A 57,671-nucleotide genomic window follows, 5' to 3' on the forward strand; every position below is an offset into this window, starting at 1 on the left:
TAGTATTATTTGAATTGTATCCTGACATTCAAAAAGCCTATGATATAGCTCAGGATTTGAGAAACATCTTTGAAAAAACAACCGATAAAATTATAGGACTTGGTAGATTGGCTAGATGGCATGAAAAAGTAAATCAATCAGGATTTAAGTCTTTCAATACAATCTCAAGATCCATAATGAATCATTATCAAACCATATTAAACTATTTTGACAATAGGAGCACAAACGCTTCAGCTGAATCTTTCAATGCTAAAATAAAAGCATTTAGATCTCAGTTTAGAGGTGTTCGAAACGTGGAATTCTTTCTTTTTAGGCTAACTAATATTTATGCCTAATTTTTATCGCTCCACAGGTTTTCGACTTGATCCTTTTAAATGACGATGGAGTACTGCTACTGTCACATTCAGTTACACCCGAAACTGATTCCGTGTCTGTTCTAAAAAAATATGCAATTGAACACGGGGTAGTTTCATCAAAATGGCATTTAGTTACTGGGAAACGAAAAGAAATATATGCTTTAGGACGTAAATCGTATTATGTTGAAGAAGATTTAGGAAAGAAAAAATCTGAGGATGATTTTTTACATACCGAAAATTTTGTTTTAATTGATAAAAACAAACACATCAGAGGGATTTATAATAGTTTAGATGTCAACAGTGTAAAATTATTAATCGAAGATATTAAAACTTTACAAAAAGAATAAATACAATACAGTCAATTATGTTCTAAAATCAGCAAGTTATAATCATACAATAGGAACGTTTACTCAATATAAAGAGCAAATGTTATTCGATTAGAAAAGAATTAAAAACTAAAAGAAGCCGCCTCAAAATAAATTTTGAGGCGGCTTCTTTTAGTTTTCATAGTTAACTGACTTTCTTGAACAATTTCACAATAGTTACAAAAACATTTTATCTATGATTTGCTTTAACGATTCATTTCAAAATAAATGTATAAACCAAAATTGAATTAAAAATAAAAAAGGTGTCAATTTGCATTGACACCTTTTTATATAGTTGTAGAAAAAAATATTAATATCCTCCTCTGTTTCCACCACCACGGTTTTCTCCACCACGGCTGTTTCCACCACCATAACCACCGCGTGAATCTCCACCACGACTGTTATTGTTAAAACTTCTTCTTTCTCCTTCTGGTTTTGGCTCAGATTTGTTAACTACAATTGCACGTCCTTGAACAGTTGCACCGTTCAATTCATCAATCGCTTTTTGAGCTTCATCATCATTTGTCATTTCAACAAAACCGAATCCTTTACTTCTTCCAGTAAATTTATCAGTAATAATTTTTACAGAATCAACTGCACCATAAGCCTCGAAAGACTCTCTTAAATCTGCTTCCTCAATACTGAATGGAAGGCTTCCAACAAAAATATTCATATGTACTTATTTATAATATGAAACAAATATACTCGTTTTATTTTATAACCCACTATAAATTAGCTTATTTCTACTTTTATTTTATTTCAAAAACGCATAGAAAAACAGAAAACCACATCATAAAGCAATGTAATAACCTCCCTCTTCCTTAATTTACTGATGCTTGTGCAATTATAGGCACCTTATAAAAAACTCCTTGTTGGAAATTTACAACAGCTCCGGCCAAAGGATTATTGTAACTATTTTCCGCATTAAATTTAAAAGTACCTGATATTGTATTATTTTCAATATCATAATCCGTTATTACGATTTGACCATCAGCTTCGCCTAAACCAGTGGCAAAAGTTAGCGTACCACTTGCATCCGTTAACTCATAGACTGCAGTATTAGAATCGCCGGTTCCTAAAGAATAGGTTCCTTTTACAGTTGAAGTAGTTTTCAAGGTGATTACTTCATTCCCAGAATAGCCCTTAATTATAAGGTCCCCATTAACACCTAAAGAAGCTGTAGATGCGATAGCTCTCCAAAAGACATTATCTTTTACTCCCTGAAATGAGGGGTTATTAAAACTGATATCCTCCTCACAAGAGATAAAGGTAAAAAGCACAATAATAAAAAGAAACGCTTTTTTCATAAATTAGATCTTTAAACAAACAAAAGTATACAATTGACGGATAAATACAGCCAATTATTATAATAAAATGTGGCTAGAAATAGCTTAATCCGTTCTAATTCATAATAATAACAAGCTATTGGCATATTAAAATAAATAGTATATCTTTGCAGCCTTAATTAATAGAGGTCGAGTACCTCAAAATTTAATCATTTAGATTATGTCAGTAAAAATTAGATTACAAAGACACGGTAAAAAAGGAAAACCTTTTTACTGGGTTGTAGCAGCAGATGCTCGCTCAAAAAGAGATGGTAAATACTTAGAGAAAATCGGTACTTACAATCCAAATACAAACCCAGCAACTATCGACTTAAACCTTGATAGTGCAGTTAGATGGTTGCACAATGGTGCTCAACCAACAGAAACTGCTAAAGCAATTCTTTCTTACAAAGGAGCTTTATTGAAACATCACCTTGACGGTGGTATTCGTAAAGGTGCCTTAACTCAAGAACAAGCTGATGCAAAATTAGCTACTTGGTTAGAAGCTAAAACTGGAACAGTTGACGCTAAGAAAGACGGTTTAACTAAAGCGCAAGCTGATGTTAAAGCTAAAGCTTTCAAAGCAGAACAAGATGTAAACGCAAAACGTTTAGCTGCTGCAGCTAAAGCGGAGGCGGATGCTATTGCAGCTGCTGCTCCTGCTGAAGAAGTTGCTGAAGTTGAAGCTTCAACTGAAGAAACTCCTGCTGCAGAAGAAAACAACGAAGAAACTCAAGCATAAATTTATAAGCGAAGATGCGCAAAGAAGATTGTTTCTACTTAGGTAAAATCGCCAAAAAATTTAGTTTTAAAGGGGAAGTCCTTGCCTATTTAGACACGGATGAACCAGAGTTATACGAAAACTTGGAATCAGTGTTTGTTGAATGCAACAAACACTTGGTTCCTTTTTTTATTGAAAATAGCTCTTTGCATAAAAACGATTTTCTCAGAATTCGTTTTGAAGACATGAATACCGAAGAAGATGCCGATGCCATTATGGGTAACGATATTTATCTTCCTTTAAAAATGTTGCCAAAACTTAGTGGTAACAAATTCTACTATCACGAAGTTATTGGTTTTGAAGTTGAAGACAAACGCCTTGGCATTGTTGGAAAAATCGAATCCATAAATGACTCAACTGCCCAACCTCTTTTTGAAGTGCTTAACGGTGAAGTAGAAATACTTATTCCAATGATTGATCATTTCCTTGTCAAAATCGACCGTGAAAACAAAAAAGTAATCATGGATTTGCCAGAAGGCTTAATCGAGATGTACCATTAAAAAAGCAATCAGTGATCCGTATTTAGTAGACATTTTCACAACATAATATTCCTATATTACCTCCCAATGTTTATCGGGATGTTAATCCTCAATCTAAAATCATTTTGTTTCAATTCAAACAATTTATTATTCAACAAGACCGTTGCGCCATGAAAATTGGAACTGACGGTGTGTTATTAGGTGCTTGGACTCCAATTGAAAATGACCCCTTTAGCATAATTGACATTGGCGCAGGAACAGGTGTAATTGCTTTAATGCTAGCCCAACGAAGTAATGCCAAACAAATTGACGCACTGGAAATTGACGAAGCAGCCTACGAACAAGCGGTAGATAATTTTGAAAACTCCCCTTGGAGTGATCGTTTATTCTGCTTTCATGCTGGTCTAGATGAATTTGTAGAAGAACCGGAAGATGAATATGACTTAATAGTATCAAACCCCCCTTTCTACTCTGAAAATTACAAAACAGAAAACGAACAACGTGATTTAGCACGTTTTCAAGACGCATTGCCATTTGAAGATTTAATAGAAGCAGCCGACTTATTACTTTCTGAAAACGGAATATTCACTGTCATTATTCCTTTTAAAGAAGAAGAAAACTTCGTCGCTTTAGCCAAAGAAATGGAGCTATATCCTATAAAAATCACTCGCGTAAAAGGCACCCCAACTTCTGAAATCAAACGTAGCTTATTGGCTTTTAGTCGAAATGAAATTCCAGACTTCCCTATTGACGAATTAATCATCGAGATTACCAGACACGTATATACTCCAGAATACATCGAATTGACTAAAGAGTTTTATTTGAAGATGTAAGCGTGAAAACCTTTAAACAACAACATTCTACTTCACGAATTACCCTCCTTTTTCCTTAATTTTTTTTACTCTTTATAATTAGTTGAAATTAAAACGGAAGCTTTAACAAAAAACAATCTACCACATTACGTATTTTTGTCGTAAATTTAAAAATATAACATTTCACTTTGGTTTTGTTATATTTCTTTATGTAAATTTGTCAGGTAAAAACAAACAATCAAGCAATTAGCCTTAATTTTATTCTCCAGACTGAATACGATTCCTTTGCTACTGCAATACTATTATAAAAAAAGCTCAATATGAAACCAGATTTATTTCAATCTCCTGATTATTACAACCTCGACGATTTATTGACAGAAGAACAAAAATTAGTACGTGACTCTGCTCGTGCATGGGTAAAAAAAGAAGTTTCTCCCATCATTGAAGATTATGCACAACGTGCTGAATTCCCAAAACAAATCATCAAGGGTTTAGGCGAAATTGGTGGTTTTGGCCCATACATTCCTGAAGAATATGGTGGTGCTGGTCTAGACCAAATCTCTTACGGATTAATCATGCAAGAAATTGAACGTGGAGATTCCGGAGTACGTTCTACTTCATCGGTTCAGTCTTCTTTGGTTATGTACCCTATTTGGAAATATGGTAACGAAGAGCAGCGTATGAAGTATTTACCCAAATTAGCTACTGGAGAATTTATGGGTTGCTTTGGCTTGACCGAACCTAATTATGGTTCAGATCCAGGTAGCATGATTACCAACTTTAAAGATATGGGAGACCATTATTTATTGAACGGTGCCAAAATGTGGATTTCAAATGCCCCTTTTGCAGATATCGCTGTTGTTTGGGCAAAAAATGAAGAAGGAAGAATACACGGACTAATCGTAGAACGTGGCATGGAAGGTTTTACTACTCCAGAAACACATCATAAATGGTCGCTTCGCGCATCATCAACAGGAGAATTAATCTTTGATAATGTCAAAGTGCCAAAAGAAAATTTACTACCTAACAAATCTGGCTTAGGAGCACCACTTGGATGTTTAGATTCAGCACGTTACGGTATTGCTTGGGGCGCTATTGGTGCCGCTATGGACTGTTATGATACTGCACTCCGCTACGCTAAGGAACGAATTCAATTTGACAAACCAATCGCCGGTACTCAATTACAGCAAAAGAAATTAGCAGAAATGATTACAGAAATCACAAAAGCACAATTACTAACATGGAGATTGGGTGTTTTGAAGAATGAAGGAAGAGCGACAACCGCTCAAATTTCTATGGCCAAAAGAAACAATGTCGACATGGCAATTAACATTGCACGTGAGGCAAGACAAATATTAGGAGCAATGGGAATAATAGGTGACTATTCAATTATGCGTCATATGATGAACTTAGAGTCAGTAATCACGTATGAAGGAACACATGATATTCACCTATTAATTACGGGTATGGATATTACCGGAATTCCTGCTTTTAAATAGTATTAAACAACTATTAAAGTATCAATAAAATTGATAAAAAAGCTTCTTGGAGACAAGAAGCTTTTTTATCTTTACAGCAAAATCGTACCTATGACTATTCAAGATATCAACAGCACAATTGAACCACAAAAAAAGGTGCTGCTACAGCATTCCTTGTATGCAAAAGTAAAAACAATAGACGATTTGAAGTCTTTCTTAGAAAACCATGTCTTTGCCGTATGGGACTTCATGTCTTTACTAAAAGCACTGCAATCTAAATTAACCTGCACAACGACTCCTTGGTTTGCAACTAAAAATCCAGAAACAAGGTATTTAATCAACGAAATCGTACTAGCAGAAGAATCTGATTTGACTCTTGATGGCCGCAGACAAAGCCATTATGAAATGTACATCGAAGCCATGCATGATTGTGGCGCAAGCACGCTTGAAATCGAAAGCTTCCTTGAAGAGATTAACTCGTTGCAAAATATCTTTGTAGCGATAAAAACCAGCAATTTACATCCCAACATAAAAGCGTTTCTAGATTTCACTTTTAGTGTTATAGAACAAGGAAAACCACATGAAATTGCAGCCGCTTTTACCTTTGGCAGAGAAGATCTAATCCCGAGCATGTTTACGGAAATTCTTAAAAATTTTCAAACTAATTTTCCCGATACTGATTTAAGTAAATTAATTTATTATTTCGAAAGACATATTGAATTAGATGCAGATGAACATGGCCCTATGGCGATGCAGATGATTACAGAATTATGTGGCGAAGATGCTCAAAAATGGACAGAGGTCGAAGAAATCTCGGTATTGGCCTTAGAAAAAAGAATTGGTCTTTGGGATGCTATCGAAGAAACCATTACGATGAAAGTAGAGATGGTATAATCCTTCTAAATCCAATGACACAAGATTTTCGTACATACTATTACAATTGACTACTAATAATGTACGTTATGAAAAACCATATCAAAATCACAATAATTGCTTTTTTAGTACTGTTTGCTGTAAGCTGCAGCACCGAAAGCCCGGTTACCGAAAGCAGAATAACACCCATAGTCCAACCAAACTCCACTGAGACAACCGTAGAGCAAATCCCAGTTGTAAAAACCCGAGACAACCCAATACACTATTTGGCTCTTGGTGATAGTTATACCATCGGACAAAGTGTTTGCGAAAGCTGTAGGTTTCCAGCACAGTTAAAACAAAGTTTACAGAACACGAACTCAAATAACAGTTTCGTTCTAAAAATAATTGCACAAACTGGATGGACAACCACTAATTTAGTTTTAGCGATTAATAGTCAGAATTTAGTTCCCGATTATGATTTAGTCACCTTATTAATTGGGGTAAATAATCAATATCAGCACAAGTCCTTTTCTCTGTATGAAAAAGAATTTCCTGAGCTAGTAAATAAAAGCATTGCTCTCGCAAAAGGAACAAAAGCAAACCTCATCGTGGTGTCTATTCCCGATTATACATATACGCCGTTTGGTCAAGGTTCAGGGAATTCATCTTCCATTTCATCTGAAATCGATACCTATAATGCTTTCGCAAAAAAATATTGCGACGAAAATAGCATACGATTTATAAATATCACCGACATAACTCGAAAAGGACTTACGAATAAGGGCTTAGTAGCGCAGGACGGCTTGCACGCTTCTGAAGAAGCCTATCGTTTGTTTGTGGAACGAATCGCACCTAAGGCCGCGAGTTCTCTCAATAACTAAAAAAAGCGTCACATTTAAATGTGACGCTTTTTTTTTTTAATTTTCTGGAGCTAACTCTAATTCTAAACCTTCTAAACTTTCAGTAATAGGAATTTGACAACCTAAACGACTATTAGGCTTAACATAAAATGCCTCTGAGAGCATCGCTTCTTCATCCTCTCCCATTTCAGGTAACACGACATCATTAAGCACATAACATTGACAAGAAGCGCACATTGCCATTCCTCCACATGTACCTTCCACAGGGAGCTCATACGCCTTACAAAGTTCCATGATGTTCATTGCCATATCTGTGGGAGCCTGCAATTCATGCACTACTCCTTCTCTATCCTTAATTTTTATTAATACATCCATAATTAAATTATAGTTATAAGTTTTTTACGTTTAGTTAATACCGTTTTGTGTTTGATAAAAGAATAAATCTCCCTAATTTATTTGAAAGATTACAACAAACAGCACGTCCCCGCTTTTACAAGCAGGGATACGGCCAGCATATTTTATAGGATGTTCACAACAGTTTCTATTTGGGGAGCAAACTTTTTAATAGTCGTTTCCACTCCGGCTCTCAATGTCATTTGGTTCACACTGCAGCTTGTACAGGCGCCTTCAAGTCTCACTTTCACATGTTTGCCTTCTTCGATGGACACTAAAGTAATATCTCCACCATCTGAATTCAAAAAGGGTCTAATTTCCTCTAGTGCTTTTTGAACTTCTATTGTTAATTCTTCTGTTGTCATTTTATTTTATTTAAAGATTATAATAGCGAGCTATCTAATCTTATATTATTTTTTAACTGCTGAACAGCCTGCCATTGTAGTAATTTTAACGGCCTCTGAAGCAGGTAAATTTTCATTTCGTTTTACTGTTTCCTGAACAACATTACGTGTCACTTCATCAAAAACATGCTCTACTGCAGATGCAGTTTGCATTGCTGCTGGACGACCGTAATCACCAGCTTCACGTATCGATTGTACAATTGGTATTCCGCCTAAGAACGGAACTCCCAAATCATCAGCTAAGTTTTTAGCTCCTTCTTTTCCAAAAAGATAATACTTGTTATCAGGTAGTTCCTCAGGTGTAAAATAAGCCATGTTTTCGATTATTCCTAAAACAGGAACATTAATAGCCTCTGACATGAACATAGAAACTCCTTTCTTAGCATCAGCCAAAGCTACCGCTTGCGGTGTACTTACTACAACCACTCCCGTTATTGGCAAAGCCTGAACAATAGAAAGATGAATATCTCCAGTTCCTGGAGGTAAATCGATCAACATGAAATCTAGTTCACCCCAATCTGCATCAAAAATCATTTGATTCAACGCTTTGGAAGCCATTGGTCCTCTCCAGATTACAGCTTGACTTGGTGCAGTGAAAAAACCAATCGATAGTATTTTTACTTCGTAGCTCTCTACTGGTTTCATTTTAGATTTACCATCAACAACTACAGAAACCGGTTTTTCATTTTCTACATCAAACATGATTGGCATAGAAGGCCCGTAAATATCAGCATCTAAAATACCAACACTGAATCCCATCTTTGCTAATGTTACCGCTAGATTTGCAGTAACTGTAGATTTACCTACTCCCCCTTTACCAGAGGCAACAGCGATTATATTTTTTATTCCTGGAATAGCTTTTCCTTTAATCTGATTTGGACTTTCAGCAACAGCAGCTTCCACTTTAGTATTTACTTTCACTTTTGCTTCTGGCGAAACTAAGTCGTGAATGGTTTTTTTGATATCTTCTTCCGCACGTTTCTTGATGTGCATCGCTGGTGTGTGTAATACTAAATCAACCACAACCTCATCTCCAAAAGTGACTACGTTTGCAACCGCTCCGCTTTCCACCATATTCTTTCCTTCTCCCGCTATAGTAATTGTTTCTAAAGCTTTAAGAATTTCTTTTCTATCTAATTTCATTATAATTGTACTATTTTCAATTGATATTTACAGTTAGAACGTTATCTTTATTTAAACTGATTTCAGATTGTAAAGATACTATGAAAAGTTCTTAAAATAAAGGAATTGGATTGGATTTATTGATGGGGCGATAAGGCAGAATTTGACAAAATAAAAACCCGACTGGCTTTGAATCGCTGTCGGGTCTAATTAGAACTTTTCTTAAAACATTATTCGTATTTTAAATATTTCAAAATATCCATTTTGGTAACTTGATACGCTTTGGCTAAAACAATTACTAAAGTCAAAAACAGTAAGCTCACCAACGCTACAACAAATGGAAAAAAAGGAATATTGATGCGAAACGCAAAATCTTCAAGCCACTTTTGCAATAGAAAATAGGCAGGAAATATACCAATTAGAAAGCCTACTAAACAAAAGAACACATATTGTTTTGACAACTCTTTCAGTAACGTATTGGTTTCAGCTCCAAGCGTTTTACGAATGGCGATTTCCTTTAGTCTTCTTTCCATTGAAAAAGACGCCAATGCAAATAATCCAAAAATAGCGATCACGATCACGATCAAATTAAGAATAAAAAACAAGTTTTTTTGTTTTAGTTGTTCTAGATAGGTTTTGGCAAACGTTTTATTTACAAATTCGTATTCAAAAGGATAATCTTGATTAATATTCTTGTTCCAATAGGTCTCTAATTCTGAAAGTGTTGCCTCTAAATTATCAGGACTCACCTTGACATACACAAATTGAAAATTACTCCATCCTAAGGTTTTTAGATTTACAAAAATCATGGGAGGAATCTTATTTTTTAAACCAGTAATGTTAAAATCTTTAACTACACCTACTATTTTAAATTTCAAGTTTCCTTTATCATTCGCCCAACCCGAGGTGATAATTGTATTTATTGGCTTCTTTAGATTCAACGTTCGTACGCAAGTTTCATTCATCAACATATTGCTTACCGTGTCTGAAGCAAATTCAGGCGATAAATCCCTTCCTTCTACAATCTTAATTTTCATCATATCCAGAAAACCAAAATCCATATTCACATTATGACCCTGAACAAAAACACCATTGTGGGTAAACCCAGAAGTAGAATTGGTATCACCACCAAAAGACCCCTCGAATGTCGAAACTTCTTGGATACCTGACATCTTGAGTAGTTCTTGCTTACTGGTTTCATACTTTTTTAATTTGGTTTCCCAATCATCATATCTAAACCTGATTTGAATAATCTGATCTCCACTAAAACCTAAGTCTTTATCACTCATATAACTCACCTGTTTGTACACTACCAAAGCTCCAACGATAAAAAACGCAGCTATCGAAAATTGAAAAACCAACATGGAGTTTCGCATCCAAATTCCGCTTTTACTTCTAGAGAAATTTCCTTTCAGCACCTTTAAAGTTTCAAATTTCGATATATAAATTGCTGGAAATATCCCTGCTAAGACAATTACTAGAACAAAAATTAAAACAATTTGTAAGTAAAACTCGCTCCCATTTAAAGTTAAATCTTTATTCAAAAAATCATTATAAAAAGGCAATACAAGTTCTACAATAGCTAATGCAAGAATAACCGAAAAACAAACTACAATAGCCGTTTCAAAGATAAATTGCATACTAATCAATGATTTACTAGCCCCTACAACTTTTCTAATACCTACTTCTTTTGCTCTTTTAATAGCCGAAGCTGTTGCCAAATTAATATAATTAACAATGGACAAAACCAATATCAAGATAGACAAACCCATCATAATATAAACCAACTGTAAATTACCCTGTCCTTCTGGAAAATTACTTCCTATAGATGCTTTTGTACCATACAATCGCGCCGTTTTTAGTTGATCTAAAATAATCTTAGACTCCCCATTCTCCTTAATAAACTGAGCAACAGTTTGCCCATTTTCTTTAGCGTTTTTTTGAGTTTTATTCTCTAAAACAATCTTCTCCATTTTTTTAACAACATCTGCAATGGCAACCTCTTTCTTAACTTTGATCATCAATCCATAGTTGTAATTCCCCCAATGCTCGAGGTCTCTTTCCTTGATTAGTCCATTAAATACATAATCAGGTTCTACCGCCGATGATTTTATGATTTTATAAACTGCTTTTACAGTATAAAATTCATTCTCAAAATTGACAGATTTGCCAATTGGATCCTCCTCTTTAAACAGCAATTTTGCACTTGCTTCAGAAATAGCCACACTATTTTTTTCTTTTAGAATAGCAGTTTTCGCCCCTTTAACAATAGGAAAAGGGAAAATATTAAAAAACTCTTCGTCAGAAATGACTGCTTTTTTTATAATCAATTTTTTAGACTGATATTTTAAAAGCCCCCCGTCATAACTATTCTGGAAAAAACAAATGGATTCTATTTCCGGAATAGTCGCCTTGCATGTAATACCAAAAGGAGTTGAGTTAGACGCCCAAATTTCTTTCTGCGGCCCCATTTGATTCAAGACCTGATAAACATTCTCATTGTTAGGATTCCAATCGTCGTAAGAGTGCTCATTATTCCAGTACAAGGTTGCAAAAATCAACCCCGCAATACCAACACTCAATCCCAAAACATTGAGAAACGAAAACAGTTTATTTTGCTTGAGGTGGTATATAAATATTTTTATCCAGTTGTGTAACATCGTTTATCTTGTTTTAAATTAATCGGCTTTAAAAACCTTTCTAACCTGTTTAATACTGTTTTTACAAAACCTATTACTCGTATTTTAAATATTTCAAAATATCCGTTTTTGTAGCAAAATAGGCTCTGTAAAGCACAACGGATAGAGTTAAAAATAATAAAGTTCCAAATCCAATTAAAAAAGGATAAATAGAAACATCAACTCGATAAGCAAAATTATCAAGCCATTTATTAAGTAAATAGTACGCCGGAAATAAAGCTATCAAAAACCCAATGACACAGAAAAGGATGTATTGCTTAGATAGTTCTTTGAGTAGCATATTCGTTTCTGCACCTAATACTTTCCTAATCGCAATTTCTTTCATTCTTCTTTGTATCGAATAAGAAGCTAAAGCATATAATCCAAAAAGTGCTATTAGAATTACTACTATATTTAACAATGAAAATAGATTCTTTTGCTTTACATACGATTCATAGGTTCTCGCGTATTGTTTATCTACAAAATCATATTTAAAAGGATATCCAGTATCAACCTTAGTCCATAATGTTTCGATATCAGCAATTGTATTTTCAATATTATCCGATTTTAGTTTTACGAAAACCTTATTGATATTTTGAGCAATATCTACCGTTTTAAGATGATAGAAATACATCCCTGACACCTCTACTTCAGGACTTAATAAATTAAAATCTTTAACAACTCCTATGATTTTTAATTTTCTTTGTTTGATAATTAGTTCTTTTCCTATAGGCTCTTTCATGTTCATCAACTTTTGTGCTGTTTCATTAATCACCACAGAAGCAATAGTATCCGAAGCATGTTTCTGATCAAGAGACCTTCCTTTAACTACTTCTATTTTCATCATTTCGAACATACCAAAATCAACTGCAATTGTTCGTGCTTTAAAAAGTTCATCATTGTACAATACACCTCCTAATGAATCATCTGAACCATCAAATGAAATCAATCCTGTAGAAGCTTGTTCTACCCCTTTTATTTTAGCCAGTTCTTGTTTTATTGTACTGTATTTATTGTAGATATTTTGCCCTACGTTTTCAACTTCATAATCCGAATTAGGAAAATTCAAATTAATTTCAATCACTTGATCTCCTTTAAAACCTAAATCTTTATTGGTTAGATAATCGATTTGCTGATACACAATATAAGAACCAACAATAAAGAAAGTAGCCACTGTAAACTGGAAAATCAACATTCCGTTACGCAACCAGATTCCGTTTTTACTTCTTCCAAAATTACCTTTCAGAACTTTTAAAGTTTCGAAATTAGCAACATAAACGGCTGGAAGTATTCCTGCCACCAAAACTGTAATACTGAAAATCAGAATTAATTGCAGATAGAATTGACTGCCAACTATTTGTAAACTCTTATTTAAAAAATCATTGTAATACGGCAAAGTCAACTCAACAATAACCAATGCTAGTAAAATCGAAAACAAACTTATTAGAGCAGTTTCAAAAATAAATTGAATAACAATAGTACTTTTTGAAGCACCCACAACTTTACGAACACCAACTTCTTTAGCACGTTTAACTGCATTAGCTGTAGCCAAATTGATATAATTTACAATCGAAAGAATGAGAATTAAAACTGACAACCCGACCATAATCAACAAAAACTGATAATTCCCTCTGCCCTCTGGATATCCATCTGTAATAGAATGTAATCTTGCTTTTGAAAGGGGCTCTATAACTACATCAAAATGTCCAATTTTTTTAGCCATTTCTTCGAAAGTAAAACCTGCTTCCTTGGCATTTCTTTTAATAAAATCAGTATTGTATAAATTTTCCAAGCTGTTTCGAGTATTCTCAATTTTTGATGGATCTTTAACTTTTAAAAATAATTTAAGGACAAAAGGAGCTGTCGTATTCCCACTTGTAAACTCTTTCATTTTATTCATTACAACATCTGGAGCAATTGAAGAATTCCCCGGAATATGATACACAGCGCGTACCACAAACATTTGATCCAAACATGTTATTTGTTTCCCAATTGGGTTTTCATCACCAAAAACTCGTTTAGCAATAACATCTGAAATAGCTATGCTCGAATCATCTTTTATTGCTGAAACAGCATCGCCACTAATAATTTTGAATGAAAAAAAAGAAAAGAAATTACTTTCTACGTTGATGATTTTATTGACAAATTCTTTCTTTCCATTATAAATAATTTTATCCTTTTGGTACCAACTGTCAGCATATAAGATAGTTTCAACATTTGCGTCTTCATCTAAAATAGGCTTTAGGAATAAAGCACAATCTGAAAAAACTGGCATTCCTGTTAACTCTACTAAAACCTGATGCACATTGTCTTTTTCGGGATTCCAGGCGTCATAACTTTGTTCATCATTCCAATACAACAAAGCAAAAATCAACCCCGCAATACCAATACTCAATCCCAAAACATTAAGAAATGAAAACAGTTTGTTTTGCTTGAGATGGTAAATAAATATTTTTATCCAGTTGTGTATCATAATTTTTAATTTGTTGATTTTGATTGCTTCGCCAGTTCGCCACTTTGGCTCGTGTGATGATTGAAATCGTAGTTTATTGAAAAAGTGAGCTGCAAAGAAATTCAAAAATGAATTCGATGATTGATAGTATTATAAGTATCATGATTGTTAAATTTTAAAAATATCTACAGTTCTTTGATTCATTTTTTCAGAGAAAACAACGCCATCCTTCATGAGAATCGTTCTTTGAGAAAATGAAGCATCATAATCAGAATGGGTAACCATCAAGATAGTCGCACCTTTAGCATGCAAATCAGTTAGTAATTCCATAACTTCATTTCCATTTTTACTGTCCAAATTTCCAGTAGGCTCATCGGCCAAAATAATTTTAGGATCGTTTATCAAAGCTCTTGCCACAGCCACACGTTGTTGTTGCCCACCAGAAAGTTGTTGGGGATAATGTTTCAATCTATGCGCAATGTTTAATTTTTCAGAAATTGCTTGTACTTTTAATTTTCTTTCCGAAGCCTTTACGCTATTGTAAATTAACGGTAATTCGATATTATCATAAACCGAAAGCTCGTCGATAAGGTTAAAATTCTGAAAAATAAATCCAATATTTTCCTTACGAACACTAGAACGTCCTTTTTCTTTTAGTCCAATCATCTCCTGGTTCAACAAGGTATAACTCCCGCCTGAAGCACTATCCAATAGCCCAACAATATTGAGCAATGTTGATTTTCCGCAACCCGACGGACCCATAATCGAAAGAAAATCCCCTTCATTGATTTGCAAATTGATGCCGCTTAAAGCCGAAGTTTCTAACTCTTCTGTTCTGAAGATCTTGGTTAGGTTCTTAATTGTTATCATCCTTTTATAGTTTTTTATGTTTTTGATTTAAGAACGCAGTACATCTGCATTCGGTTTTTATTGTATATTCAGTTCGGCTACTTCTTTATAGTCGGCATAAGATGACGTTATTACTTTCTCCCCTTGTTTCAATCCTTCTAAAACTTCATAATAAGATGGATTTTCTCTGCCTAATTTTATATTTCTTCTCACTGCTTTGTTTCCGTTGACAACAAACAGCCACTTTCCAGCGGTTTCTTGATTGAAACTTCCTTTTGCAATCACTAAAATTTTGTTCTTTTCAGATAAAATAAGTTTTACACCAAAGCTTAATCCGTCTTGCAGTGCCAAATCTTCTTTAGAATCAAAAAACAATTCCACTTGAAAACGACCGCTTTTAACCTCCGGAATCACTTTTACAACAGATACGTTTACTGTCCTCCCCTTATATTCAATTTGGCCTTTCAAACCCGCACGGATTTTCTCCAAGTAAAATTCATCCACTTGCGCGCTCAACTTGTAGCCTTCGCGAGAGTCAATTCTACCAATACTTTCTCCAGCTTGAAATGTTTTTCCTAAAATAGGTTCAAATGAAGTTAATCTTCCTGAAACTGGTGCCGTAATCAGGAAGTTTTTTTTATTACTCCTTAGAATATCCAAACTCATTTCCATCGTTTGGATCGAACGATTAATCTGCGAAATCTGTACCTGATTGGTCTGTTTCTCCTTTTGAATACTCGTACGAATATTGCTTTTACGTTCTTCTTGAAAACGCAAACTTTCCTTTATTAAATTCCAGTCATTTCTTGAGATAATATCTTTTTCAAATAATTTCGCATTCATATCATACACTCTTTTGGCATCATTGTAATCATGTTCAATTAAAGCTAGATCTTTAGTCAAACTCAATTCTTGGTTTCTAATATTTAGTTTACCGGTATTCAAATTATTGATTTGCTCAATGATTGCGGTTTCCTGAGTCAGGTAGTTCAATTCTGTGTTAGGATTGTACATGCGTGCTAGCGGTTGTCCTTGTGTCACCATTGCGCCATTTTCTACAAAAATTTCTTTGACTGAACCGCCTTCGACGATATTGACCAACACCAAATTCAATGGCTCCACTTTGGCCTGAAAAACAATAAAATCTTCAAAAAACTCTTGGCTTACTTCTTTTACCAATAGTTCCTCTGCTTTTACATTTAGACTTCGTTTTTTAGATACCGAAGCATAAACAACTGCTCCTGCAACTAAAAAACTCACAAATCCTATTGTTAAGTGCCTGAATTTTCTATTTTTACGGGGAATAACCTTGTCCATTTTTTATAATAATTTACTGGTTATCAACATACAAAAGCATGCCAAGGAATTTATAATTTCTAAAACGATGGTTTTCAATACGGTTACAAAAAATCAAAAAAATGAAGTGTTCGGAAACGGACAGTCCCTTGTTCAAAAGTGAACAAAAACAAACAATGATGCGAAAAAAACAAGCCAAAATACTTATTGTTGACGACCAAGAAGAAATTCTTTTTTCGGCAAAAATGATCTTGAAGAAGCATTTTGAGGAAATTTTTACAACAAATGACCCAAAAAAAATAATTACTATCCTTGGTGAAAACCAAATTGATGTTGTTATGCTAGACATGAATTACCGCATTGGTTTTGAAGATGGACGCGAAGGCATTCATTGGCTCAAAGAAATAAAAACCCTATCTCCAAAAGTAATTGTACTATTAATGACCGCTTTTGGCAAAATCGAAACCGCAGTAGAAGGCATGAAAATAGGTGCTTTTGATTATATTTTAAAACCTTGGGATAATGAGAAATTACTCTCCACTATAGATAAAGCCGTTGTGGAAAGTCGAAAACTGAGTCGAACATCGAACTCGGAAACCCCTCCTAAAAAACACTTTATTGGTAGTTCCCTAAAAATAAAACAAGCGTATTCCATTGCTGAAAAAGTAGCAAAAACAGATGCGAACGTCCTTATTTTAGGAGAAAACGGAACAGGTAAATTTGTGTTTGCTGAACATATTCATCAGCATTCTGATCGAAAAGACAAACCATTCGTTCATATTGATTTGGGTTCGTTAAGCGAAAACTTATTTGAAAGTGAACTTTTTGGCTATGCCAAAGGTGCTTTTACCGATGCCAAAACCGATACACCAGGACGATTTGAAACAGCCGACAATGGGACTGTTTTTTTAGACGAAATAGGCAATATCCCCTTACATTTGCAATCAAAACTATTGCATGTTTTACAAACAAGAAAAGTCACGCGCTTAGGCGAAAGCAAACCCAGAAATTTAAACGTAAGAATCATCTCGGCAACCAACAGCGATATTAAGGAAGAAGTAGAAAACAAAACTTTCCGAGAAGACTTATTGTATCGTATTAATACCATGGAAATCAATCTGCCTCCTTTGCGAGAACGAAAAGACGACATTGTGCCCATGGCGCACTTCCTTCTAAAGCAGTTAGGTGAAAAATACAATCAAAGCGAAGTCATTTTTGACAAAAACGTGGCCGAATATATGGAACGTTACCCTTGGAAAGGAAATATTAGAGAATTAGAAAATAAGATTGAGAGGGCATTGATCATGTCCGATGACAATACGATTTCGGTAACTGATTTAGACCTACTCAGCTTTGAATATACTGAAACCGCTGAGGAATATCCGTTATTAGAAATGGAAAAAAACGCTATCGAAAAATCCCTTTATAAAAATAACGGAAACATCACTAAAACCGCCGAAGATTTGGGTTTATCCAGAGCCTCATTGTACCGGAGACTTGAAAAATACGACATTAAAAACAACGACTAATGAATAGCTGGAAATTTTACAATGCTCTTTTTGCAAGAGTTTTTATTGTCATTATAACGCTCGCTTTTTCACTTTACCTATTTGGAAACGGCTATTCTTATAGCGCTATTCTAATTTTGGTTTTTTCTTTTTTAATCTGTGCCGAAATGTATTCGTACATCAAAAACAAATTGACTTTTTACGACAAAACCATACTTTCGATACTTAACAACGATTTTTCTGCTAGTTTTCCTGCTGCATACAAAGAAGGAGATTATAAAAATTTGTGTCTGCTGTATGATACTTTAAAAGAGAAACAACACGACCTGAGTTCAAAAGAATTAATCTATCGCTCGATAATAAACAATATCGACACGGCTGCTTTAATTTTAGAAAAAGAAAATGACGACTGGACCATTTTCTTGATGAACGATTGTTTTTCAACTCTTTTTAGCGTCCCGAAAGTGACTAATTGGGAATATCTCAAAAATTACCTGCCGACACTTTGCCAAGAAATTGAAAATACCGGTTTTAACGAATTAAAGACGAGCATTAACATCAAAATCGAGCAACAAGAAGCGCAGACATTTATGTTACAAACTTCGTTAACAAAATCGTTTAACAAAGACTACTTCATCATTCTATTGGACAGCATCCAGCGTGTTATTGAGAAAAAAGAAAAAGAAGCTTGGATTAATTTGATGAAAATCATCTCTCACGAATTAATGAATTCCTTGACACCTATTCGATCGCTTTCGCAAAATTTACTGCAAATCGTAGATCAAGACCATTTAGAAACCGAAGATTTTGAAGATATCAAAAGCAGCATTTCGACCATTATAAACAGAAGCGATCATTTGCAGTTTTTTGTAGAGAATTATCGAAAGCTGGCTGCGCTTCCTACACCAAGCAAAAAACCAACACCAATTCATTTGCTTTTTGAAGATTGTCTTAAAATGATGTCGCCCATTTTCGAATCCGAAAACATAGTAATTATCAACGAAATAGAGAAGCATAAGATAATAGACATTGACAAAAATCAAATAGAACAGGTAATTATCAATTTAATTACCAATAGCATTTTTGCCTTAAAAAACAAACAGGAAAAGAGCATACTTTTAACTACTTCAACAAAAAATAATCGTTTTTACATCACCATATCTGATAATGGTGGAGGAATTGAAAGCGCAATTAAAGACAAAATATTCTTACCATTTTTTACTACTAGAAAAGATGGTGCCGGCATTGGACTTACGCTTTCGAAAAATATTATAGAAGCACATGGCGGTTATCTGAGTCATCAAACTGATTCTGATCTATCAGGAGGTAAAACGCATTTCACCATCTGTTTTATTCCTGGAAATAGTTAAAACGGGAGGAATTCTTGATGCGGGAATTTAAAGGAATTACGCTCAACATTTCAGTACAGAACAGCCGTTTTTTACTGACTAATTAGTGAATGCCCCTATTACATAAGCGTGTTAATTAATTGAAAACAGATCACTATTCACTCATTGGCGGTTGCCAAAAATATTTTTCAAAATCAACAATTTGATTTTCGACTACTTCAATTCCTTCACTTTCTAATAATTGCTGCATCAGATTAGTTCCATCAAAATGAAACTTTCCGGTAAGCAATCCGTTTCTGTTCACCACGCGGTGCGCGGGAACATCATCCATATTATGAGAGGCATTCATTGCCCAGCCTACCATTCTGGCTGAACGGGCTGTTCCTAACGCTTTTGCAATAGCGCCATAAGAAGTAACTTTCCCGTAAGGAATTTGCCTTGCGACAGCATAAACCCTTTCGAAGAAATTCTCGTTTGACATCGTTTTAAATTATAAAAATGGCTTTCGCCGATTGGTAAGTATGCGCTAATCTACCTTAAATAATACCTTATGATATTGAATAAAGTAACTATAGAAATCACGCCCGTTATAGTACCTATGATAGTATTCATATTCCTCAATAGGTAATCAGCTTTGTTTTCTATTTTTTGAAAAAAGGTAATATAAAAATAAAAAACAAGTGAAGAACCTAACACCACTCCGATGACAAAAATAAGAATTGAGCTTGCAGTAAAAGAAAAAATTTCATAGGAAGACAGCGTTATACTGACAAAAACGTAATATGGAATTGGAAAGAAATTAAGTGCCGAAAGCAACATTCCAAGAAAAAATCGCTTCTTTTTACTGCTTTTCTTAATTTTAGCTTTCTTGATTTTTGGCTTTTTGGCTATCCACAAAAAAAACACTGTCAAAGCGCCAAATATCCCGAAGCCAATCTCACGCAAAAGAATGACTATATCTGGCCGAACATCTATAACCCGAGCAAACAATATAGCCAAATAAGCCTGAAAAAAAATAATTATTACTGCTCCAAATACGAACCAAATTGCATTTCTTTTCCCTTCCTTCAAGTTCACTTTAGCTGCCGTCATATTGAGCAAGCCTGGCGGAGTTATACCTATTAAAGCAGTTACAAAACCGGAAAGTAAAGATATAATTAAATTCATAGGCAGGGTGTGAGCATACACAAAAGGCAACCAATTTAAACTTTAAAAAATAATTACTCTTTGATTCTGAATCGAATATACGTAATTGCTTTGTTAACTTCCAAATATTGTTTTTCATAAAAAGTCTGAAAAGCAGTTACTTCCTCTGGACTTCCTTCGTTGACATATACATTGTGATTTGCATACAAAACTTCATGCCCTTCACCATGGAGTAAACCAAGTGTATAACCATGCATGAATTCACTGTCTGTTTTAAGATTTACAACACCGTCTTTTTTAAGCACTTTTTTATACAATTGTAAAAACTCAGAATTTGTCATTCTATGTTTAGTACGTTTGTATTTTATTTGGGGATCCGGAAAAGTAATCCAGATTTCATCTACTTCGTTTTCGGCAAAAATATGATTGATTAATTCGATTTGAGTTCGAATAAAAGCTACATTATGCAATCCAGTTTCAACAGCAGTTTTTGCACCACGCCAAAAACGAGCCCCTTTAATATCAATTCCAATGAAATTTTTATTAGGGTATCTTTCGGCTAGACCAACTGAATATTCTCCTTTACCACAACCTAGTTCTAAGACTACAGGGTTATCATTTTTAAAGAAATCTGAATTCCATTTCCCTTTTAAAGGAAATAAATCACCTACTACTTCTTCCCTTGTTGGTTGAAAAACATTGGTAAATGTTTCGTTTTCCTTGAACCTTTTTAATTTATTTTTGCTTCCCACGATTTTTCAAATATTTTTGCAAAATTAAGGAAATATATAAGACCGAAGGCCGAACAAAAGAAAAATTAATAGCAACCACATTATACCTCCTAAAAAAGCAGGATTTGTATTAAATCATTTGGCCATCAGTTTGCTTTATTGTAACCCGATATCAGTTTATCTTCTATGGGCGCTTTGATTTTAGTAACTTCACTTACATTTTCATTAGGAATGGTCATTGACAAGACATAATGTTTGATTTTCCATTCCCCTTCTATCTTTGCTAATACGCCTGAACCCCTGCATATTTTCATTTGTGTATTGAGTAACTCATCAAACCAAGCCGTTTCTTTTGTTTTATCGAAATAAATATGACGCTCCAACACTGTAAAACTCCAAGCTTTGCCTTTATCAAAATAAGGTTTAGCAAATACCTCAAAGGCAGGCTTACTCCAGTTCTCTGTAGCATCGGTACCAATGAAAACAGCATCCTCTGTCATCTTTTCAAAATAAGAATCATACTTTGCTTCTGCTGCGGCTTTATGCCAGGAATCTAGTAAGGTATCGATTTTATTTTCATCAGAAGTAATAGTGTATTTAGTTGGTTTACAAGACACTGCAATTAGAATTAGAACAAAAATGATTTTTTTCATGAGATCAGAATTTAGATAAAAATATAAAATCTTTTGCTCTTTGAAAGAAAAACTGAATTGAAATGATCGAAAAACCTTCTCCAAACGATTCTTAAGCTCTATTTATTTCATAAAAGGACCTAATTCTTTACCTTTATGCAAATGATTGTACCGTGAAAAATTTATTATTATCCATTGTCGTTGTTTTATGTGGTTTTTCCTTAGCCGCTTTCCATCATTACTCAAATGAAGGCATTGCAGCAAGGATGATTTCTAATGCCGGAACGCTTCAACCAACTCTTGTTGAAAAATCTGTGATTCCTATTGACAATGCTATTATTAGTGCTTTTTTTGTAAAATATCCTAATTTAAAAATTTACCAATACGACGTAATTACTTTATATAAAAATAGAAGTTACAATTCCGTTTGGTACGATAAAAAAGGGCTTATTGAATTTGCTGATTTGCTTTATTCCAAAGTAAACTCTCTCGAAGAAGAAGGACTAAAATCCACTATGCCCTATGCGTCCATTATTAACGGAATATTCAACATCAATACGGCGAGTAAACTTACTCAAAGTGATACAGAACTATTCTTAACTACTATGTATGTGTTCTATGCAAAGAAAGTATTCCACGGAATTGACGTAGCTAAAACTACCGAAATCGGATGGTTCTTACCCCGAAAAAACGTTTCCTATGAAAATCTATTAGATTCTCTTTTAACAGCCCCTGATTTATTAAAAAAAAATGAGAGACAGCTGTTTGGCCAATATTACAAACTTCGTGAAGTCCTAAAAACATATCGAGCGATAGAAAAAAGCAGTGATTGGGCGCCTATTGAAATTGACCCATCAATAGAATATTACAAAGCGTATGATAGTTCAAAAACTATTGGCCAAATCAGACATCGTCTCGCGCTTATGGGAGATTTAAAACAAGATTCTAAAAGCAACCTTTATGACGAGGAGTTAATGGCAGGCATTATAAATTTCAAAAAAAGAAATGGCTACAAAGCCAACAAAATACTTTCGACCTGGCAACTACAGCGAATGAACACACCTATAAAGAAACTCATCAGTACTATTATGGTCAATATGGAGCGCTGTCGATGGATTGATCCTAATATGACAAAAGTACCTGAATATATATTTATAAACATTCCCGCTTTTAAACTGAATTATGTAAAAAACGGCAAAAAAGAACTAGAATCTAATCTTTTAGTAGGTAAAGATATGACCGAAACAGTCGTTTTCAGTGGTTCCATCAGTTCGATTGTTTTTAGTCCGTATTGGACTGTCCCTAGAAGTATCATCGAAAACGAAATAAAACAGGCTATATTTCAAGACAAAAATTATCTTGAATCTCACGATATGGAATGGAACAATGGAAACATTATACAAAGACCTGGAGTAGATAACCCAATGGGATTGGTTAAATTTATGTTTCCAAATTCTAATGACATTTATTTACACGACACTCCATATAAAAGCTTATTTGAATTTGATTACCGCGCATTTAGTCATGGTTGTATCAATATGGACAAAGCCAAAGAACTGGCAATTCTGATACTAAGAGATGATCCAAACTGGACTCCAGAAAACATAAATGAAGCCATGAAAGGAGAAAAACAAACCATCCACATCCTTAAAAATAAAATTCCGGTATATATTGGCTATTTTACGGCCTGGGTTTCTGATGATGGAGCGATTAACTTATATAACGATTTATATCGAAGAGACGATCGATTAGCTGATTTATTGTTTTCTGATGTCACAGAATAAGAGTATTCTATCATTTTAAATATCCTCAAAATCTATTTAATATGCGACTAAATAACTAGAATACGAATTAAGTGTTTGTTAACTAGACGAATACAAAAAAACCTTCGAATATTTAATTTTCAAAAGAATTGTACTAAAAGTAACTGCCTATTATCCCACAAAAAATTAATGTATTTTAGCATTAGTTTCAAAAGAAAGCATAAGCCCCATAGTATGAGAAAGTTATTTATATCGATTGAATTTGTTGTTTTTTTACTTTTAATTACAACAGTATCCTGCAAAAAGAAAGGTACTGTTGTTGCTGTTATTCCAGACCAAATCGAAACTTCATTTGACAGTACGCTGGTACAAACTTTTTTTAAGGAGCATCCAAAGTTAGAAAAATACCAATCTGATGTAGAGGCATTATACCGCAAGCATAAATTTCATTATGTCTGGTATGGGCACAACGGAATAAATGAATTTGGTAATTTGTTACATAACAAACTTAACAACCTGAGCGAAGAAGGAGTCCAAGAACCTGTTCCTTACAAAGATAAGCTAGACGCTGTTTATGAGAATTTTGACGGCAATCAGAAACCAAATACTGAAACCGAATTGCTGAATTCAGCACTCTATTTTTTTTATGCTGACAATGTATATCATGGTATCGATCCTAAAAAATCTACTAAAATGGAATGGTATCTCCCGAGAAAAAAGCAATCGTACGGCAGTTATCTCGATTCTCTTTTAATTGATCCCTCTTTAATAAACAAAGACGAAAAAACGGTTTTAAGCCAATATTTTTTACTAAAAAAAATACTAAAAGAATACCGCCAAATAGAACAAAAAGGAGGTTGGAAAACCATAACTATCGATAATAATACGAAGTCATTTGACCTTGGTGACAGCACTACTACAATTGCGCAGATAAGACAACGATTATTCATCACAGGAGATCTATCTAAAGATTCTAAAAGCGCGGTGTATGATAAAGAACTAGCGGATGGAGTTTTAAAATACAAAAATAGAAGCGGCAGCAAAACCAATACTAAAATTCTTGCGGCAAACATTAAAGACATGAACATCCCGGTCGATCAACGCATCAAAACACTAATCGTTAATATGGAACGCTGCCGATGGGTTTCAAGTGACATCACTAAAGCAAAAGAATTGATTGCCATTAACATCCCTGCTTATCAATTAACCTATTTTAGAAACGGCGTGCCAGAGTTAAGGTCTAATGTTGTAGTAGGAAAAGTGATGAATCAAACCGTGATTTTTAGTGCCCCTATGAAATCTATCGTCTTTAGTCCTTACTGGAATATCCCAAAGAGTATCCTTCAAAAAGAAATTCTTCCCGGTATTGAAAAAAACGAAAACTATCTGGAGGAACACAATATGGAGTGGCACGGTGATTACGTGCGCCAAAAGCCGGGGCCCAAAAACTCATTGGGGTTAATTAAGTTTTTATTTCCTAATTCGAATGCTATTTATTTACACGACACCCCTGCAAAAAGCCTCTTCAACAGAGAAGATCGAGCCTTCAGCCACGGTTGCATCCGAGTAGAAAAACCCATTGAATTAGCGACTCTTATTCTGAAAAATGATAAAAAATGGGATGAGCAAAAGATTATAGAAGCCATGAATAGCGGAGAAGAAAAATGGTACACACTTAAAAATAAAATCCCCGTTTACATTGGCTATTTTACCGCTTGGGTAGATGATAAAGGAGAAATTCATTTTTACGAAGACATTTATAAAAGAGATGATGAACTGGCTTCATTGTTATTTATAAAATAGATTTTTCAAATGTCCTTTTAGAAAAATAAAACTATAAAATACTTATTTTTAGTTATTTAAACATGCCATGATAATTTTTAATTATATTTGATACTGTAAAAAATAACAATTATGAAACGCAAACTCTCCTCTTTTAAAATTGCTTTACTATTACTTCCTATTCTGATTCTTGGCGCATGCAATAAAATTAAATCAGATGAAAAACTAGCGTCAGGTTTGATGCTAAAAAACATGGATACCCTAATAAGGCCCGGTGATAATTTTGATGCTTATGTCAACGGAACTTGGCAGCGCAATACATTAATCCCAGCAGACAAACCCAACTATGGTGCTGGTTATATAGTCTATGACAAATCGCAGGAAGATGTTAAAGCTATTATCGAAAACGCATCTAAAAGTGATTTTGCGGATGGATCAGATGAACAAAAAATTGGTGATTATTATGGAGCCTATATGGATTCCATAGGTAGAAATAAAATAGGAGTTGCGCCACTGCTTCCCGAATTTAAGAAAATTGATTCTATTTCAAATTATAGTGATTTAGCAGAATACTTTGGCCATGCGAACCAATCCGGAAACAACAGTCCTTTCGTAATTGGGGTTATGGAAGACCTAAAAGACCCTTCTCAATACATGCTGTACGCTTGGCAAGGTGGTCTAGGACTTCCAGACAGAGAGTATTATTTTCTAGAAGACAATAAATCAAAAGAGATTCGTAAAAAATATGTTACTCATATAGACAAGATGCTTCAGTTGGGTGGTGTTGAAAGCTCGGTTGCACTCGCTCCAAAAATTATGGCTTTAGAAACCTCTTTGGCTGCTAAGCACATGAAAAAAGAGCAAACTCGGGATATGATGAAGCTTTACAACAAATACCCTATTAAAGATTTAAAACAACTCATGCCTGATTTTGACTGGGCATCCCTGCTAACTACTGCCGGAATCAAAAACCAAAAAAATATTGTCATCCCTCAAGTCGAATATATTAAATCGCTTAATGACATAATAAAAACAACCCCATTAGCCACTTGGAAAGCCTATCTAAAATGGAGTGTAGTTCATGGAGCAGCAACGTCCTTAAATACTGCTTTAGAAAATGAAAATTTCAATTTTTATAGTACAACACTTAGAGGTACAGAAAAACAAAGACCTCTTTGGAGAAGAGGAGTTGAAACAGTGAATAAAAACCTTGGCGAAATAGTTGGTAAGGTGTATGTTGAAAAACACTTCTCCCCAGAAGCTAAAGAAAAAGTAAGCTTCTTGGTTAAAAACCTAATCAAAGCTTATGAAGAAAGTATTAAAAAACTGGATTGGATGAGTCCTGAGACAAAAAAACAAGCCTTAGATAAGGTGTCAAAATTCACCGTTAAAATTGGCTATCCTGACAAATGGAGAGACTACTCGTCATTAAAAATTATTAAAAATGATTATTTTGGAAACCAACAAAGAGCTACTGCCTTCGAATACAATCGACAACTTAACAAATTAGGCAAAGCTGTCGATCGTACAGAATGGGGTATGACACCACAAACCGTAAATGCCTATTACAATCCTCCTTTAAATGAAATTGTATTTCCCGCGGCTATCTTACAGCCACCTTTCTATGATGCTAGTGCAGAAGATGCTGTAAACTATGGTGGGATTGGAGCGGTAATTGGTCATGAGATTGGTCATGGCTTTGACGATCAAGGAAGTACTTTCGATGGTGATGGAGTTATGCGCAACTGGTGGACTCCTAAAGACTTAGTGGCCTTCAAACAAAAAACGGGAGAGTTAGTAGCCCAATATACTGCATTCAAAGTATTTCCGGACCTGAATGTTAATGGAGAATTTACGCAGGGTGAAAATATTGGTGATCTTGGTGGCTTATCTATTGCCTTAAAGGCTTACAAAATGAGTCTCAATGGAAAAGAATCTCCAGTTTTGGATGGCTTCACAGGAGAACAAAGGATATTTCTTGGTTGGGGACAAGTTTGGCTAGAAAAAGCACGTGAAGATGATTTACGGGGGCAAGTAGCTAACGACCCACATTCACCTGCTAAATTCAGGATCAATGGCGTTGTCCGCAATATTCCTGAGTTTTATACTGCTTTCAATATAAAACCTACTGATTCCCTATATTTGGCTCCAAATAAAAGAGTTAAAATCTGGTAAGTGGATAAAAAAAATGGCCCTTAAGACAAATATTCAACCATCATATAAACCTCTTGCTTCACGCAGGAGGTTTTTTTTTAACACTAAATCAACAGGCCAAATCAAAAAGATAGAGCTTGTACACTATTGCTCTAACAAATATAAATTCAATTTCAGCTGTTATTTTGGTTTCTAAAACCACTTAAATTAAGCTTCAATGTTTTATATTTTCAATAAAGATTATAACAATTCAACACTTCTAAATTTTCCTTGTTTTTTCGTATATTTATAGTCAACACTATAAATATATTGGCATGAAACGCATACTTGTCATCTCTGTTTTTTACTAAACTGCTTGCTAATATTGGGACTTCCTACTACAACAAAAGCGAGCAGCCTATCAAAGGCCTGTGCCGCTCTACATTACCAAAAGATTCCTTCATTTCCTCCGATTCCTTTTGACAGTACTTTAGTAGTTTCTTTTTTTGCAAAATATCCAAAGTTCAAATACCTAAAACCGGAAGTCATCCAACTCTATCGGAAACACAATTATCAATTCCTTTGGAATGATGGCAATGGCATGAACGAGTTTGCAGCGTTGCTATATAACAAAGTCAATAATTTAGATCAGGAAGGAATAAAAACCCACGTACCTTATGCTGAGAAATTACAAACCATTTTTCAGGATGAAGAAAACATGGAAAAGTCAGATATTGAAGTAGAACTTCTAATGTCTTCGCTCTATTTCTTTTATGCAGATCGCATGTTTAAAGGATTAGACGTTAAAAAAACGGTAGAACTGGGTTGGTATCTTCCTCGAAAAAAACAATCGTATGTAAATCGATTGGACTCGTTACTTCAGGATCCGAGCCTGATCAACAAACAACTAAAAGACCTTCCTGGTCAATATTATCTTTTAAAAGATGTACTTCATAATTACAGTACTATTGAAAAAAATGGGGGCTGGGCTCCAATTCTCTTTCCCAAAAACATAAAACCCCTGAAACCCGGAGATACTTCTGATGTTATCTTACAAATTAGAAAACGTTTGTTTATCACCGGAGATTTAAAAATTGATTCTCAAAAAAAAATATTTGACAATGAGCTACTAGAAGGCATCTTAAAATACAAAGAGCGCAACGCATTCGACACTGATTCCTTATTGTTGCCAAAACATATCAGCAACATGAATATCACCGTACACGAGCGTATCAAGACTCTTATGGTCAATATGGAGCGATCGAGATGGATTTCACCTGGTTTAACAAAAACCGAACAATCCATAGTGGTCAATATACCTTCTTTTACCCTTACTTATTTTAAGGAAACCAGACCCGTACTTGTCTCCAAAGTGGTGGTAGGGAAATCTATGAATAAAACAGCCGTTTTTAGTGGTATGATGAACCAAGTAGTGTTCAGCCCGTATTGGAATGTGCCACCAAGTATTTTAAGAAAAGAAATTTTACCAGCTATTGCCAGAAACAGGAGTTACTTGGCTAAACACGATATGGAATGGGTTGGCAACCGAGTACGACAAAGACCAGGACCACAAAATGCCTTGGGTAAGGTGAAATTTGTTTTTCCAAATTCTCATATTATTTACATGCATGACACCCCCTCAAAAAGCTTATTTGACAAGGAACAAAGGGCATTTAGCCATGGTTGTATTCGTGTAGCCCGCCCAAGAGATTTAGCAATCGCGGTTTTAGAAGGCGACACAAACTGGACTGTAGAAAAAATAGGTGCTGCCATGAATAGAAGAGTTGAGAAAACTTACAATCTAAAAACCCAAATACCAGTGTACATTGGTTATTTTACCGCCTGGGTTGATCGCGAGGGCCTAATCCATTTTTATGATGATATCTACGGACACGATGAGCCTTTGTCTAAAATATTACTTTCCGACTTATAAAATCCAGACCCTTTCTAGTATAACTTCTACAAATACAAAACGCCAATCTCCCGATTGGCGTTTTGTTATAAAAAATATTTATTGTGTGTCTATTCCCTAGCCCTGCTTGAAGCGGCATCCTCTTGTTTTCTCGTTTTTAAGAGATAATAAGAGATATAGCGAAAAGCAGGAAGTAGCTCCCAATTAAACCTCTATTATTTTAATTTTGGTAAGGTTTTGAAGCCCATATTATAAAGTGTAAATGCTTGAACATCTACATTCTCTTGAATACTAGCCGCCACTGATTTTCCTGCACCGTGCCCCGCTTTTACGTCAATACGTATTAATGTTGGATTAGTTCCCGCTTGTTTTTCTTGCAATTCAGCTGCAAATTTAAAACTATGTGCTGGCACTACTCTATCATCGTGATCTCCCGTAGTGACCATAGTTGCTGGATAATGTGTTCCTTTTTTTACATTATGCACTGGTGAATATCCTTTGATATATTCAAACATTTCTTTGCTGTCTTGTGCTGTACCATAATCATACGCCCAACCTGCACCTGCTGTAAAAGTATGGTAACGCAACATGTCCATCACGCCCACTGCTGGCAAAGCGACTTTCATCAATTCAGGACGCTGAGTCATGGTTGCACCTACTAGCAAACCTCCATTTGATCCACCGCGAATGGCAAGAAAATCTGAGGAAGTATATTTTTGAGCAATCAAGTATTCAGCAGCAGCGATAAAGTCATCAAAAACATTTTGCTTTTGCATTTTAGTTCCTTCATCATGCCATTTTTTCCCATATTCACCACCACCTCTTATATTTGGCACAGCATAAACACCACCGTTTTCCATCCATACTGCATTAGCGATACTAAAAGCTGGCGTTAAACTCACATTAAAACCACCGTAACCATAAAGCATAGTCGGGTTTTTACCATCTAATTTCAAACCTTTCTTGTAAGTTATAATCATTGGAATTTTAGTACCGTCTTTAGAAGTATAAAAAACCTGTTTAGATTCAAAATCTTCACTTTTAAAGTCCACTTTTGGCTGTGCGTAAACCCCAGATTTTCCTGATTTAGGTTCAAAAGAGTAAATCGTCCCTGGTGTAGTATAATTTGTAAAAGAGTAATACAATGTTTTCTCTTTTTTCTTTCCGCCAAAACCTCCTGCTGTTCCTACAGCTGGTAATTGAATATCACGAACTAATTTCCCATTATAATCATATTGTTTAACCACTGAAACAGCATCTTTCATATAATTAGCAAAGAAATATCCACCACCTGTAGAAGGAGACAGTACATTCTCAGTCTCCGGAATAAAATCAACCCATTTTGATGGAGATGGACTACTTGCATCTACCGTTACAATGCGTTTATTGGGCGCGTTTAAATCAGTTACAATAAACAACTTCGTTCCTTCGTTATCAATAATATTATTATCGCTATTGAAATTATCTACAATTGTAGCGATAGGACTATTTTTAACCGTTAAATCTTTAATATACAATTCATTTCCATAGGTAGAATTAGCTGCTGAAATCACTAAATAGCGATCATCCTCTGTGACATAACCTCCTACATACCTGCGTTTTTGGTCTCCGCCAAAGATGACTTTGTCTTCTTTTTGAGCAGTCCCTAGTTTATGAAAATACAATTTATGTTCGTCTGTTTTAGCAGACAATTCACTTCCTTTTGGTTTTTCGTAACTAGAATAATAGAAACCTTCATTTCCTCTCCAAGACAATCCACTGAATTTTACATCAATTAAGGTGTCTTCTATTATTTTTTTAGATAATGCATCCATAATAATTACTTTTCTCCAGTCGCTTCCGCCTTCAGAAATGGCATAAGCTACTTTAGAACCGTCTTTTGAAAAATCAATTCCTCCTAGTGAGGTTGTTCCGTCTTTTGAAAAAGTATTAGGATCTAAGAAAACTTCTTCTTTTCCAGAAGCATCTTTTCTATACATTACCGATTGGTTTTGGAGTCCGTTGTTTTTAGAATAGTAAGTAAAGTTTACTTCTTTCGAGGGTGCGCCTATCTTTTCATAATTCCACAATTTCTCCATGCGGTTTTTAAGCGCATCACGAAAAGGAATTTGGTTTAAATATCCATAAGTCACTTCGTTTTCTGCTTTAACCCAAGCTGCAGTTTCTGCAGAGCGATCGTCTTCTAACCAGCGATAAGGGTCTGCCACTTTACTATCAAAATACTGATCTACCGTTTCTCCTTTTTTGGTTTCTGGATAGTGTACTGCTTTTTGGTTTTGTCCAAAAGAAGCTATTGTGGGTAATACAGCCATTATTAGAATTAGTTTTTTCATTAGTATCTTTTTAATTGGTTAACAAAAATAAGGAAAATCTCTTGCTTTCTTGTGATAAGAAAAGCGTTAGTAGGATTGGTCGTTAAATGTCGGTTTTTGTTACATTTTATAATTTCAAAAAAAAAGCTATTGCAACCACAAATCCCGGAAAGCCCTGTCCTTATCATAGTCACTAGCCTGTTTTTCGATATTAAAATAACGGTGTTTTCTTGGGTCATTTCCAACGCCTGCTAAATACGCCCAATTCCCCCAGTTACTACAAACATCATAATCTATTAACTGCGATTCAAAATAAGCAGCTCCAATACGCCAATCCATATTGAGTTCGTTACAAAAATAACTAGCAACATTTTGCCTACCTCTATTGCTCATAAAACCCGTTTGTTTAAGCTCTAGCATATTAGCATTAATAAAATCTGAATCAGTTGTGCCATTTATCCATTGTAAGAGTAATTTTTCACTTAAGGATTTCGAATTCACTTTATCAGCCTTTATACCAGAATACAAGAAAAATTTAGTTTGGTATTTTTTAAACATAAATCTAAAAAAATCACGCCATAACAACTCAAAAATCAACCAATATGTAGATTCGTTAGCGCCATGTTCCTTTTCATATTTTTTTATTTCATGATAAATTGTTCTCGGTGAAATACATCCCAAAGCCAACCAAGCTGAAAATTTTGAAGAATAATCATCCCCTACCATTCCGTTTCTAGTTTCTTTGTAAATGGATAGTTTTTTTGTTTCAAAAAAATAATGGTTTAATCGCTTCATTGCTTCTGTTTCTCCGCCTTTGAATTGAATGGCTGCACGAGAATCCATTGGAGAAAAATGCAAACCTAAATCTTTTAAAGTAGGTAAAATTAATTCTGGGATTTCTGGAGACACAATTGTTATTGGTTGGTCAAAAACATTTCTTACAGCGGCATCTAATTCTGTTTTCTTCCTAAAGGTGGTAAAAACATCTGGAATGTCTTTTAGCGAAAACGGCAGATCTTCTGCATGATATAAAGTACTCGTACTATAAGTATCTAGTTCACAACGCAATTTGAAAAGTGCCGTTTGAACCAAGCTTTCTGTTTGTTTTTCTTCAAATGCTACTTCTCTTTTAGCAAAAACTTTTCGAACTCTATATTCTGCTACAATTTTCGGGATTTCAACTTCTGGCTTTCCTTTTAAAATAATCAAGCCCGAACCCATCTTTCGTAAATTATTGTCTAAATCTTGTAATGATTCCAATAAAAACTGCGTTCGAAAATTACCTGATTTTTTAAAACCATATTGGGTAGTTTCAAAATGGGAATCATCAAAACAATAAACAGGGATAACACTTTCACTTTGAGTAATTGCTCTTTTAAGCGCTTCATTATCATATAATCGTAAATCAGTTGTAAACCAAACTATAGCCGTTTTCATAATTCATTTATTTTTTTTAGATAATAATCTGCTTGTTCTAATAAGGCTGCCTTTGCTTCTGGTTCCATTTTTCTCCAAACATTATACATCATTCCAATCCTTGGGTTTTTTGCTAATTTATCTTCATTTTTATCATAAAAGTTCCAGTATAAACTATTAAAAGGACAGGCTTTTTCACCTGTTTTAAGTTGTTTGTTATAATAACAACTGCCACAATAATGGCTCATTTTATTAATATAAGATGCCGAACTTACATAGGGTTTTGTGCCTACAATTCCACCATCTGCAAATTGACTCATGCCACGAGTATTTGTAATTTCAACCCATTCAATCGCGTCAATATAGATTCCGAGATACCAAGCATCTAATTCATCAGGATGAATTCCGGCTAAAAGCGCAAAATTCCCAGTTATCATTAATCGCTGAATGTGATGGGCATATGCATAATTTAAAGATTGATTTATAGTATCTTTTAAACAATTCATTTTAGTGTTGCCTGTCCAGAACCAATCTGGCAACTTTTCTTGATTATTAAAAAAATTCATGCTAGCATATTCAGGCATCTTCAGCCAATAAATCCCTCGCATGTATTCGCGCCAACCTATTATTTGTCGCACAAATCCTTCTAATTGATTGTATTCAATTTCACTGGGTCTACTTTCCCACTCTTTTATAGCTTTATCAATAACTTCTTGTGGTGAAATCATCTTTAAATTCATAGAAAATGAAAGTCGAGAATGATATAAAGACCACTCATTTGGGGACATGGCATCTTGATAACTTCCGAATAAAGGCAAACATTCTACTAGAAAAAAGTCTAATAACTGCAACGATTGTTCTCGGTTAATTGGCCAAAGAAAATTTACAGCATCAATATTTCCGATGGTTTTAATATCCGTTTTACTGATTTCATCAAGAACCTCTGAAACATTATTATTAAAAACTAATGGCGGTGTCGGTTTATGATTTTTGGGCAACTTTTTTCGGTTGTCGCTATCATAATTCCACTTGCCAGTTAATGGCTGATTGCCTTCCATTAAAACAGTATGCTTTTTTCTAAGCATCCGATAAAAATTTTCCATCACAAAGGTTTTCTTACCTTCAAAAAAGTGCTCTAATTCATTTCGTGTTGTGAAAAAGTGCTCCGAATCAGCGATCGAACTTGAAATTGTGATTACTTTACTCAGATTTTTTAACGCTTCATCAACACGAAATTCATCTGGCAATTGGTATTCAAAATGAGTAAAATTATGTTTTGAAATTAAGTTTTCAATGTTGTTTTCAAATGATTGTAAGTTGTTTTCATCAACTAGATTGATATAAATAATGTTATGCTTTTTTAACTCTAGTTCCTTGCTAAAACTTCTCATTGCAGAAAAAATACCAACCACTTTTTGAATGTGATGCGATGCATAATCGGTCTCCGTTCGAATTTCCATCATAACATAAGTCACCGAATCATCTACAGTTTTAAACCAAGAATGATTGCTGTTTAGTTGATCGCCTAGAACAAGTCTTACTTTTTTACTCATTTTATTTGTTGCTTCTGCATTTATCGCTACAATATTTTACCTCATCCCAAACCTTTTCCCATTTTTTACGCCAAGTAAAAGGTCTATTACAAACAACACACGTTTTAGAGGGCAAGTTTTGTTTTTTAATACCTTTCATTACCCATATTTAATCTGTTTCTTTTCCACTCTATACCCACCGATGAACCTTCGGCTATAAAAACCGCTTCTGGCTTGGTCGTATTTAAACCCGAAAAGGACTCACCATACATCGCTGTAAAATCACAATCAATTTTATAATCTAATACTTGATTGACTAACCAACTCGGATGCTGTAATTTGTATTCTTCGGTATTATTTTGGTCGACTTTAGTGTAGCCATAATAATGTTGATATATAAATTTTTCTAAAGATTGACTTTTCATCACCTTAGATTCCGTGGTTGCTTCTACATAAATACTATTCCATTTTTTATTTAAAAGCCATTTAAATTCTACTTTTTGACTTTTTGTCTCCCTTGTAATTTCATGCTTTGTTGGTACCACGGTATAGTGCTCTTTGTATAATTTATTAGCCATCCAAGCCACAATAGGATACGGAATAGTTTCATTGACAAAAACTACACCGCGTTTTAACGTATTCCCCTCCTTTCGAACCACATAAAAACGCAAATTAATTTCTTCGAAAGTGCCAAAATAAGGAATTGGAACATTGAAAAGTTTGGTTTTCTTGAACATAAACCCAACTAGACTTACGTAGGCTTTTCCATCATACAAATCAAGCTCCACACCTTTAGGCAAGAAAGGAAGTAGTATGTTAGGATCAATTTCATAATTAGCCATTATAATGTTTTCCCAGTTTGCTTTTAAAAAAATAGTCATTATGTTTTTGTTTTTTTAGTTCTTCGATTCGGATTGGAAACGTGCTTTTTCAAAATCCGTTTTCCTTCCTCTTTCACTTCATCTGTTTTCCGAAAACTCCAGACTATATCACTAGCCCGTTTTCTAGTTTCTTCAATATTAACAATAGGTTCGGGATAATCTTTCCCTATTTCACAGCTATAAAATTGTTGTTCAATTGGATTTAACTTCCACGGTTCATGAATTAAGTTGACTGGAATTTCTGCTAATTCAGGCAACCACTGTTTAATAAAAACACCTTCTGGATCGTGCTCTTCAGAGTTTTTTATTGGACTATAAATCCGAATTGTATTTATTCCCGTTGTTCCTGATTGCATTTGGATTTGTGGATAGTGAATTCCAGGTTCGTAATCCAGAAACTGTCTTGCTAGAAAATGCAAGTCCCGCCAATCTTGCCAAAGATTAAATGTGAAAAAAGAAACCACCATAGCTCGCATCCTGAAATTGATATATCCTGTCACTACTAAACATCGCATGCAGGCATCTACAATTGGCACACCTGTTTTTCCTTCTTGCCAGGCTTTGATATAAATTTCATTCCTTGGCTTTACCAAAGTGTCATATGCTCTATTTACATTTTCAAATTCCATTCGGCATTCATCTTCAAATTTTTGCATGAAATGACAATGCCAATGCAGTCGAGAAACGAAATTAAGAATCGCTCGTTTATTCTTAGAATTCTCGTAATGCTGATTTGTGTATTGATAAATCATTCGCATGCTAATATTTCCATACGCCAGATAAGGCGATAAGCGACTGCAACCTTTTCTACTCAAGGCCGGTTTAGAAATATGCTTGCTGTAATTGATATAGCGTTCTTTTACAAAACTATCCAAATAGCGCCAAGCGAGATTCTCGCCTCCTTTTTGGAAATTCTTATTGGTCTTCGTAATAGCTTCTGAAAGCGGATTCCCTTTTATAGAATTATAAACAGCATCCTCAAGTTGAATTAAATTAAAATCCTGAATGGCACTCATTTTTGGTTCAGCCCGCATCACTTCTTCCCAGCGTTTGTCCCAGTGCTGTCGTGATTTTAATTTTCTAATTACTCCGTGTAACTGAGATTCTTTCCAGATAATATTATTGCTTTCGAAAAAATCCTGCATTGCTATATCTCTATCAAAAGTGATTTTGTTACCAATTTCTTGATGAGAATAAACTTCCTTAATATCGTAGTTCTTTAGTAGCTCGACAAAAACAGCCTGTACTTCATTGTGAAAATAATAGAATGTTCCATTGATTGCATTGAGCTTCGTTTGTAAATCCTGAATCGACTCATAAATAAACCGCCAATGACGCACATCGGCATCATCGTACTCCATAACACTTGGTTCAAAACAATATACAAATAGTACTGGCAATACCGAATTTTGCGCAGCAAACAAGGCTTCGTTATCTACAAATCGCAAATCACGCTTGAACCAAACAATATTTATAGCAGCTTTAGTCACTAATTTATCCGTGTTTAATCTTTTGTTGTTTATGTTAAACAAATATACAAAACTTAGAATTAAAAGAGGGTTGTAATTTTAAAACATATTAGTTATTTCACTCAGATGTGCAGAGGTTTCATAGAGAGTTAAAAATTAAAAAATGTAAGCGCAAAATCAATTTAAATTACATGAGATATACAGTAAAAAACATACCGAAGCTTTATGCAGTTATCGGTTAAAAAAAACGCTACCCTTTCGGATAGCGTTTTATGATTTTTCTACAAATTAAAATTAACTCCCAGAACTATATTTCTTCCTATGTTTGCAATCCCATCGTTTTTCAAACGAGAAAGGTGCGCGATATATTTTTTGTCAAATAAATTATTTCCGTTTAGGTTAACGTCGAAAACAGTTTTACCTAGTTTTACTGTTCCACCAAGTCCTAAATTTACTAAAGTATAACCATTAGACTCCGTTTCAAAACCACTTACATTATCTTGATTGAAAGTCGTAGAAACGTTGAAAGTAGCAAAACCTTCTTCAAACCAGTTCTTCATTTTGAATTCAGTTCTTATGGTATTACTCCACTTGTTCGCAGGGATCAAAGGTAAATAATCGCCATTTTGTTTCTTGCCCGTAACGGTTTCAAAACTGGTTTCATAATGCAACCAATCCAAAGGATGCGGATGAAAATGCAGACCAACTTCACCTCCATACAGTTTAGCATTGTTTTGAATATAATTAAACACATCATTATTATCCAATACCGTTCCTGTAGGTGAAGTATAAATATAATTGTTGATATGATTGTAAAACCCATTTACAAAAAACTCAAAATGACTGTTCTTGTATTCTAAATTAAGATCAGACTGTACATTTTGTTCTGTTTTCAGATCACTGTTTCCTATTTCATAACGGTTTGTCCCTTCATGAACTCCGTTAGAAGTTAGCTCAGCTAAATTAGGTGCTCTAAATCCTGAAGCTAGATTTAATCGCAAGGTCAAATCATCAGCTAAGTTTGTTTTGTAACCTAAAGAAGCATTAAAACTATCAAATGATTTGTCGATCGCTTTAAAATACCCCTCTTCTCCAACCGTACCGTTTTCAACACTAGTAATTTTTCTGTTATCAAAACGCAAACCTGCTTGCACTGCACTATTGCTTCCCCACTCATAATTAGCTGTTCCAAAAACACCAAAATCATTTGTTGTTGCATCTGGAATTAGATACTCCTCGCCAAAATTTGTATTAGTTTGATGCATACCTTGAATTCCGAAAATTGATTCTAATTTACCCATGCTTGGTAAATGGTACTTCGCATCGTAATTAAAAGTTTTCAACTTCATACGCAATCCTGCCACATTGCTATCCTCAAACTCAGAACGATCATTAGCAATATATCCCAAATCAACATCCAATTTTGAATTTTTTAAATAGATAATAGAGTTCAAACTCAACAAATGGCTAAAAACCCCTTGCCTTGGAAAACCCGTGTTTTTACTTGTGCTTTGATCTGCTATACCATCCTCAGGAATTCCTAAGTCTAGATTATTGTAGTTGTATCGAAGAACTGAAGAAAAACTAGAATTACTGTATCCAATTCCGGTTTTAAAATCTGTTTCATTGTATCGGGTGTTTGTAACGCGATCTCCTCCTGAAATACGGTAATCAGAATGCGTATTGTAACTCCCTCTTGCCAGAAATTTCCAGTTCTCAGTCGACGTTTTTAATCCGAGAGAGGAATTACTACCTAAAGTATTAGAAAACAACTTTTGACTAAAATTAGCTTTGAATGTGTTCGCATCAGCAAATTTCTCCGGATTGAAATACAAAACCCCACCAAGTGCATCTGAACCGTACAATAACGAAGCTGGCCCTTTGATAACCTCAACACTTTCTACGCCGGCATCATTCAATCCCAAACCATGTTCGTCACCAAACTGTTGGTTTTCCATTCTTACTCCTTGTGAGTAGACTAAAACGCGGTTTCCGCTCAAACCACGGATTACAGGTTTCCCTATTGAAGTTCCAGTTGAAACTTGAGAAACTCCAGGAATAGTTGCTAATCCTTCTATTAAGGTTGCTGTTCCTTTTTGTTGTAATTCCTTAATGGTTTCATGTTCTACCTTCATGACATTTTGTGACTGTATTTTATTGAAAGCGGTAGAAACAATTACCTCATCCATCTGAAAAATAGTTTCTTCAAGTATCACATCTAATGTGCTTTCTTTTTCAAGTCCTTTTATTGTTTTATTCTCAGTTGTGAAACCCACGAAAGTAAAACTCAGTTTAACATTTCCGTCAGGAAGATTTGTCAAAATGTATATTCCGTTTTCATCAGTTGTGGTGCCTTTATGTAATTCTGGCGCATAGACTGAAACCCCTTTTATAGGTTGGTTTGCTATATTCGTTACCGTACCAGATACTTTACTTTGCGCATGAAGCAGCGCTGAAAACCCTAGTAATAGCGTAATTATAATTTTTTTCATTAGAAATGATTGTGATATACTCAAACAGAAATCTTTAAAAGATAACTGATTTGAAATTATTTAAAAAGTGAAGCGTTCCAACAAAACATAATAAGGATTGGTTGGAAATTAATATAATTTAAATAATAACTAAAGGCGGACCCCGAGGAGAATACAAACTGCCGGGAAACGAAATAAAGGTTTTTACCTTCTCAAAGAAATAGGGAGTGTTTTCGAAATTTGACTGAAGTGAATATACAAATACGTCAGGAGAAACATAAGACCCAAAAGTAAAATGACACACTTTACAATCATCAAAATTATGATGTTGATGCGTTATTTCAGGTTCTCCATTACTATATTTATGATGACACTCTGTTTCAGAGAATTGCTTTACAAAATGCTCATAGGTATGAAGTGACTGAAACAGTATTGAAAACAATACCGTCAGTGACAAAGAGAGACTAATTACAAGTTGCTTCTTTTTCATACACTGCAAAGGTAGGAAATCTTAAAAAAAGAAAACCATCTGTTTTAACAAAACTGATAGAATGTTAAAACAGATGGTTTAGAATATAATATTAAATTGGTTACACCAATTTAGATGCTACTAAGTATTCAGCAATTTGAATTGTATTTGTAGCTGCTCCTTTTCTTAAATTATCAGCAACAATCCACATATTCAATGTGTTGGCTTGGCTTTCGTCACGACGAATTCTACCCACAAAAACATCATCTTTTCCTTGCGCATAAATTGGCATCGGATACGTATAAGTATCATTGTTGTCTTGTACGACAACACCGTCTGTATGGTGTAAAATATTTTGAATGTCTGAAACTACAAAATCATTAGAAAATTCGACATTTACAGCTTCACTATGTCCACCTACGATAGGCACACGCACTGCAGTAGCCGTAACAGCAATTGTTTTATCATCTAATATTTTTTGAGTCTCACGAACCAATTTCATTTCTTCCTTTGTATATCCGTTTTCTTCGAATACATCACATTGAGGAATTGCATTTCTATGAATTGGGTACTTATAAGCCATTTCACCTTGAACTCCTGCATATTCATTTTCCAATTGTTCAACCGCTTTTACGCCAGTTCCAGTAATGGACTGGTATGTAGAAACGATAACGCGTTTGATATTGTATTTCTTATGTAAAGGTGCTAAAACCAATACCATTTGAATTGTAGAACAGTTTGGATTAGCTATAATTTTATCTTCTTTAGTTAATGAAGAAGCGTTAATTTCAGGAACGATCAATTTTTTAGTTGGATCCATTCTCCATGCTGATGAGTTATCAATCACGGTTGTTCCAGCAGCAGCAAATTTTGGCGCCCACTCTAAAGAAGTATCACCTCCAGCAGAAAATAATGCGATATCTGGTTGCATTGCAACAGCGGTCGCTAATCCCACAACACTATAGTTTTTACCATTAAAGGCAATTTCTTTACCCACTGATCTTTCTGAAGCTACAAGAATTAATTCATCAGCATCCGATATAAAATTTCTTTCTGCTAATACTTGTAACATAACCTCTCCAACCATACCGGTTGCACCTACAACTGCTATTTTCATTTCTATATTTTTATAATTGAATATTAAATTTGAATTACAAAAGTAAGTAATATTAAAACCAAAACAAGGCGCTTCACAAATAATAACAAAATGTTACAATTATAACAACAAAGAAAAACCATCCGTTTTTGCAGATGGTTTTTCTTAAATATACAGTCTAGCAATCTTCTTATTTTTTCAATAAATCTCTAATTTGAGTAAGCAATTCTTCTTGAGATGGTCCAGTAGGTGCAGTAACAACTACTTCTTTTTTGTTTTTTGTTTTTTCAGCAGCTCTAAGTATTACGAAAACAAAAAATGCGACAATGACAAAATTGATGGTAGCTTGTACAAGATTTCCATAAGTGATCACAGCTGCGCCTGCTTTTTGAGCGGCTTCAAGATTGACATAAGTATTACCATCAAGGGTAATAAATTTTTGTGTAAAATCAATTCCTCCAGTTATTAACCCGATAATGGGCATAATCACATCATTAACAGCAGAAGTTACAATTTTACCAAATGCGCCACCAATAACTACAGCGGTCGCCAAAGCTAATACATCACCCTTTATTAAAGAGGATTTAAAATCATTGAAAAATTTCATAATTGTTTTTTTTAGTTAAATAATATTTTAGAAAACTAAATTATCAAATAATCAAGACACTTTTAAAATCGTCTTAATTATTTGTCAATTTATCGGTAAAAAACACGCTTTACCCGCTGTGAAATACTGGTGAGAATCTCATAGGGTATCGTATTTAGCTTTTTGGCGATATAAGAAACCGTTGGGCTTTCGCCAAAAATAATTACTGAATCTCCTTCGGTACAATTAATTTCAGTAACATCAACCATCAACATATCCATGCAGACACTCCCTAAAATCTTTGCTTTTTTGTCTTTTATGGATACAAATCCAACCCCATTTCCCCAACCTCTAGATATACCGTCAGCATAACCAATGGGAATTGTTGCAACCTTTGTAGGTTTCTCAGCCATAAATTTTCGTCCATAACCCACGCTCTCCCCTGCTGAAATAGTCCGAATTTGGGAAATAACAGATTTCAAAGTCCCCACATTTTCCAAGTATTTTTGTTCCGCAGGATCATTCGACACTCCATAAAGTCCGATTCCTAAACGAACCATGTTGAATTGAGAATCCGGATAATTACTTATTCCAGAAGTATTCAAAATATGACGAATCGGATTCACTCCTAATTCCGCCACGATTCTAGATGACATCGTATCAAATAAATTAATCTGCGAAAGCGTAAAATCACGATGCTTCAAGTCGTCACTTGTTGCCAAATGTGACAGAATACTGCGTATTTGAACACTATCATTCCCTTTTAAAGTAGCTATTAATTCATCGATTGTATCTTCCTCAAAACCGAGACGATGCATCCCCGTATCGAGTTTAATATGAATAGGAAAATGATGCAGATTCTTTTCTTTTGCAATTTTCAAAAAGGCATAAAGTCCTTTTAAACAATATATTTCTGGCTCTAATTGATATTGTATAATGGCAGAAAAACTCGTATTCTCTGGATTGAGAACCATAATTGGTAATTGAATACCACCATTCTTTAGTGAAATTCCTTCATCGGCAAAAGCCACCCCAAGATAATCCACTTTGTGGTGTTCGAGTAATTTAGCAATCTCCAGACCTCCATTTCCATAACCGAATGCCTTTACCATAACCATGATTTTTACATTTGGTTTCAATTTGGATTTAAAGAAATTCAAGTTGTAACTGAGTGCATTCAAGTTAATTTCCAGAATGGTCTCATGAGTTTTTTCTTCGAGTAAATAAACGATTTCTTCAAATTGGAAAGACCTTGCTCCTTTTATCAAAATGGTTTCATTCGCAAAATCAAGACTTTCAAAATTAGAAATAAATTCGGCCGTAGTATTGAACGTAACGCAATTGACGAACTTGTCTTTGAATTGCGAAATAGTTTCTCCGATGCCAATAACCCGACTTATGTTATTAGAAACAATCAATTGCGAAACCTTAGAATACAGCTCCTCATTTGATAATCCGCTCTGAAAAATATCAGAAAGTACGACAGTCTTTTTTTGGAACTGCGTTTGACTTTCCAAAAAATCCAGTGCAATTTTCAATGACTGAAAATCTGAGCTATAACTATCATCAATAAGACTACAGTTATTGATTCCCGTTTTTACTTTTAGTCGCATTTCGACAGGAAACAGCAATAGCATCCTCGATTGAATCGTCTCAATATCATAATCAAAATATAACAATGCCATCAAACAAGAAATCGCATTTTCTATAGAAGCCGTATCTTGAAATGGGATTTTCAACTTATAGGAATCTCCATTGTACTTGTAATATAATATTGTATTTTGATCCTCTGTTTCTTTTTTATAAACAAAAACATCAGCCTCCCCCTTTCTAAAACTCCAGGTAAAGGTTTTTGTTTTTGCTAAAATATATTTATCTACAAGATCTCTTTTTTGATAGATTATAATTTCAGTCTCTTGAAAAAGAACTAATTTTTCTTTGATTTTTTCATCTAAATCAACAAAACCTTCATCATGCGACGAACCTATATTAGTTAGAATCCCAATGGTAGGCTTAATGACCTTTTCTAACCTTTTCATTTCATCAATAGTGGAAATTCCTGCTTCAAAAATACCTAGATTGTGCTTTTCATTAATTGCAAATATTGATAGTGGAACACCTACCTGAGAATTGTAGCTCTTAGGACTTCGGATGACATTAAAGTCTGGACTTAACAAGAAGTTGAGCCATTCCTTTACTATTGTTTTACCATTACTTCCAGTTAAACCAATAACGGGAAAATGAAAACCACTGCGATAATAAGCGGCAAATTGCTGTAATGCATCCAAAGTGTTTTCGACAATAAGAAAATTAGCTTTATCTGCACATCCTTCAGGAATATGTAAAACAACAAAGTTCTGCACCCCCGTTGCTATCAAATCTTTAATATAGGTATGCGCATCATTATTGGGGCCAACCAATGCAAAGAATAAAGTATGGGTACTGTTTTGCAACGATCTACTGTCTATAGAAACTGTATCAACTACTGCTTGTTCAATATTACCCACGGCTCTTGCCTTAAGAATAGGAACTATATTTTTAATAAGTATGCTCATTTTTATGTACTGCGATTAAAGCAGATTTTATTTATAGTTGTGTGGTAAACGATATACTATTGTAAGAATCATAGCGTATTTAAAAATAATCATCATTTATAACTTCCTCAAAAATAACACTTGTTTTCAAAGTTACGACAACACAACATAATTAAAAAGGGAGAAACCATTTTACCTTTCCTATAAATCCTAAACATTTTTAAAGAGACTTTTTTACTATATTCCTTATATTTGTCTGTATAATTAATTGCAGTACTCTTGAAAAAAATCCTACCCTTATTTTCTTATGTTTTCCATCCGGTGTTCATTCCGGTATATGCAACGCTATTTTATCTTTTTTCAAATAATTCTTATTTTATAAATCAAGAAAAATATTTTGTATTACTTCAGGTGTTAATTATTACCGTCGTGGTTCCGCTACTGTTTTTCATTCTCTTGCGCGCAAGCGGTAAAATTAGTTCTATAATGGTTCCACTAGTATCTGAACGGAAAATACCACTTCTCATCCAATCCTTTTTACTAATCCTTTTGGTTCGAAAAAGTATTACAATTGAACGGTATCCCGAGTTGCACTTTTTCCTTTTAGGAGCCTTATTGAGCGCTTTATTTGCGATGATGTTGTTATTTGTTAAGACAAAAGCGAGTCTTCATATGATGGGTATAAGCGCATTGACCGTATTTGTTTTTGGGCTAAGCCTGCATTATCAAACCCAAAACATGTTTGCTATTACATTTCTTACTATTACGAATGGATTTGTCGCTTCATCCCGTCTAGTGATGAAAGCACATACTTTTAAGGAATTAATTATCGGGCTTTTTCTGGGTACTATCCCACAAATGTTTCTATTGTACTTATGGCTATAGAATATAAAAAATAATTCCAATATTAAGCGACTTCATATTTACCTTTTCCCCATCGATTTCTGCTGTCTTAAAAATAGAATTTAATCCATAATAGGCATATACATTTATGGTATTGTAGCCCCCAGAAAGATAGATCCCGTATAACAATTTATTAAAGTCCTTGTTATTAGTAATTGTTACTTTGTTTTCAGCATCACTGTAGAAAGACCTATTGTAAAGGACATAACTAAATTTCATACCACCATATATTCTCCAAAATTTATAACTCTCATAATTAGAGGTTCTCCATCTAAATTCAATGGGCAAATCAACTAATAATTGTGTGAATTTATTTTTGTCGTACACGGTATTATCGTCAATTACAGAATAAACAGGCATTTCTTCCGTTCCCTTTATGGCAAGGTTCTGAATGTAATTGTTATATGTAAAACCAAGTCCCGCTGCTATAGCATGGGTTCGCTCTTTATTTATTGGCATATCTCTCAGAAAACCAACAGACAAACCTGTTGAGAACTTACTTTGCGATATCCCTGCAGGTTTCTGCTGTAATGTATTGTAAGTAAACCCAAAATAAAATTGATCTTCTCTGTAGAGGGAGTCAACCTTTACTTCAGGACTATCCATAATTGGTTCTATTTCTTGTGAAAAAATAGCAGAAACCGATAGTACAAGAAAAAAACTAAAAATGATTCGCATAGTATTATTTTTGTTGAATGATTGCTTCATAGCGGTCTTACTAGAATTTTCGATTGGGCTCTTTTCTATTATTATACAAATATAGGATTTTGAAAGGTTCTTGATGCGTATTGCTTTCAAAAAACAATTTGAAGCACTATTCCCGACCAAGCAAGATAATTATACCAAAAGGCTCGGTAAAAAAATAAGCTGCGCTTTGTCTTGTTGTTGATCGAAAGAGATTACCCATGGCCTCTCGGAAAACAGAGAGTCTCACAAACAAAAAATGCTTCCCTTTCAGGAAGCATTCAATTATTTTGCAGAGAGGATGGGACTGCCAAAAATACAATCACTTACACAATAATACACTTTGATAATTGCAAATATAACACTAAAACCAATTAAATAAGGCATTTACATAAATATCAATTTATTCATTTGATTGTTTTAAATTGAAACAAATTTTATTTGGCCGTACAACTATCGTACAAATTGAATATCTTTGTATTATTAAAAACAGTAATACGATGGCAACAGTTAATTTTTTATATCGTTCGACAAAAGACAAAGCAAATTTGCACGTACGTTTATTGTACCGTTTCAACAATATAGATTTTGTTATCGGTGCGAATACTAAGTTAGAAATAGAAAAACAAAATTGGTTTGGACATCATGCCGAAATCAAAGCAAATAAAGAAAAGGGAATTAAAGCCGTTAGAATCAAAAACATTAAAGACGGAATAATTTCAAATAGACGTTTAGAAGTAAATACCGAACTCAATAAAATAGAGAACTATATTTTAAACGCCTTTAATACTTTTAATCCTGAGGCAATAGATAAAGACTGGCTACAAACTGAAATTAATTTTTATTACAATCCACCGCAGCAAAACGAAGCACTACCAAAGGAACTAACAAAGTACATTGATTTTTATATTGAAAATCGAAAACACGAAATCAAAAGTACTTCAATACAAAAATTTAAAGTTATTAAGTCGAAAATTGAAAAAATGCAGATTACTAGAAAAAATCCTTATTTGCTGAATGAAATAAATGATAGTTTTAAAACTGAATTTGTAAAGTACTATAAAGCTAATAGTTACGCACAAAACACAATGCAAAGGGAACTAACATTTATAAAAACCTTTTGCCGTCATGCTCGATTTTTAGGACTTGAAACACACCCGCAGTTAGATAGTTTACGTTTGGATAGTGTGAAAGTTGAAAAAATATATTTAACTTTTGATGAGCTAGAGAAAATTGAAAACATTGAAAAAAGCAAATTAACTGATAGTTTAGAAAATGCAAAAGACTGGTTAATAATTTCCTGCTATTGTGGGCAAAGGGTTTCAGATTTTATGCGATTTACTGCAGATATGATACGAATTGAAAATGATAAAAAACTGATTGAATTTACCCAAAAGAAGACCGATAAAATTATGACCGTGCCACTACACCCGAAAATTATTGAAATACTCGATAAGCGGGGCGGGGCGTTCCCTTACGCAATTTCAGATCAGAGGTATAACGACTACATTAAATTAGTTTGCGAAGCAGCAGGATTGACGCAAAAAGTAACAGGAAGTAAGCATTTAGAAACTGAACCCGAAAGCGGAATTTATCGCAAAGAAACTGGTTTGTATAGAAAATGTGATTTAATTACTTCGCATATCGGCAGGCGTTCGTTTGCTACAAACTTTTACGGAAAAATACCAACCACTTATTTAATTTATGTTACTGGACATAGTACTGAAGTAATGTTTTTAAATTACATAGGTAAAAGCAACAAAGATCTAGCACTTGAAATGACTAAATACTTTTAAATAGTAAAAAAGGAATGAATAAAAACGACATTGACAGCAATACTTAAAACAGGAACAAAATAATGGAAATTAAACAACAAAACGGACGTACAATTTGCAACTATTCTATCAAAGAGCAAGAAGACGTGAGCACTATGGTTGCAATTACTTACATGGGCGATTTACAAGATTTCCTTAAAATAAACTATGTAGCAGACGAGGTCTCTTTTATTGATCATAAACTTAGCAAAGTAAGACAGGCAATCACAGAGTTAAAGCCGATTGTTTTATTTGGAGATGAGCCATATTATGAAGAGCACATGGAATTAATGGAAAGCGAAGTTATTAAAACTAAAGAAGGCATACGCAACTTATATTGGTGGGCGGTACGATATGAATCTTTTTTAAATGACAGGTTACAAGAAATAAACAAGCCTGAACAAAATAAAATTGATAAACCTAAAAAACTCAAAAAGACATTATTTGAATTTATTCATAATATTGAAAACAAAGAAGCATTTTTTCTGGAATTAAAAAAAATGTTTCCAACTGAAATAGGTAAAAGTATAAAGGCGGTAATTGATATATTAACCAAAGAAAAAATATTAATTTATGGTACTAAAGAATTTAAACTATTATTTGAAGAGTTAGAAAAATACTTTAATCGAGATATTGGGAGTTATAACAGTGTGCAAAATGTTAAAATAGTAGATGCAGAAACAACCGATATTGTTTTAAAGAAACTTAATCCTTTGATAATTAAGTATAAAACAACTTAACGCAACTTGTACAACTTGTTTAAGATTGTAAACAAGTTTAAACAATTGTAAATCAATGCTTTAGGTTTAAATTGTAAATATATTTGCAGTATCAAATTTCAAATGATATGCAATATGGAAAATTCAATTTTACTACAAAATTTAAGTCCCGACCAATTAACGGAACTTATTACAAAAGTCTTCAAAACTCAAATAGAGGACTTAAAAAAAGAGCTAACAATCCAAAACGAAAACGATGATCTACTTACAAGGGAGCAGTGTTTGGATTTGCTACAAATTAACGCTTCAACACTTTGGCACTGGACGAATAAAGGACGTATAACGGTCTATAAGTTCGCCAATAAATGTTACTACAAAAGAAGCGAGTTAATGGCTACAATAACCCCCCTTAAACAAAAAAACAGTCTATAAAGTTATAGACCGCCTTTTAATTTCCAATATTAATTTCAAAGATAATGAAATCTAACGAAAAGACCAAAAACGAACAAAAAAGAATTTACCAGTATTTGCAAACAAATACCGCCACCAGCGCAATGATAGCAAAAGCCTTAAATATTCCGCAGTGCAATGTTTGTAGATACAAAGCTAAATTACAAAAACAAAATAAATTAATTGAACTAAGTAAACAACGATGCAGGGTTACCGGCTACCAGGCGACGTACCTAAGCACAAATGTACCAAGAGTCAATACAAATGAATTGAAGAATATTATAAACGCTAAATCTTCAAATTTATGATAGACTTAAAAATAGATGAGATCCTGCAAAAAGGAGAAGATGAACAGCTCGAAAGTATTGCATTTAGAAAATCTTTTCTTATTGATCCTGATGAAGAAATCCCGCCACCACAACCCGCATGGGCTTTGAAAAATGCTTCAAATGATGAAGTAGCAATTTTAGGAACTTTAGGGAACTTTAGTCAAATCAATGGAAAAGCAAAAGCTAAAAAGAGCTTCTTTGTTAATATAGCGGTTAGTTGTGCATTATCAAACGAACCTATTTTAACTCGATTTGTCGGTGGTTTACCTGAAAATCAAAAAGAGGTCTTGTACTTTGACAGTGAACAGTCTAGATATCATGTACAGATAGCACTAAAACGCATTTGTAGGCAGTTAGGAATAAGAAAACCGCCTAATCTATTTACGTATCATTTAAGAAGTTTAACGCCCTCGCAAAGGCTTAAATTGATTGAAGAAGAGATTTACAGCAGTGATAAAATTGGTTTGGTTGTCATAGATGGAATCAAGGACCTAATAACCTCAATTAACGATGAAGCTGAAGCAACTATGATTGCGTCTTGGTTGTTAAGGATAACCGAAGAAAGGAATATACATATTATAACGGTATTGCATCAAAACAAGGGAAATGAGCAGGCGAGAGGACACATTGGGACTGAATTAAATAACAAAGCGGAAACCGTGCTTTCAATTACGAAAGAGGAATCTAATCCAAACATTTCAACCATGAAAGCAGAGATGTGCAGGAATATAGAGCCTGAACCGTTTTCATTTGAAATTAACGAAGATGGTTTACCAGTCGAAGCAGTTGGATTTACACCGATAGACAGTAGAAAGGAAAGAGGGGTGGATATTCATAAAATTGAGAACTTCAAACTTTATCAATTGTTAACGGAATCCTTTAGCAAAGAAACCGAAATAAATTATAGTGAATTGGTAAGAAAAATTAAAACGGCTTTTTCTAATCAAATGACTGGATCAATTGGCGACAATAAAGCAAAAGATATTATTTCGAAATGCAAAGACAATAATTGGCTTAGTCAATCAGAGAAAAAATACAAGCCTTATATCTTATTGCCTTTTGAAGCAGTTTAATTATAAGATCAGTTTAAGTTTATCGGTTTAGTTTACCCCCTTACATAGGGGGGTAAACTGATAAACTGATAGAATAGCGGTTTAGTAAACTAGTTTAAACCGATAAACCGATAGAAAAAAAGGCAAAGCAAACCACCTATAAAAACGGACGCAAACACAAATATTTTTATTATGATCACAAAAACAGCAGGAACAACAAAAAGAGAAAAAATCTTCTTAAAATTTGAAAGTGAAAATTACAAACTTGAAAGAAGTGCAACAATTGAAAAGTTAGCACCATTAAACAAAGCGATTGAAGAACTGGAAACGATTATTAAAAAGCCTATTGAAGATTACAAAGCGTTTTCTAAGGACATTTTAGGCTATTCTATTGAACAAATTAAAAAAACCTATCCAAAGCCGTTTGATTTAGGTTTAGACATGGATACAACTCTTAAAATGCTTTCAATTGATATGACTAATTTAAAAAGTTATGCAGAACAATTCGATGTTAACACCGAATGTGTTATTGAAGATGGTTATTCACGTAATGAAATTAACCAAGATCAATTTAATAAATATTGTGAAAGCCCTGAGCAATTCGATCGATACGATTTTTGTTTGCAAATTATCGACACAATCAAAAAGGCAGTAGGTCATGAACCCGCATTTAGTTTACAGGGTTTAGCGGTAAATTTTAGAAGATTTATTGATGTTGGGTGCGATATAGCTGGAAATGCAAAAGTTTCTGTAAGGGCTGAATTTGTTTTAACTGGAAACTAAAAAAGTTTAAATTTAGATTATTATGGCAAATACAACAGGGCAAAAGTTTGGAGGTCGACAAAAAGGCAGTTTGAACAAAGTGAGTTCCGATACTAAAATTTCACTTCAAAAGCTAGTATCTAAGGAGCTTGAAAGTTTTGAAGCACGTTTGGAAACTTTGGACAATAAAGAACGCTTAGAAATTGTAATTAAGATTTTGCCCTTTGTTTTACCAAAGCAAACGCAAATTGAAATTGAAGCAAATAATATTGATCCTTTCAGACCGATCACAATTAATTTAATTAACGAAGAACCTTTACAAATTGAAGCAAATGAAAATACAGATTAAAAACTTAGATCAGCTGGAGCAGTTTATTTCAGATGAAGCAATAACACCAAAAGCAAAGTTTACTGTTTTTCTGGAAACATTAAGAAGCTACAACGTTTTGATAATTTCATTTAAAAGAGGTTCGGAATCGATGGACAAAGAAGCCGTTAAAAAAATGCTTAGTATTATTGAAAGTATCAAAGAAGATCCTGCAAAGAGTTATCACGGTACTTTATTAGTACGCTGGAAAAATCCTTATGCTCGATTAATTGAAGTAAAAAAAGATTGAATTAAAACCCCGATAACAGTTAAATGTATCGGGGTTTTAATAATTTAGCTTAAAACTAAAAAATATAAAAACCGATCAAATGAATGAAAATAGCGTAGGAGATCTTGAAATTTTAATTAACTGTACAATGCCAACCGATTTTTGGAGGTTTTTTGAAATTATCCATTTGTCAAAAAATAATGTAGTGTTAATTGAAAAGGATAAAAATCCTGAATCAAAACAATTTTTAGATATTTTTATAAGAGTAGCGCAGAAATTAGAACTTGAAATAAGTATTGAATAATAAAAAAAACCCCGATAACAGTTAAATGTATCGGGGTTTTTACTTTGCTTTTTTTCGTGGTATAAGTTAAAGAAAGCTACTTTAAATTCTTTTTTTTTAATTGACAATACAAAAACCGTACAAATTAAAAAACAAAAATTATCTAAAGCGTTATAAACAAGCGATTTATAAACTTACAAAGCAGAGAGGATGGGATTCGAACCCACGATGCAGTTACCCACATACTAGCTTTCCAGGCTAGCTCCTTCAACCACTCGGACACCTCTCTATTTATTTAAGGTTTGCAAAGAACACTAAAAAAAGTGACTTACAAAAGTAAAATCACAATATTATAGTACCTCACCTCGCAAAGAAGTTTCAAAAATAGTTTTAAAGTCATCTCGCGCACCATTTCGACTCAATAAATACATCAATTTTGTAATGGCAGCCTCTGTTGTGATGTCTTTTCCAGAAATTACCCCTATTGCTTTCATACCAGTACCCGTTTCGTATTTTCCCATATTAACACTTCCGCCAGAACATTGGGTCACATTAATAATATGCAGACCATTGTTTATTGCTTTAGCTAATAAAGCAATAAACCAATCTTCAGTAGGCGCATTTCCTGAACCATAGGTTTCAAGTACAATTCCTTTTAAACCGGGTATGCCAAAAATCGCAGACAAAACAGTTTCACTCATTCCCGGAAACATTTTAACTATCACTACATTAGCGTCCAAGTTCTTATGCACTAACAATTTCTCCCCAATATTTTTAGCTAAAAACAACTCTGGCCGCATATTTAAATGCACCCCAGATTCAACTAGTGCGGGATAATTGGGTGATGTAAATGCGTTGAAATGCTCGGCACTTATCTTCGTCGTTCTATTTCCTCTGTATAATTTGTATTCAAAATAAAGACAGACCTCAGTAATAACAGGCATACCGTTTTCTTGCAATGACGCAATTTGGATAGCGGTAATCAAATTCTCTTTAGCATCGGTACGTAAATCCCCAATCGGTAATTGAGAACCCGTAAAAATGACAGGTTTCGCCAGATTTTCAAGCATAAAACTTAATGCTGACGCAGAATAAGACATAGTATCGGATCCGTGAAGAACAACGAAACCATCAAATTTTAAATAATTTGACTCTATTATGGTTGCAATTCTTACCCATTCTTGCGGATTCATGTTTGAGGAATCAATTGGCTCTTCAAATGAAAGCGTTTCAATCTCACAATCTAATTGCTTCAACTCAGGAATTCTATGCAATAATTTACTAAAATTGAATGCTTTCAGGGCGCCAGTATTAAAATCCTTGCGCATCCCTATTGTTCCTCCAGTATATATTAAAAGAATTTTAGCCTTTAAGTTCATCCGTGTACTTTAATTTATTAACAACCGGGTTAGCATACATATCTAACAATCCTTGCAATGCAACCGGGTTTTCAGCATCTATCCGCATCTCCAATCTACGTTCAAACAGGGATTTTTCATCGGCTGTATACATACTAGAATAAGTACTGGTTTTATTTAAAATATCATAAGCTATATAATTAGTAGGCCATAATTTATAATTCTGTATTATAGAATCATCAATTACCTGAGCAAGCGCTTGAATTTGCTTGTTTGAATTATTAAATTCTTCCTTAATTACATCAACTTCAGTATCAATAACATCACCAATATGAATGTGAATACGCTTCTTTTGCCCCATTACACCACTCAAAAGCGTCATGAAATCTTCATTCTTTTCCTTGATATATACTTCATTATTGGCCTCAGCCAATAACTGCGGAATTTTCAAAACATCTGTTGGGTCATACTCATAAGAAATTGACACCGGAACGACTCTTATTTTTTTGAAATAGTCCATCAGGTTATCCTCATCAGATCCCATCCCAACCATTTTTAACACACCAGGATTAGTCTCGTCATTACCGTCTTTAGTCCTACCCTCACGTTGCGCAATCCATACAGATCGACTTTCATGTTGCAATAAATGACTAATGTATTCTGACAATGTTTTTGAGCTTTGTAACATCTCACGCGGCGTCAAGCCTCTTTGAACCAAAAAATTACGGTTCAACTTCGCCAAGATGTTAAGAAAGTCCTTTTTTACTAAGTTATCGCCAATCGCTGAGGCAGTCATTACTAAACCATGTTCGAACAAAGCTACATTAAGCAATGTAGTGTCCAATAAAATATCTCTATGGTTTGATATAAATAAATACGATTCTCCTTTTTCTAACTTTTCAAAACCTGAGGTGGTCAAACCATCAGAACTTTTTTCAAGTACTTTTAAAAGTGTGTGGTAGATAAAATTACATTGAAAATCACGTATGGAATGTGTTTTTTTTAGTTGTTCCTTCCATTCTTCATCAGGCGTCTCAGGGAAAGAGAAATTCATCAGTGCTTTCATCATCGGGTGATGAACCACATTTAGTATAGCCTCGTTAATTTCGGAATCATAAAATGGCCGAATAGCGTCAAATTTTTGCATTTTGGTAATTTTAAGTGGGCAAATGAACAAAAAAAAAATTAATTTACAGTGGGTTTTGTTTAAATACCGAAAATCGATTTAGAATTCTCGGTTGTCATAGTGGCAATATCTTCTATAGAGCATTCATAAATCTGTGATAATTTTTCAGCTACCTTAACAAGATAACTACTTTCATTTCGTTTTCCTCGATAAGGAATAGGAGCGAGATAGGGCGAATCGGTTTCCAAAACGATGTGCTTCAACTCTATTTGATTTAAAAACTGATCGATTTTTCCGTTTTTAAAAGTCACCACTCCACCAATTCCCAATTTCATATTATAAACGATTGCCTGTAATGCCTGTTCATAATTTCCGGTGAAACAATGAAAAATCCCAAATAAATCATCGGACTTTTCTTGTTCTAAAACTTCAAAAACTTCATCAAATGCATCACGACAGTGAATCACTATGGGTAATTTATATTTTTTGGCTAATTGAATCTGTTTTCTAAATGCAATTTGCTGCTCCTTTAAATAGGTTCTATCCCAATATAAATCGACACCAATCTCCCCAATGGCATAGAATTTTCTTTTGGCCAGCTCCTCCTCTACATGTTGCAATTCCTCCAGATAATTTTCCTTTACATAGGTAGGATGCAATCCCATCATCAGAAAGACATTGTCTGGATAGTTCTTTTCTAAATCATACATGGACTGTGTACAAGAGGAGTCTATTGCCGGAATAAAAAAACGGGAAACACCAGCATCAATTGCTCTTTGAATCATTTCACCGCGATCCTGATCGAATTCCTCTGAATATAAATGGGTGTGAGTATCTGTAATTATCATTGTTTTCATTTAAAGTAGCAAAGTTAGCATTTTGAATTGTTGTTTTTTAGATTCTTAGTAATTTAGATTACTTTTGGCTATTAGCTTTGAACTATGAAAAACCTCCACGATATCCTGAAAAAGGAAAAATACAAAAAAATCAAATTTAAAATAACTAAGACACAGCATCTTTTGATAAAAGCAAAAATCAATGGCGTAGTTGGTAACTTTATCCTAGACACAGGAGCATCAAATAGCTGTGTCGGTTTTGAAAGCGTGGACTTATTCCAACTTGAAGCCGAAGACTCGAAAACTAAAGCGTCCGGAGCAGGAGCCACAGGAATGCAGACGCAAACGGCCTCCAATAACACTCTTCAACTAGGTTTATGGAAAGATATCGAGTTCAATTTGGTAATATTCGATTTATCTCATGTTAACGAAGCTTTAATTCAACACAAATCAAAACCGGTGCATGGCATAATTGGTGCCGATGTACTGATGAAAGGGAAAGCAATTGTGGATTACTTTAATTGTTTCGTATATTTACTATAGAAGAAAATGTAAAAAACAGTCAAAAAGATGAAACCTAGTACTAAAATTACAACCCTGTTTATGGGACTGTTTTTATTTTCTTGTTCCCCCGACACTACTGACGAGGGCGTTAACGCAAAAAGGGTTTCGGAAGATTCCTTGTCCAGTAACAAAATCGACACTTCCGTAGTTTGGAATTTTAATGATTTAACGGGATGGGAAGACGCAACACAGATTGGACTTCCAAACTATTGGGTAAAAGACGGCAAACTTACTATTTTCACTAATCCAAACACTTGGGAAAGAACCAAAATTAAAACTCTTTCAACTTTTACCACCGGCACTTATACCTGGAGAGTGTTCATTCCCGAAATGGGAGCTGGAGACATGGCGAGTATAGGTGCATTTTTATATATTAATGATACTCAAGAACTTGATTTCGAAGTGGGCTACGGAAAACAAATTACCCGAAATCTATTAAAAGCAGAACCTGACGATTTAATTGTGTACATGACTTCACAGGGAAATCCATTCCAATCTCATAAAACAAAAATCAAAAGGGGGCAATGGCACACTTTTTCAATGGAACTGACATTAAATTCAAAGCGTAATTACAACCTGAGCTGGATCATCAATGGTGCAAAAGCAGCAACAACAGAGCTTAATTACGGAAACAGAAACAAGTTTAAAATCTTTTGCAGTTTAGAAAATTTAACTTTCATGGGAGACCATATTCCTAAAAATCAGAACAGTGCTATTTTTGATTTTGTCAAATATAGTAGTAAATAAAAAAATCCCGTTTGATTACTCAAACGGGATCTTTTATTTATTTTAAAACAGAGTTCTTACAATTCGAAAGCTCTCTTAGGATTGTTATCCAATAATAGCTCCATTGGGTTTTCTAATGCTTCTTTAATAGCAACCAAGAAACCAACAGACTCTTTACCATCAATAATTCTATGGTCATAAGATAAAGCTACATACATCATTGGGTGAATTTCCACTTTACCGTTTACGGCAATTGGACGTTCAATAATGTTGTGCATTCCAAGTATTCCTGATTGTGGAGGGTTGATAATAGGCGTAGACAACATAGAACCAAATACACCACCGTTAGTGATTGTAAAAGTACCACCCGTCATATCATCAACAGTAATTTGACCATCACGTGCTCTAATCGCTAATCTTTTGATGTCAGCTTCTACACCACGGAAAGTTAAATTCTCTGCATTACGAACAACAGGGACCATTAATCCTTTTGGTCCAGACACTGCGATAGAGATATCACAGAAATCGTAAGCAATTTTATAATCACCATCCATCATTGAGTTAACATCTGGATACATTTTTAATGCTCTAGTAACTGCTTTTGTGAAGAATGACATATATCCAAGACCTACACCAGCGTGTTTTGCCTTGAACTCTTCTTTATATTGATTACGAATCAAGTTGATAGGCGTCATGTTTACTTCGTTAAAAGTAGTTAACATAGCCGTTTCGTTTTTGGCAGTTACTAAACGTTCTGCTACTTTACGACGCAACATTGACAATTTTGTACGCTCAGATGCACGGCTTCCACCAGTAGGAGTACCCATTGATGGCACTGCATTTACAGCATCATCTTTAGTAACTCTACCGTCTTTACCAGTTCCTGTTACAGACGCTGCTGCGATATTTTTTTCGTCTAATATTTTTCTTGCTGCTGGAGAAGGAGTTCCTGAAGCATACGTTGCTGCTGCTGCTACTGGAGCCGGAGCTGCTGCTGGTGCTTCAGCAACTGGAGCTGCTGCTGGTGCAGGAGCTGAACCTTCTGGTTTAGCTGCAGCTGTATCAATTAAACAAACTACTGCTCCTACTGCTACTGCATCGCCTTCTTCTGCTTTTAATGTGATAATCCCACTAGCTTCTGCTGGTAATTCCAGAGTTGCTTTATCAGAGTCAACCTCAGCAATCGCTTGGTCCTTCTCTACATAATCTCCGTCTTGAACTAACCAAGTTGCAATTTCAACT

The 57,671-nt window shown here is 34.3% G+C and carries 54 protein-coding genes and 1 tRNA gene (1 of these 55 running past the window's edge); 25 read left to right on the plus strand and 30 right to left on the minus strand.

Going from position 1 to position 57,671, the window contains the following annotated elements; genetic code table 11:
* Both QO182_RS10945 and QO182_RS10950 read left to right on the plus strand, forming a co-directional pair.
* On the plus strand, nucleotides 1-335 hold a 335-nt coding region (locus QO182_RS10945; protein ID WP_371561632.1), incomplete at its 5' end, for a transposase.
* A 26-nt stretch (nucleotides 336-361) separates the two neighbouring features.
* Entirely contained in the window at nucleotides 362-703 is a 342-nt protein-coding gene (locus tag QO182_RS10950) for an SCO family protein (RefSeq protein ID WP_371561634.1), read from the plus strand.
* A gap of 328 nt (nucleotides 704-1,031) precedes the next feature.
* Here QO182_RS10950 and QO182_RS10955 read toward each other — a convergent pair whose 3' ends face one another.
* Together QO182_RS10955 and QO182_RS10960 are read right to left on the minus strand one after the other, a co-directional pair.
* The gene (locus QO182_RS10955) at nucleotides 1,032-1,394 is read right to left on the minus strand and encodes an RNA-binding protein (RefSeq protein WP_007137132.1); all 363 of its coding nucleotides are present in this window, start codon (nucleotides 1,392-1,394) and stop codon (nucleotides 1,032-1,034) included.
* Between the two features lie 148 nt (nucleotides 1,395-1,542).
* Nucleotides 1,543-2,028, minus strand: a complete 486-nt coding sequence (locus QO182_RS10960; RefSeq protein WP_371561636.1) for a DUF6252 family protein — start codon at nucleotides 2,026-2,028, stop codon at nucleotides 1,543-1,545.
* 199 nt (nucleotides 2,029-2,227) lie between these two features.
* On the opposite strand from QO182_RS10960, the gene QO182_RS10965 reads away from it, so the two are divergent.
* The 6 genes from QO182_RS10965 to QO182_RS10990 all read left to right on the plus strand — a co-directional run bounded on the left by QO182_RS10965 (nucleotide 2,228) and on the right by QO182_RS10990 (nucleotide 7,332).
* The gene (locus QO182_RS10965) at nucleotides 2,228-2,788 is read left to right on the plus strand and encodes a 30S ribosomal protein S16 (protein ID WP_371540924.1); all 561 of its coding nucleotides are present in this window, start codon (nucleotides 2,228-2,230) and stop codon (nucleotides 2,786-2,788) included.
* 14 nt (nucleotides 2,789-2,802) lie between these two features.
* Nucleotides 2,803-3,327, plus strand: coding sequence for a ribosome maturation factor RimM (gene rimM / locus QO182_RS10970; RefSeq protein ID WP_371540923.1), 525 nt, complete (start codon nucleotides 2,803-2,805; stop codon nucleotides 3,325-3,327).
* 149 nt (nucleotides 3,328-3,476) lie between these two features.
* Nucleotides 3,477-4,139 carry a tRNA1(Val) (adenine(37)-N6)-methyltransferase gene (locus QO182_RS10975; protein ID WP_371561638.1) on the plus strand — a complete coding sequence of 221 codons (663 nt, stop codon included), beginning with the start codon at nucleotides 3,477-3,479 and terminating at the stop codon, nucleotides 4,137-4,139.
* A 299-nt stretch (nucleotides 4,140-4,438) separates the two neighbouring features.
* The gene (locus QO182_RS10980) at nucleotides 4,439-5,617 is read left to right on the plus strand and encodes an acyl-CoA dehydrogenase family protein (protein ID WP_371561640.1); all 1,179 of its coding nucleotides are present in this window, start codon (nucleotides 4,439-4,441) and stop codon (nucleotides 5,615-5,617) included.
* Between the two features lie 90 nt (nucleotides 5,618-5,707).
* Nucleotides 5,708-6,490: a DUF3050 domain-containing protein gene (locus QO182_RS10985; RefSeq protein WP_371561642.1), complete on the plus strand. Its 783-nt coding sequence runs from the start codon at nucleotides 5,708-5,710 to the stop codon at nucleotides 6,488-6,490.
* Nucleotides 6,491-6,558: 68 nt separating this feature from the next.
* Nucleotides 6,559-7,332 (plus strand): SGNH/GDSL hydrolase family protein, encoded by a 774-nt coding sequence (locus QO182_RS10990; RefSeq protein ID WP_371561644.1) that lies wholly within the window; start codon nucleotides 6,559-6,561, stop codon nucleotides 7,330-7,332.
* Nucleotides 7,333-7,368: 36 nt separating this feature from the next.
* On the opposite strand, the gene QO182_RS10995 is transcribed toward QO182_RS10990, so the two are convergent.
* From QO182_RS10995 to QO182_RS11025, 7 genes are all read right to left on the minus strand, one after another.
* Nucleotides 7,369-7,686, minus strand: coding sequence for a 2Fe-2S iron-sulfur cluster-binding protein (locus tag QO182_RS10995; protein ID WP_371540917.1), 318 nt, complete (start codon nucleotides 7,684-7,686; stop codon nucleotides 7,369-7,371).
* 143 nt (nucleotides 7,687-7,829) lie between these two features.
* On the minus strand, nucleotides 7,830-8,069 hold the full coding sequence (locus QO182_RS11000; protein ID WP_371540916.1) for a NifU family protein: 240 nt from the start codon (nucleotides 8,067-8,069) through the stop codon (nucleotides 7,830-7,832).
* A gap of 45 nt (nucleotides 8,070-8,114) precedes the next feature.
* The gene (locus tag QO182_RS11005) at nucleotides 8,115-9,251 is read right to left on the minus strand and encodes a P-loop NTPase (protein ID WP_371540915.1); all 1,137 of its coding nucleotides are present in this window, start codon (nucleotides 9,249-9,251) and stop codon (nucleotides 8,115-8,117) included.
* Nucleotides 9,252-9,460: 209 nt separating this feature from the next.
* Entirely contained in the window at nucleotides 9,461-11,890 is a 2,430-nt protein-coding gene (locus QO182_RS11010) for an ABC transporter permease (RefSeq protein WP_371561646.1), read from the minus strand.
* A gap of 73 nt (nucleotides 11,891-11,963) precedes the next feature.
* Complete coding sequence (locus QO182_RS11015) at nucleotides 11,964-14,381, minus strand: ABC transporter permease (RefSeq protein ID WP_371561647.1); 2,418 nt, start codon at nucleotides 14,379-14,381, stop codon at nucleotides 11,964-11,966.
* 147 nt (nucleotides 14,382-14,528) lie between these two features.
* A complete protein-coding gene (locus tag QO182_RS11020; protein ID WP_371561649.1) occupies nucleotides 14,529-15,230 on the minus strand; it encodes an ABC transporter ATP-binding protein in 702 nt (233 codons plus the stop codon).
* A gap of 57 nt (nucleotides 15,231-15,287) precedes the next feature.
* Nucleotides 15,288-16,526 carry an efflux RND transporter periplasmic adaptor subunit gene (locus QO182_RS11025; protein WP_371561651.1) on the minus strand — a complete coding sequence of 413 codons (1,239 nt, stop codon included), beginning with the start codon at nucleotides 16,524-16,526 and terminating at the stop codon, nucleotides 15,288-15,290.
* A gap of 158 nt (nucleotides 16,527-16,684) precedes the next feature.
* Between QO182_RS11025 and QO182_RS11030 the strand changes: the two genes are divergently transcribed.
* On the plus strand, nucleotides 16,685-18,034 hold the full coding sequence (locus QO182_RS11030; protein ID WP_371540929.1) for a sigma-54-dependent transcriptional regulator: 1,350 nt from the start codon (nucleotides 16,685-16,687) through the stop codon (nucleotides 18,032-18,034).
* Complete coding sequence (locus tag QO182_RS11035; protein ID WP_371540910.1) at nucleotides 18,034-19,383, plus strand: PAS domain-containing sensor histidine kinase; 1,350 nt, start codon at nucleotides 18,034-18,036, stop codon at nucleotides 19,381-19,383. Before QO182_RS11030 ends, QO182_RS11035 begins: the two co-directional genes overlap by 1 nt.
* A 133-nt stretch (nucleotides 19,384-19,516) precedes the next feature.
* Here the strand turns inward: QO182_RS11035 and QO182_RS11040 are convergent, their stop codons facing one another.
* From QO182_RS11040 to QO182_RS11055, 4 genes are all read right to left on the minus strand, one after another.
* A complete protein-coding gene (locus tag QO182_RS11040) occupies nucleotides 19,517-19,843 on the minus strand; it encodes an MGMT family protein (protein WP_371540909.1) in 327 nt (108 codons plus the stop codon).
* A 50-nt stretch (nucleotides 19,844-19,893) separates the two neighbouring features.
* Entirely contained in the window at nucleotides 19,894-20,529 is a 636-nt protein-coding gene (locus QO182_RS11045) for a LysE family transporter (protein ID WP_371540908.1), read from the minus strand.
* 53 nt (nucleotides 20,530-20,582) lie between these two features.
* A complete protein-coding gene (gene trmB, locus QO182_RS11050; RefSeq protein WP_371540907.1) occupies nucleotides 20,583-21,260 on the minus strand; it encodes a tRNA (guanosine(46)-N7)-methyltransferase TrmB in 678 nt (225 codons plus the stop codon).
* Between the two features lie 125 nt (nucleotides 21,261-21,385).
* Entirely contained in the window at nucleotides 21,386-21,892 is a 507-nt protein-coding gene (locus QO182_RS11055) for a nuclear transport factor 2 family protein (RefSeq protein WP_371540906.1), read from the minus strand.
* 152 nt (nucleotides 21,893-22,044) lie between these two features.
* Here QO182_RS11055 and QO182_RS11060 point away from each other — a divergent pair, with 152 nt between their 5' ends.
* The 4 genes from QO182_RS11060 to QO182_RS11075 all read left to right on the plus strand — a co-directional run bounded on the left by QO182_RS11060 (nucleotide 22,045) and on the right by QO182_RS11075 (nucleotide 29,482).
* Nucleotides 22,045-23,655 (plus strand): murein L,D-transpeptidase, encoded by a 1,611-nt coding sequence (locus QO182_RS11060; protein ID WP_371540905.1) that lies wholly within the window; start codon nucleotides 22,045-22,047, stop codon nucleotides 23,653-23,655.
* A gap of 213 nt (nucleotides 23,656-23,868) precedes the next feature.
* Nucleotides 23,869-25,437: a murein L,D-transpeptidase gene (locus QO182_RS11065; RefSeq protein WP_371561653.1), complete on the plus strand. Its 1,569-nt coding sequence runs from the start codon at nucleotides 23,869-23,871 to the stop codon at nucleotides 25,435-25,437.
* A 111-nt stretch (nucleotides 25,438-25,548) separates the two neighbouring features.
* A complete protein-coding gene (locus tag QO182_RS11070) occupies nucleotides 25,549-27,591 on the plus strand; it encodes a M13 family metallopeptidase (protein ID WP_371561655.1) in 2,043 nt (680 codons plus the stop codon).
* A gap of 343 nt (nucleotides 27,592-27,934) precedes the next feature.
* Nucleotides 27,935-29,482 carry a murein L,D-transpeptidase gene (locus QO182_RS11075; RefSeq protein WP_371561657.1) on the plus strand — a complete coding sequence of 516 codons (1,548 nt, stop codon included), beginning with the start codon at nucleotides 27,935-27,937 and terminating at the stop codon, nucleotides 29,480-29,482.
* A gap of 194 nt (nucleotides 29,483-29,676) precedes the next feature.
* On the opposite strand, the gene QO182_RS11080 is transcribed toward QO182_RS11075, so the two are convergent.
* The 11 genes from QO182_RS11080 to QO182_RS11130 all read right to left on the minus strand — a co-directional run bounded on the left by QO182_RS11080 (nucleotide 29,677) and on the right by QO182_RS11130 (nucleotide 44,248).
* Nucleotides 29,677-31,773, minus strand: a complete 2,097-nt coding sequence (locus tag QO182_RS11080) for a prolyl oligopeptidase family protein (RefSeq protein ID WP_371540928.1) — start codon at nucleotides 31,771-31,773, stop codon at nucleotides 29,677-29,679.
* 147 nt (nucleotides 31,774-31,920) lie between these two features.
* The gene (locus QO182_RS11085) at nucleotides 31,921-33,210 is read right to left on the minus strand and encodes a DASH family cryptochrome (protein WP_371540901.1); all 1,290 of its coding nucleotides are present in this window, start codon (nucleotides 33,208-33,210) and stop codon (nucleotides 31,921-31,923) included.
* A complete protein-coding gene (locus QO182_RS11090) occupies nucleotides 33,207-34,742 on the minus strand; it encodes a cryptochrome/photolyase family protein (protein WP_371540900.1) in 1,536 nt (511 codons plus the stop codon). Before QO182_RS11090 ends, QO182_RS11085 begins: the two co-directional genes overlap by 4 nt.
* A 1-nt stretch (nucleotide 34,743) precedes the next feature.
* Complete coding sequence (locus QO182_RS11095) at nucleotides 34,744-34,881, minus strand: DUF2256 domain-containing protein (protein WP_371540899.1); 138 nt, start codon at nucleotides 34,879-34,881, stop codon at nucleotides 34,744-34,746.
* Entirely contained in the window at nucleotides 34,868-35,602 is a 735-nt protein-coding gene (locus QO182_RS11100) for a YqjF family protein (protein ID WP_371540898.1), read from the minus strand. The genes QO182_RS11095 and QO182_RS11100 overlap by 14 nt, the downstream gene beginning before the upstream one ends.
* Nucleotides 35,602-37,134, minus strand: coding sequence for a deoxyribodipyrimidine photo-lyase/cryptochrome family protein (locus QO182_RS11105; protein ID WP_371540897.1), 1,533 nt, complete (start codon nucleotides 37,132-37,134; stop codon nucleotides 35,602-35,604). Before QO182_RS11105 ends, QO182_RS11100 begins: the two co-directional genes overlap by 1 nt.
* A 218-nt stretch (nucleotides 37,135-37,352) precedes the next feature.
* The gene (locus QO182_RS11110) at nucleotides 37,353-39,563 is read right to left on the minus strand and encodes a TonB-dependent receptor domain-containing protein (protein ID WP_371540896.1); all 2,211 of its coding nucleotides are present in this window, start codon (nucleotides 39,561-39,563) and stop codon (nucleotides 37,353-37,355) included.
* Nucleotides 39,564-39,681: 118 nt separating this feature from the next.
* On the minus strand, nucleotides 39,682-40,032 hold the full coding sequence (locus QO182_RS11115; protein WP_371540895.1) for a hypothetical protein: 351 nt from the start codon (nucleotides 40,030-40,032) through the stop codon (nucleotides 39,682-39,684).
* A 100-nt stretch (nucleotides 40,033-40,132) separates the two neighbouring features.
* Nucleotides 40,133-41,128 carry an aspartate-semialdehyde dehydrogenase gene (locus QO182_RS11120; protein WP_371540894.1) on the minus strand — a complete coding sequence of 332 codons (996 nt, stop codon included), beginning with the start codon at nucleotides 41,126-41,128 and terminating at the stop codon, nucleotides 40,133-40,135.
* Between the two features lie 169 nt (nucleotides 41,129-41,297).
* Nucleotides 41,298-41,714, minus strand: a complete 417-nt coding sequence (gene mscL / locus QO182_RS11125) for a large conductance mechanosensitive channel protein MscL (protein ID WP_371540893.1) — start codon at nucleotides 41,712-41,714, stop codon at nucleotides 41,298-41,300.
* Between the two features lie 89 nt (nucleotides 41,715-41,803).
* On the minus strand, nucleotides 41,804-44,248 hold the full coding sequence (locus QO182_RS11130) for a bifunctional UDP-N-acetylmuramoyl-tripeptide:D-alanyl-D-alanine ligase/alanine racemase (RefSeq protein WP_371540892.1): 2,445 nt from the start codon (nucleotides 44,246-44,248) through the stop codon (nucleotides 41,804-41,806).
* A 465-nt stretch (nucleotides 44,249-44,713) separates the two neighbouring features.
* On the opposite strand from QO182_RS11130, the gene QO182_RS11135 reads away from it, so the two are divergent.
* A complete protein-coding gene (locus tag QO182_RS11135) occupies nucleotides 44,714-45,112 on the plus strand; it encodes a hypothetical protein (protein ID WP_371540891.1) in 399 nt (132 codons plus the stop codon).
* Here the strand turns inward: QO182_RS11135 and QO182_RS11140 are convergent.
* Nucleotides 45,107-45,808, minus strand: coding sequence for a porin family protein (locus QO182_RS11140; RefSeq protein WP_371540890.1), 702 nt, complete (start codon nucleotides 45,806-45,808; stop codon nucleotides 45,107-45,109). The two genes, QO182_RS11135 and QO182_RS11140, sit on opposite strands and share 6 nt — an antisense overlap.
* Before the next feature lie 506 nt (nucleotides 45,809-46,314).
* Here QO182_RS11140 and QO182_RS11145 point away from each other — a divergent pair.
* The 8 genes from QO182_RS11145 to QO182_RS11180 all read left to right on the plus strand — a co-directional run bounded on the left by QO182_RS11145 (nucleotide 46,315) and on the right by QO182_RS11180 (nucleotide 51,840).
* Nucleotides 46,315-47,610 carry a phage integrase SAM-like domain-containing protein gene (locus tag QO182_RS11145; RefSeq protein WP_371561659.1) on the plus strand — a complete coding sequence of 432 codons (1,296 nt, stop codon included), beginning with the start codon at nucleotides 46,315-46,317 and terminating at the stop codon, nucleotides 47,608-47,610.
* A 62-nt stretch (nucleotides 47,611-47,672) separates the two neighbouring features.
* A complete protein-coding gene (locus QO182_RS11150) occupies nucleotides 47,673-48,368 on the plus strand; it encodes a hypothetical protein (protein ID WP_371561661.1) in 696 nt (231 codons plus the stop codon).
* A gap of 455 nt (nucleotides 48,369-48,823) precedes the next feature.
* Nucleotides 48,824-49,105, plus strand: a complete 282-nt coding sequence (locus tag QO182_RS11155; protein WP_371561662.1) for a hypothetical protein — start codon at nucleotides 48,824-48,826, stop codon at nucleotides 49,103-49,105.
* A complete protein-coding gene (locus QO182_RS11160) occupies nucleotides 49,102-50,199 on the plus strand; it encodes an AAA family ATPase (RefSeq protein WP_371561663.1) in 1,098 nt (365 codons plus the stop codon). Before QO182_RS11155 ends, QO182_RS11160 begins: the two co-directional genes overlap by 4 nt.
* A gap of 171 nt (nucleotides 50,200-50,370) precedes the next feature.
* A complete protein-coding gene (locus QO182_RS11165; protein WP_371561664.1) occupies nucleotides 50,371-50,961 on the plus strand; it encodes a hypothetical protein in 591 nt (196 codons plus the stop codon).
* A gap of 22 nt (nucleotides 50,962-50,983) precedes the next feature.
* Entirely contained in the window at nucleotides 50,984-51,289 is a 306-nt protein-coding gene (locus QO182_RS11170) for a hypothetical protein (RefSeq protein ID WP_371561665.1), read from the plus strand.
* Complete coding sequence (locus tag QO182_RS11175) at nucleotides 51,273-51,557, plus strand: hypothetical protein (RefSeq protein WP_371561667.1); 285 nt, start codon at nucleotides 51,273-51,275, stop codon at nucleotides 51,555-51,557. The genes QO182_RS11170 and QO182_RS11175 overlap by 17 nt, the downstream gene beginning before the upstream one ends.
* A gap of 79 nt (nucleotides 51,558-51,636) precedes the next feature.
* Entirely contained in the window at nucleotides 51,637-51,840 is a 204-nt protein-coding gene (locus QO182_RS11180; RefSeq protein WP_371561668.1) for a hypothetical protein, read from the plus strand.
* Between the two features lie 181 nt (nucleotides 51,841-52,021).
* Here the strand turns inward: QO182_RS11180 and QO182_RS11185 are convergent.
* The 4 genes from QO182_RS11185 to QO182_RS11200 all read right to left on the minus strand — a co-directional run bounded on the left by QO182_RS11185 (nucleotide 52,022) and on the right by QO182_RS11200 (nucleotide 55,151).
* Nucleotides 52,022-52,108 (minus strand) — tRNA-Ser (locus tag QO182_RS11185).
* Nucleotides 52,109-52,169: 61 nt separating this feature from the next.
* Nucleotides 52,170-53,198 (minus strand): asparaginase, encoded by a 1,029-nt coding sequence (locus QO182_RS11190; protein ID WP_371540889.1) that lies wholly within the window; start codon nucleotides 53,196-53,198, stop codon nucleotides 52,170-52,172.
* Nucleotides 53,182-54,324 carry a 1-acyl-sn-glycerol-3-phosphate acyltransferase gene (locus tag QO182_RS11195; protein ID WP_371540888.1) on the minus strand — a complete coding sequence of 381 codons (1,143 nt, stop codon included), beginning with the start codon at nucleotides 54,322-54,324 and terminating at the stop codon, nucleotides 53,182-53,184. The genes QO182_RS11190 and QO182_RS11195 overlap by 17 nt, the downstream gene beginning before the upstream one ends.
* Before the next feature lie 59 nt (nucleotides 54,325-54,383).
* Entirely contained in the window at nucleotides 54,384-55,151 is a 768-nt protein-coding gene (locus QO182_RS11200) for a TatD family hydrolase (protein WP_371540887.1), read from the minus strand.
* Between the two features lie 93 nt (nucleotides 55,152-55,244).
* Here QO182_RS11200 and QO182_RS11205 point away from each other — a divergent pair, with 93 nt between their 5' ends.
* A complete protein-coding gene (locus QO182_RS11205; protein WP_371540886.1) occupies nucleotides 55,245-55,682 on the plus strand; it encodes a retropepsin-like aspartic protease in 438 nt (145 codons plus the stop codon).
* 27 nt (nucleotides 55,683-55,709) lie between these two features.
* Nucleotides 55,710-56,450: a hypothetical protein gene (locus QO182_RS11210; RefSeq protein ID WP_371540885.1), complete on the plus strand. Its 741-nt coding sequence runs from the start codon at nucleotides 55,710-55,712 to the stop codon at nucleotides 56,448-56,450.
* A gap of 56 nt (nucleotides 56,451-56,506) precedes the next feature.
* On the opposite strand, the gene odhB is transcribed toward QO182_RS11210, so the two are convergent.
* Nucleotides 56,507-57,671: the 3' portion of a 2-oxoglutarate dehydrogenase complex dihydrolipoyllysine-residue succinyltransferase gene (odhB, locus tag QO182_RS11215; protein WP_371540884.1), read on the minus strand. It continues 47 nt past the right edge of the window; 1,165 of the gene's 1,212 nt are visible here — the last part of the coding sequence; its start codon lies off the right edge, out of view; its stop codon occupies nucleotides 56,507-56,509.

Origin of the sequence: Flavobacterium sp. Arc2 (assembly GCF_041431385.1) — a bacterium.
Taxonomy (GTDB): domain Bacteria; phylum Bacteroidota; class Bacteroidia; order Flavobacteriales; family Flavobacteriaceae; genus Flavobacterium.

Coding starts and splice junctions, on each gene's coding strand:
- QO182_RS11000 (WP_371540916.1), bottom strand. CDS start 8,069: ATGACAACAGAAGAATTAACAATAGAAGTTCAAAAAGCACTAGAGGAA.
- QO182_RS11190 (WP_371540889.1), bottom strand. CDS start 53,198: ATGAACTTAAAGGCTAAAATTCTTTTAATATATACTGGAGGAACAATA.
- QO182_RS11115 (WP_371540895.1), bottom strand. CDS start 40,032: ATGAAAAAGAAGCAACTTGTAATTAGTCTCTCTTTGTCACTGACGGTA.
- QO182_RS11180 (WP_371561668.1), top strand. CDS start 51,637: ATGAATGAAAATAGCGTAGGAGATCTTGAAATTTTAATTAACTGTACA.
- QO182_RS11010 (WP_371561646.1), bottom strand. CDS start 11,890: ATGTTACACAACTGGATAAAAATATTTATATACCACCTCAAGCAAAAT.
- QO182_RS11135 (WP_371540891.1), top strand. CDS start 44,714: ATGGTTCCACTAGTATCTGAACGGAAAATACCACTTCTCATCCAATCC.
- QO182_RS11150 (WP_371561661.1), top strand. CDS start 47,673: ATGGAAATTAAACAACAAAACGGACGTACAATTTGCAACTATTCTATC.
- QO182_RS10965 (WP_371540924.1), top strand. CDS start 2,228: ATGTCAGTAAAAATTAGATTACAAAGACACGGTAAAAAAGGAAAACCT.
- QO182_RS11210 (WP_371540885.1), top strand. CDS start 55,710: ATGAAACCTAGTACTAAAATTACAACCCTGTTTATGGGACTGTTTTTA.
- QO182_RS11005 (WP_371540915.1), bottom strand. CDS start 9,251: ATGAAATTAGATAGAAAAGAAATTCTTAAAGCTTTAGAAACAATTACT.
- QO182_RS11065 (WP_371561653.1), top strand. CDS start 23,869: ATGAGAAAGTTATTTATATCGATTGAATTTGTTGTTTTTTTACTTTTA.
- QO182_RS11070 (WP_371561655.1), top strand. CDS start 25,549: ATGAAACGCAAACTCTCCTCTTTTAAAATTGCTTTACTATTACTTCCT.
- QO182_RS11175 (WP_371561667.1), top strand. CDS start 51,273: ATGAAAATACAGATTAAAAACTTAGATCAGCTGGAGCAGTTTATTTCA.
- QO182_RS11015 (WP_371561647.1), bottom strand. CDS start 14,381: ATGATACACAACTGGATAAAAATATTTATTTACCATCTCAAGCAAAAC.
- QO182_RS11080 (WP_371540928.1), bottom strand. CDS start 31,773: ATGGCTGTATTACCCACAATAGCTTCTTTTGGACAAAACCAAAAAGCA.
- QO182_RS11140 (WP_371540890.1), bottom strand. CDS start 45,808: ATGCGAATCATTTTTAGTTTTTTTCTTGTACTATCGGTTTCTGCTATT.
- QO182_RS11100 (WP_371540898.1), bottom strand. CDS start 35,602: ATGACTATTTTTTTAAAAGCAAACTGGGAAAACATTATAATGGCTAAT.
- QO182_RS11160 (WP_371561663.1), top strand. CDS start 49,102: ATGATAGACTTAAAAATAGATGAGATCCTGCAAAAAGGAGAAGATGAA.
- QO182_RS11145 (WP_371561659.1), top strand. CDS start 46,315: ATGGCAACAGTTAATTTTTTATATCGTTCGACAAAAGACAAAGCAAAT.
- QO182_RS10985 (WP_371561642.1), top strand. CDS start 5,708: ATGACTATTCAAGATATCAACAGCACAATTGAACCACAAAAAAAGGTG.
- mscL (WP_371540893.1), bottom strand. CDS start 41,714: ATGAAATTTTTCAATGATTTTAAATCCTCTTTAATAAAGGGTGATGTA.
- QO182_RS11130 (WP_371540892.1), bottom strand. CDS start 44,248: ATGAGCATACTTATTAAAAATATAGTTCCTATTCTTAAGGCAAGAGCC.
- QO182_RS11200 (WP_371540887.1), bottom strand. CDS start 55,151: ATGATAATTACAGATACTCACACCCATTTATATTCAGAGGAATTCGAT.
- QO182_RS11035 (WP_371540910.1), top strand. CDS start 18,034: ATGAATAGCTGGAAATTTTACAATGCTCTTTTTGCAAGAGTTTTTATT.
- QO182_RS11205 (WP_371540886.1), top strand. CDS start 55,245: ATGAAAAACCTCCACGATATCCTGAAAAAGGAAAAATACAAAAAAATC.
- QO182_RS11155 (WP_371561662.1), top strand. CDS start 48,824: ATGAAATCTAACGAAAAGACCAAAAACGAACAAAAAAGAATTTACCAG.
- QO182_RS10990 (WP_371561644.1), top strand. CDS start 6,559: ATGAAAAACCATATCAAAATCACAATAATTGCTTTTTTAGTACTGTTT.
- QO182_RS11085 (WP_371540901.1), bottom strand. CDS start 33,210: ATGAAAACGGCTATAGTTTGGTTTACAACTGATTTACGATTATATGAT.
- QO182_RS11045 (WP_371540908.1), bottom strand. CDS start 20,529: ATGAATTTAATTATATCTTTACTTTCCGGTTTTGTAACTGCTTTAATA.
- QO182_RS11030 (WP_371540929.1), top strand. CDS start 16,685: ATGCGAAAAAAACAAGCCAAAATACTTATTGTTGACGACCAAGAAGAA.
- QO182_RS11055 (WP_371540906.1), bottom strand. CDS start 21,892: ATGAAAAAAATCATTTTTGTTCTAATTCTAATTGCAGTGTCTTGTAAA.
- QO182_RS11165 (WP_371561664.1), top strand. CDS start 50,371: ATGATCACAAAAACAGCAGGAACAACAAAAAGAGAAAAAATCTTCTTA.
- QO182_RS11025 (WP_371561651.1), bottom strand. CDS start 16,526: ATGGACAAGGTTATTCCCCGTAAAAATAGAAAATTCAGGCACTTAACA.
- QO182_RS11195 (WP_371540888.1), bottom strand. CDS start 54,324: ATGCAAAAATTTGACGCTATTCGGCCATTTTATGATTCCGAAATTAAC.
- QO182_RS11020 (WP_371561649.1), bottom strand. CDS start 15,230: ATGATAACAATTAAGAACCTAACCAAGATCTTCAGAACAGAAGAGTTA.
- QO182_RS11110 (WP_371540896.1), bottom strand. CDS start 39,563: ATGAAAAAAATTATAATTACGCTATTACTAGGGTTTTCAGCGCTGCTT.
- QO182_RS10960 (WP_371561636.1), bottom strand. CDS start 2,028: ATGAAAAAAGCGTTTCTTTTTATTATTGTGCTTTTTACCTTTATCTCT.
- QO182_RS11040 (WP_371540909.1), bottom strand. CDS start 19,843: ATGTCAAACGAGAATTTCTTCGAAAGGGTTTATGCTGTCGCAAGGCAA.
- QO182_RS11090 (WP_371540900.1), bottom strand. CDS start 34,742: ATGAGTAAAAAAGTAAGACTTGTTCTAGGCGATCAACTAAACAGCAAT.
- QO182_RS10980 (WP_371561640.1), top strand. CDS start 4,439: ATGAAACCAGATTTATTTCAATCTCCTGATTATTACAACCTCGACGAT.
- QO182_RS11120 (WP_371540894.1), bottom strand. CDS start 41,128: ATGAAAATAGCAGTTGTAGGTGCAACCGGTATGGTTGGAGAGGTTATG.
- QO182_RS10975 (WP_371561638.1), top strand. CDS start 3,477: ATGAAAATTGGAACTGACGGTGTGTTATTAGGTGCTTGGACTCCAATT.
- QO182_RS11095 (WP_371540899.1), bottom strand. CDS start 34,881: ATGAAAGGTATTAAAAAACAAAACTTGCCCTCTAAAACGTGTGTTGTT.
- QO182_RS11170 (WP_371561665.1), top strand. CDS start 50,984: ATGGCAAATACAACAGGGCAAAAGTTTGGAGGTCGACAAAAAGGCAGT.
- rimM (WP_371540923.1), top strand. CDS start 2,803: ATGCGCAAAGAAGATTGTTTCTACTTAGGTAAAATCGCCAAAAAATTT.
- QO182_RS10995 (WP_371540917.1), bottom strand. CDS start 7,686: ATGGATGTATTAATAAAAATTAAGGATAGAGAAGGAGTAGTGCATGAA.
- QO182_RS10955 (WP_007137132.1), bottom strand. CDS start 1,394: ATGAATATTTTTGTTGGAAGCCTTCCATTCAGTATTGAGGAAGCAGAT.